This window comes from Rhodococcus sp. NPDC003318, from assembly GCF_042879035.1.
Taxonomy (GTDB): Bacteria; Actinomycetota; Actinomycetes; order Mycobacteriales; family Mycobacteriaceae; genus Rhodococcus_G.
In genome coordinates, this window is the sequence record NZ_JBIAOU010000016.1 from 57672 (window position 1) to 100145 (window position 42474).

The 42474-nt window shown below is 69.8% G+C and carries 42 protein-coding genes, 1 tRNA gene and 1 pseudogene (1 of these 44 cut by a window edge); 12 read left to right on the plus strand and 32 right to left on the minus strand.

Annotated elements, in window-relative coordinates; genetic code table 11:
* The 5 genes from ACFYVR_RS21110 to ACFYVR_RS21130 all read right to left on the minus strand — a co-directional run.
* On the minus strand, positions 1-604 hold the 5' portion of the coding sequence (locus ACFYVR_RS21110) for an ABC transporter ATP-binding protein (RefSeq protein ID WP_387476776.1). It extends 389 nt beyond the left edge of the window; the window shows 604 of its 993 coding nt (coding positions 1-604); its start codon is at positions 602-604; the stop codon falls past the left edge of the window.
* The gene (locus ACFYVR_RS21115) at positions 601-1839 is read right to left on the minus strand and encodes a branched-chain amino acid ABC transporter permease (RefSeq protein WP_387476778.1); all 1239 of its coding nucleotides are present in this window, start codon (positions 1837-1839) and stop codon (positions 601-603) included. Before ACFYVR_RS21115 ends, ACFYVR_RS21110 begins: the two co-directional genes overlap by 4 nt.
* Positions 1836-2900: a branched-chain amino acid ABC transporter permease gene (locus tag ACFYVR_RS21120; protein ID WP_387476780.1), complete on the minus strand. Its 1065-nt coding sequence runs from the start codon at positions 2898-2900 to the stop codon at positions 1836-1838. The genes ACFYVR_RS21115 and ACFYVR_RS21120 overlap by 4 nt, the downstream gene beginning before the upstream one ends.
* A gap of 96 nt (positions 2901-2996) precedes the next feature.
* The gene (locus tag ACFYVR_RS21125; RefSeq protein ID WP_387476869.1) at positions 2997-4187 is read right to left on the minus strand and encodes a branched-chain amino acid ABC transporter substrate-binding protein; all 1191 of its coding nucleotides are present in this window, start codon (positions 4185-4187) and stop codon (positions 2997-2999) included.
* Between the two features lie 329 nt (positions 4188-4516).
* A complete protein-coding gene (locus ACFYVR_RS21130; RefSeq protein ID WP_387476782.1) occupies positions 4517-5125 on the minus strand; it encodes an ANTAR domain-containing response regulator in 609 nt (202 codons plus the stop codon).
* A 125-nt stretch (positions 5126-5250) separates the two neighbouring features.
* Between ACFYVR_RS21130 and ACFYVR_RS21135 the strand changes: the two genes are divergently transcribed.
* Both ACFYVR_RS21135 and ACFYVR_RS21140 read left to right on the plus strand, forming a co-directional pair.
* Positions 5251-5327: transfer RNA gene (locus tag ACFYVR_RS21135), tRNA-Leu, on the plus strand.
* Positions 5328-5484: 157 nt separating this feature from the next.
* Positions 5485-6390, plus strand: coding sequence for an enoyl-CoA hydratase/isomerase family protein (locus ACFYVR_RS21140; protein WP_387476784.1), 906 nt, complete (start codon positions 5485-5487; stop codon positions 6388-6390).
* A gap of 3 nt (positions 6391-6393) precedes the next feature.
* On the opposite strand, the pseudogene ACFYVR_RS21145 reads toward ACFYVR_RS21140, so the two are convergent.
* A pseudogene (locus tag ACFYVR_RS21145) lies at positions 6394-7590 on the minus strand (molybdopterin oxidoreductase family protein); the annotation flags it as partial.
* A 375-nt stretch (positions 7591-7965) separates the two neighbouring features.
* On the opposite strand from ACFYVR_RS21145, the gene gvpJ reads away from it, so the two are divergent.
* The 5 genes from gvpJ (at position 7966) to ACFYVR_RS21170 (ending at position 10575) form a co-directional block, all read left to right on the plus strand.
* The gene (gene gvpJ / locus ACFYVR_RS21150) at positions 7966-8364 is read left to right on the plus strand and encodes a gas vesicle protein GvpJ (protein ID WP_387476786.1); all 399 of its coding nucleotides are present in this window, start codon (positions 7966-7968) and stop codon (positions 8362-8364) included.
* 187 nt (positions 8365-8551) lie between these two features.
* Positions 8552-8785, plus strand: a complete 234-nt coding sequence (locus tag ACFYVR_RS21155; protein ID WP_387476788.1) for a hypothetical protein — start codon at positions 8552-8554, stop codon at positions 8783-8785.
* A 94-nt stretch (positions 8786-8879) separates the two neighbouring features.
* A complete protein-coding gene (locus ACFYVR_RS21160) occupies positions 8880-9149 on the plus strand; it encodes a hypothetical protein (protein WP_387476790.1) in 270 nt (89 codons plus the stop codon).
* A gap of 125 nt (positions 9150-9274) precedes the next feature.
* Positions 9275-10036, plus strand: coding sequence for an SDR family NAD(P)-dependent oxidoreductase (locus tag ACFYVR_RS21165; RefSeq protein WP_387476792.1), 762 nt, complete (start codon positions 9275-9277; stop codon positions 10034-10036).
* Between the two features lie 80 nt (positions 10037-10116).
* Positions 10117-10575 carry an SRPBCC family protein gene (locus tag ACFYVR_RS21170; RefSeq protein WP_387476794.1) on the plus strand — a complete coding sequence of 153 codons (459 nt, stop codon included), beginning with the start codon at positions 10117-10119 and terminating at the stop codon, positions 10573-10575.
* A 23-nt stretch (positions 10576-10598) separates the two neighbouring features.
* Here the strand turns inward: ACFYVR_RS21170 and ACFYVR_RS21175 are convergent, their stop codons facing one another.
* Positions 10599-11597 carry an alpha/beta hydrolase gene (locus tag ACFYVR_RS21175; protein WP_387476796.1) on the minus strand — a complete coding sequence of 333 codons (999 nt, stop codon included), beginning with the start codon at positions 11595-11597 and terminating at the stop codon, positions 10599-10601.
* A 339-nt stretch (positions 11598-11936) separates the two neighbouring features.
* On the opposite strand from ACFYVR_RS21175, the gene ACFYVR_RS21180 reads away from it, so the two are divergent.
* Complete coding sequence (locus ACFYVR_RS21180) at positions 11937-12125, plus strand: hypothetical protein (protein ID WP_387476798.1); 189 nt, start codon at positions 11937-11939, stop codon at positions 12123-12125.
* A 12-nt stretch (positions 12126-12137) separates the two neighbouring features.
* Here the strand turns inward: ACFYVR_RS21180 and ACFYVR_RS21185 are convergent, their stop codons facing one another.
* The 13 genes from ACFYVR_RS21185 to ACFYVR_RS21245 form a co-directional block, all read right to left on the minus strand.
* Positions 12138-13991, minus strand: coding sequence for an ABC transporter ATP-binding protein/permease (locus ACFYVR_RS21185; protein WP_387476800.1), 1854 nt, complete (start codon positions 13989-13991; stop codon positions 12138-12140).
* A 48-nt stretch (positions 13992-14039) separates the two neighbouring features.
* A complete protein-coding gene (locus ACFYVR_RS21190) occupies positions 14040-15200 on the minus strand; it encodes a cation:proton antiporter (RefSeq protein ID WP_387476802.1) in 1161 nt (386 codons plus the stop codon).
* A 53-nt stretch (positions 15201-15253) separates the two neighbouring features.
* Positions 15254-16168, minus strand: a complete 915-nt coding sequence (locus ACFYVR_RS21195; RefSeq protein ID WP_387476804.1) for an acyl-CoA thioesterase — start codon at positions 16166-16168, stop codon at positions 15254-15256.
* 17 nt (positions 16169-16185) lie between these two features.
* Positions 16186-17604 (minus strand): pyruvate kinase, encoded by a 1419-nt coding sequence (gene pyk, locus ACFYVR_RS21200; protein WP_387476806.1) that lies wholly within the window; start codon positions 17602-17604, stop codon positions 16186-16188.
* 138 nt (positions 17605-17742) lie between these two features.
* A complete protein-coding gene (locus ACFYVR_RS21205; RefSeq protein ID WP_387476808.1) occupies positions 17743-19248 on the minus strand; it encodes a glutamate synthase subunit beta in 1506 nt (501 codons plus the stop codon).
* Positions 19241-23812: a glutamate synthase large subunit gene (gene gltB / locus ACFYVR_RS21210; RefSeq protein WP_387476810.1), complete on the minus strand. Its 4572-nt coding sequence runs from the start codon at positions 23810-23812 to the stop codon at positions 19241-19243. The genes ACFYVR_RS21205 and gltB overlap by 8 nt, the downstream gene beginning before the upstream one ends.
* Positions 23813-23989: 177 nt before the next feature.
* Positions 23990-24703, minus strand: coding sequence for a TM2 domain-containing protein (locus tag ACFYVR_RS21215; RefSeq protein WP_387476812.1), 714 nt, complete (start codon positions 24701-24703; stop codon positions 23990-23992).
* A complete protein-coding gene (lgt, locus tag ACFYVR_RS21220; protein WP_387476814.1) occupies positions 24700-25710 on the minus strand; it encodes a prolipoprotein diacylglyceryl transferase in 1011 nt (336 codons plus the stop codon). The genes ACFYVR_RS21215 and lgt overlap by 4 nt, the downstream gene beginning before the upstream one ends.
* Positions 25707-26510 carry a tryptophan synthase subunit alpha gene (gene trpA / locus ACFYVR_RS21225; RefSeq protein WP_387476816.1) on the minus strand — a complete coding sequence of 268 codons (804 nt, stop codon included), beginning with the start codon at positions 26508-26510 and terminating at the stop codon, positions 25707-25709. Before trpA ends, lgt begins: the two co-directional genes overlap by 4 nt.
* Positions 26507-27757, minus strand: coding sequence for a tryptophan synthase subunit beta (gene trpB, locus ACFYVR_RS21230; protein WP_387476871.1), 1251 nt, complete (start codon positions 27755-27757; stop codon positions 26507-26509). Before trpB ends, trpA begins: the two co-directional genes overlap by 4 nt.
* A 115-nt stretch (positions 27758-27872) precedes the next feature.
* Positions 27873-28682 (minus strand): indole-3-glycerol phosphate synthase TrpC, encoded by an 810-nt coding sequence (gene trpC / locus ACFYVR_RS21235; RefSeq protein WP_387476818.1) that lies wholly within the window; start codon positions 28680-28682, stop codon positions 27873-27875.
* 97 nt (positions 28683-28779) lie between these two features.
* On the minus strand, positions 28780-29457 hold the full coding sequence (locus ACFYVR_RS21240; protein ID WP_387476820.1) for a TIGR02234 family membrane protein: 678 nt from the start codon (positions 29455-29457) through the stop codon (positions 28780-28782).
* Complete coding sequence (locus ACFYVR_RS21245) at positions 29450-31018, minus strand: anthranilate synthase component I (RefSeq protein ID WP_387476822.1); 1569 nt, start codon at positions 31016-31018, stop codon at positions 29450-29452. The genes ACFYVR_RS21240 and ACFYVR_RS21245 overlap by 8 nt, the downstream gene beginning before the upstream one ends.
* Before the next feature lie 89 nt (positions 31019-31107).
* Between ACFYVR_RS21245 and ACFYVR_RS21250 the strand changes: the two genes are divergently transcribed.
* Positions 31108-31566, plus strand: a complete 459-nt coding sequence (locus tag ACFYVR_RS21250) for a peroxiredoxin (protein WP_387476824.1) — start codon at positions 31108-31110, stop codon at positions 31564-31566.
* A 53-nt stretch (positions 31567-31619) separates the two neighbouring features.
* On the opposite strand, the gene ACFYVR_RS21255 is transcribed toward ACFYVR_RS21250, so the two are convergent.
* Entirely contained in the window at positions 31620-32402 is a 783-nt protein-coding gene (locus ACFYVR_RS21255; RefSeq protein ID WP_387476826.1) for a dioxygenase, read from the minus strand.
* Between the two features lie 83 nt (positions 32403-32485).
* On the opposite strand from ACFYVR_RS21255, the gene ACFYVR_RS21260 reads away from it, so the two are divergent.
* Positions 32486-32977 carry a MarR family winged helix-turn-helix transcriptional regulator gene (locus tag ACFYVR_RS21260; protein WP_387476828.1) on the plus strand — a complete coding sequence of 164 codons (492 nt, stop codon included), beginning with the start codon at positions 32486-32488 and terminating at the stop codon, positions 32975-32977.
* 31 nt (positions 32978-33008) lie between these two features.
* Here the strand turns inward: ACFYVR_RS21260 and ACFYVR_RS21265 are convergent, their stop codons facing one another.
* Positions 33009-33188: a 4-oxalocrotonate tautomerase family protein gene (locus ACFYVR_RS21265; protein ID WP_387476830.1), complete on the minus strand. Its 180-nt coding sequence runs from the start codon at positions 33186-33188 to the stop codon at positions 33009-33011.
* 206 nt (positions 33189-33394) lie between these two features.
* Between ACFYVR_RS21265 and ACFYVR_RS21270 the strand changes: the two genes are divergently transcribed.
* The gene (locus ACFYVR_RS21270; protein ID WP_387476832.1) at positions 33395-34381 is read left to right on the plus strand and encodes a cyclase family protein; all 987 of its coding nucleotides are present in this window, start codon (positions 33395-33397) and stop codon (positions 34379-34381) included.
* Positions 34382-34463: 82 nt separating this feature from the next.
* Here ACFYVR_RS21270 and hisI read toward each other — a convergent pair whose 3' ends face one another.
* From hisI to ACFYVR_RS21320, 10 genes are all read right to left on the minus strand, one after another.
* Entirely contained in the window at positions 34464-34811 is a 348-nt protein-coding gene (hisI, locus tag ACFYVR_RS21275; RefSeq protein WP_387476834.1) for a phosphoribosyl-AMP cyclohydrolase, read from the minus strand.
* On the minus strand, positions 34808-35581 hold the full coding sequence (gene hisF / locus ACFYVR_RS21280; protein ID WP_387476836.1) for an imidazole glycerol phosphate synthase subunit HisF: 774 nt from the start codon (positions 35579-35581) through the stop codon (positions 34808-34810). Before hisF ends, hisI begins: the two co-directional genes overlap by 4 nt.
* On the minus strand, positions 35578-36411 hold the full coding sequence (locus ACFYVR_RS21285) for an inositol monophosphatase family protein (RefSeq protein ID WP_387476838.1): 834 nt from the start codon (positions 36409-36411) through the stop codon (positions 35578-35580). The genes hisF and ACFYVR_RS21285 overlap by 4 nt, the downstream gene beginning before the upstream one ends.
* A gap of 9 nt (positions 36412-36420) precedes the next feature.
* The gene (gene priA / locus ACFYVR_RS21290) at positions 36421-37155 is read right to left on the minus strand and encodes a bifunctional 1-(5-phosphoribosyl)-5-((5-phosphoribosylamino)methylideneamino)imidazole-4-carboxamide isomerase/phosphoribosylanthranilate isomerase PriA (protein ID WP_387476840.1); all 735 of its coding nucleotides are present in this window, start codon (positions 37153-37155) and stop codon (positions 36421-36423) included.
* A 19-nt stretch (positions 37156-37174) separates the two neighbouring features.
* The gene (locus ACFYVR_RS21295; RefSeq protein ID WP_387476842.1) at positions 37175-37435 is read right to left on the minus strand and encodes a hypothetical protein; all 261 of its coding nucleotides are present in this window, start codon (positions 37433-37435) and stop codon (positions 37175-37177) included.
* Positions 37432-38061: an imidazole glycerol phosphate synthase subunit HisH gene (hisH, locus tag ACFYVR_RS21300; protein WP_387476844.1), complete on the minus strand. Its 630-nt coding sequence runs from the start codon at positions 38059-38061 to the stop codon at positions 37432-37434. Before hisH ends, ACFYVR_RS21295 begins: the two co-directional genes overlap by 4 nt.
* Entirely contained in the window at positions 38058-39188 is a 1131-nt protein-coding gene (locus ACFYVR_RS21305) for an MFS transporter (protein WP_387476873.1), read from the minus strand. The genes hisH and ACFYVR_RS21305 overlap by 4 nt, the downstream gene beginning before the upstream one ends.
* Positions 39189-39220: 32 nt before the next feature.
* Positions 39221-40303, minus strand: coding sequence for a maleylacetate reductase (locus ACFYVR_RS21310; RefSeq protein ID WP_387476846.1), 1083 nt, complete (start codon positions 40301-40303; stop codon positions 39221-39223).
* Positions 40304-40334: 31 nt separating this feature from the next.
* On the minus strand, positions 40335-41123 hold the full coding sequence (locus ACFYVR_RS21315) for a pirin family protein (RefSeq protein ID WP_387476848.1): 789 nt from the start codon (positions 41121-41123) through the stop codon (positions 40335-40337).
* Positions 41124-41188: 65 nt separating this feature from the next.
* A complete protein-coding gene (locus ACFYVR_RS21320) occupies positions 41189-41698 on the minus strand; it encodes a VOC family protein (protein WP_387476850.1) in 510 nt (169 codons plus the stop codon).
* A gap of 112 nt (positions 41699-41810) precedes the next feature.
* Here ACFYVR_RS21320 and ACFYVR_RS21325 point away from each other — a divergent pair, with 112 nt between their 5' ends.
* A complete protein-coding gene (locus ACFYVR_RS21325) occupies positions 41811-42275 on the plus strand; it encodes a MarR family winged helix-turn-helix transcriptional regulator (protein WP_387476855.1) in 465 nt (154 codons plus the stop codon).
* The last annotated feature ends 199 nt before the right edge of the window (positions 42276-42474 follow it).

Consider the following 42474-nt stretch of genomic DNA (forward strand, 5'->3'; position numbering starts at 1 on the left):
CGTCGTGTTCCTCCCTGCGATGCCGGCCGGTGCGGAAGATGGCACCGGGCACCGACGTCCGGTGCCGGGCATCGGTGCCGACGACGACGTTCTCGAGCGCCGTCATCTCGCCGAACAGGCGGATGTTCTGGAAGGTGCGGGCGATGCCGAGTCGGGTGATCTCGTTGCGCTTGGTCGCCCGGCCGCGAGCCAAGCGCCGGGGAGATGACGCCGTGAGCGGACGCCCGTCGAACGTCACCGAACCGGAGGACGGCTTGTAGACGCCGGTGATCGCGTTGAAGCAGGTGGTCTTGCCTGCACCGTTCGGTCCGATCAGGCCGAGGATCTCCCCGCGCCGGATCTCGAAGGTCACGTCGTCGAGTGCGACGAGGCCGCCGAACCGCACCGTCAGCCCCTCCGTGCGCAACAGCGCTTCGCCCTCGTCGACGCGGATTTCGCGTTGCGGTGCAACAACTTCCGCGACCATCTCGGGGTCCGCAAGTGCGGGGTCGAGAGCCTCGACGTCGACCACTCCCGCGGTGGGAACGTCCACCTCCGGTGCCAGCTCCGCCGCGAAGTCCTCGTTGTCGAAGAGCGCGTCGCCCGCGCCCGGACCCGAGGTCATCGTCCACCTCCACTCGCGACGGACCCGCCGGCACCGGCCGCGTCGGCGGCGGGCCGCACCGCCAGGTACACCTGCCGACCGTACGCCAGCAACTTCTGCCGCGCCGGGAACAGACCCTGCGGACGGAAGATCATCAGCACCACCAGCGCGATACCGAAGAAGAGGTACTTGTAGTCGCCGAGGGACTGGTCGCCGATGTGGATCGACATCGCCCGGTTCGGCAGGTACACGATGATGAACGCTCCGACGATGACACCGAGCTTGTTGCCCTGCCCACCGATGACCACGGCGCACAGGAACAGCATCGAGTTGATGACGTTGAAGCCCGTCGGGTTGATGAACTGCACCTGCCCTGCGTACAGCGCCCCGGACAGTCCGCCTATCGCCGCACCGATCATGAAGGCCCACAGCTTGAACTTGAAGGTGGGCACACCCATGATCTCCGCGGCGTCCTCGTCCTCCCGGATCGCCACCCACGCCCGGCCGACGCGGCTGCGTTCGAGGTTGCCGACGATCAGCAGCACGACGATGACCATCGCCATGCCCACCCAGAACCACCACACCCCGGAGTTGACGTTGCCGCCGGTGTTGCCTGCGGAGAACACGCCGTACGGAAGCTCCTCGGATTCCCCGAGGTGCGGGTACGCGATCTGGGACAGGCCCTGCCCGCCGTTGGTGACCTCGGTGAGGTTGTCTGCGAGCAGGCGCACGATCTCTCCGAAGCCGAGGGTGACGATGGCCAGGTAGTCGCCGCGCAAACGCAGTGTCGGTGTCCCGAGCAGCAGACCGGTGAACGCGGTGATCGTGACCGCGATCGGCAGGCAGGACAGCCAGGCCCAGTCGCTGGAGAAGAACACGCTGGTGCCCATCTTGTTCCACGGACTGTTCGGACTGGTCAGCAGCGCCACCGTGTAGGCCCCCACCGCGTAGAAGCCCACGTAGCCGAGGTCGAGGAGGCCGGCCTGCCCGACCACGACGTTGAGTCCGATCGCGATGAGCGCGTACATCGCGAACTGCGCCATCACACCGCCGAAGTCCGTACCGGGGGTGTCCAGCAGCGGCGGCCGCCACACCGGCAGGATCGCGATGAGCGCGATCACCGGCACGCCCGCCAGCCACTGCATCGGCCGGGTCAGGCCGTCCCACCAGTTCCGGATCGCGTCCCCGACGCCGCGCCCGCGGTCGCTGCCACCGTCGCTGTCGGGGACGGGCACCTCGGTTCGTTCGATGGTCATACCCGCACCCTCCCCAGGCTCTCACCGAGAATTCCGGTGGGACGGAACATCAGCACCAGGACCAGGAGGACGAACGCGACCACGTCCCGCCATTCGGTCCCGAAGACGACCTGCCCGTAGTTCTCGATCACCCCGAGCAGCAGTCCGCCGAGCAGGGCACCGCGCAGGTTGCCGATGCCGCCGAGGACGGCCGCCGCGAATGCCTTGATGCCCAGGATGAATCCGCCGTTGTAGATGATCCCGGACGGAATCTTCAGCGAGTACAGCAGTGCGGCCGCGCCGGCGAGGAGCCCGCCGATCAGGAAGGTGAGCATGATGATCCGCTCACGCGAGATCCCCATCAGGGTGGCGGTGTCGGGGTCCTGCGCGACGGCTCGGATGCCGCGACCGAACTTGGTGCGGTTGATCAGCATGTCCGTCAGCGCCGTGAGCAGGAGCGCGGCCACGATGATCACGATCGTCACGTTCGTCACCGACGCCCCCCGGATCGAGAAGACCTCGACCGGCTGCACCAGTTTGATCGGCTGCTGCGCGTTGGTGCCGCCGAGTCCGGGCCAGATCTTCGGGAGCACGTAGTGCACGAATTCCTGGATGACGAAGGACATTCCGATCGCGGTGATGAGGAAGACCAGGGGTTTGGCGCCGCGTCGGCGCAGTGGCCGGTAGGCGACCCGTTCGAGTCCGACGGCCGCAGTCCCCGACACCGCCATGCCGAACAGCATGGCCAGACCGAGGTAGACCACGGTCATCGCGACGCCCTCGTTGTACACGTTCCCGCTGGGGGCGAATCCGAGCAGCATGAGCGCGACGTACTGCCCGAAGAGCCCGAGCATGAAGATCTCGGAGTGCGCGAAGTTGATCAGGCGCAGCACGCCGTAGACGAGGGTGTAGCCGATGGCGACGAGCGCGTAGATCGCGCCGTAGCTGAGCCCGTCGATGGTGAGCTGCCAGAAGCTCTTCGCCAGGCCCTCGATGTTGAAGTCGATGTTGCTTGCGTACAGGGTCACGGCGTCGGGGACGCCCAGTGTCACGGCGTCGGAGACGGCCAGGGTCGCGGTCATCGAAGTCTCTGTTCGCTGGTGCGGAATACGGTCGACCGCCGACGGGTGATCGGTCGGGTGCGCACGTACGCGCACCCGACCGACCGACCCGAGGGATCAGTTGACCTCGTAGATCTGGATGAGCGCGTTGGACAGCTCACCCTGCGCATTCCACTGGTAGCGCTTGCCGACTCCCTGGCCGTCGTAGTTGCGGACGAAGTCGAGCATCCCGGCACGGTCCTTCACGCCGGAGTCGATGGCCGCGAGCATGATCGTGGTCAGGTCGTAGCCCTCGACGGAGTACACACCGGGTGCCTGCCCGTTGAGCGCCTCGTACTCCTCGGCGAGCGCCGCGGGTGCGGGGATGCAGGGGCAGGTCAGAATGGCGTCCTTCGAGGCCTCACCGGACTGCTTGACGAACTCGGGGTCGTTCGTGCCGTCACCGGAACTGAACAGCGCGGTCACGCCGCCCTCGCGCAGCTGCGTCACGAACGGCGCGGCCTCGGCGTAGTAGCCGGAGTACCAGACCGCGTCCGGGTCCTCGGCCTTGATCTGCGAGACGGTGGCCGAGAAGTCCTTCTGGCCGGTCTTGACGCTGGCCGAGCAGGCGGCGTCGGCGGCGGCACCGAGGTTCTCGGTGACCACCTTCGCCAGGCCGACGCCGTAGTCCGAGTCGTCCTGGATGACGCACACCTTCTTGGCGTCGAGGGTGTCGGTGAGGTACTTGGCGACGACGGAACCCTGGCTGTTGTCATTGCCCAGACCGCGGAAGAAGGTGGTCCAGCCGTTCTGGGTGAGTGTCGGGTTGGTGGCGGACGCGGTGAGGAACGGCAGGCCGGCCTGGTTGAAGATGGCGCCGGTCGCCTTGGTCTCGCCGGAGAACGCGGGGCCGAGGAGACCGATGACCGACTGGTCGCTGACGATGTTCGGCGCGACCTGCGTCGCCTTCTGCGGGTCGCCCTCGGTGTCGAACTGCTTGATCGCGACCTGGCAGTTCGGGTTGTTCTGATTGTGTTTGTCGAGGGCGAGTTTCGCGCCGTACAGGATGTTCTGGCCGAGTGCGGCGTTGGCTCCGGTCAACGCGCCGGCCATCGCGATGGACACGCCCTGGCAGGTGGCATCGCCACTGCCCGCGGGATCGGCGGCGTCGGTGGCGTCCGCGGTCGCGACCTCGGCGCCCGATGCGTCGAGGAGGACCTGCGGATTGATGCTCAGGCCGCTGGCGGCGTCACCGGTGTCGGTGGACGATCCGCTGTCGGTCGACTTGCTGCTGCACCCTGCCACGGCAAGGGTTGCGGCCACGCCCAGAACCAGAGCGCTTCGAACTGCACGACGATTCACGTCACACCTCCCGAACTCGAGAGCTCCCCGACAGGTCGGAGGGGCCGACAGCGTCGACCCGGTCAGAACATAACCGTGCGGCAACCCTTGTGCACCACTATGAATGGCCGCGTCGGGATTTTTGCTCCGAGCGTTACCGGCCGGCGACACGCTCACGGCGGTGCGGACACCGTGTGAACGTCCGCGGAACAGGCCGAACGGGTCTGGGCAGGGAAGCAGTACCCAGGGACCGACCGGTCCGCCGAAACACCGCGGTAGCGCAGAGTTCACCGCGGAGTCCTGCGCCGGACGCGGTGTCAGCGGCCGCCGAGGGTGTCGAGAATGACCTCGGCGACGACCTTCATGGTGGTGCGGCGATCCATCGCGGCCCGCTGAATCCACTTGAACGCCTCCGGTTCGCTCAGCGACTGGGAGGTCATCAGCACACTCTTGGCACGCTCGATCAGCTTTCGGGTCTCGAAGCGTTCGTTGAGGTTCGCGACCTCCGCCTCCAGCGCGGAGATCTCCGCGAAGCGACTGGCCGCCAACTCGACCGCAGGCACGAGGTCCGCCTTCGAGAACGGTTTGACCAGGTACGCCATCGCCCCCGCATCGCGGGCCCGTTCGACCAGCTCGCGCTGACTGAACGCCGTCAGAATCACCACGGGCGCAAGACGTTTCGACGCGATCTCGGATGCGGCGTCGATGCCGTCACGGCGCGGCATCTTGACGTCCATGATCACCAGGTCGGGTCCGAGTTCCTCGGCCAGCTCCACGGCCCGCTGCCCGTCGTCGGCCTCGCCGACGACGTCGTAGCCCTCCTCGCGAAGCATCTCGACGAGGTCCATTCGGATCAGCGCCTCGTCCTCCGCCACGACCACGCGGCGAGTCACCGGACGGCGCTCCTGCCCGACTGGATCGGTCATCGTCGGCCACTCCTCTCCTCGGCCGGCTGCCCGGCTCGACCCGCCGCGACAGGCGTGCTGCGGCCCTTGCAGGGTACCGGTGCTTGACGCCCGCGCCCGATCATCTACAGTCGGTATCCGCACCAGCCCTCGTATCCCAATTGGCAGAGGAAACGGATTCAAAACCCGTGCAGTGTGAGTTCGAGTCTCACCGAGGGCACCACGAAACACCACCTCGAGCCCTGTGTCGAGTTCTCGACGTCACCCGTGCCGACAGCTCCTTCCGCCACGGCCTCCCGGTCGACCGACCGACTGTTCGTGATAGAAGTTGAGCCTGGCACGACCGCACCCATCCGAGAAGGGCTGGCGATGACGCGAACATGTCGAGGCGAACGAGGAGACACCCGACCGGAGCCGGGGATCGGGGGGCTCGCGTGAACGGGGCGGCGGGTCACTCCGCTTCCGACTCGGCCACGAGGACCGAGGTCCTCTCCACACTCGACGTGGAGTGGGGCGACACGCTCGTGACGTTGCGCTTCAACCGACCGGACGAACACAACTGCACGACCCCGGACTCGCTGGACGAACTCCATCAGGTGCTGACGCGCCTGAGCTCGGAGGACGGGATCTCGACGGTCGTGATCACCGGCTCCGGCCGGATGTTCTGCCCTGGGGCGAATGTCAATCGCGACCACGACCCCGAGCCCCACCGGCGCCGATTCCCGGAGGAGGAGTCGTACCAGGTCGCGACCCTGCTGACGGAGATGCCGCAACTGACCGTCGCCGCGGTCAACGGCGGCTGTGCAGGTGCCGGCTTCGCGATCGCGTCGGCCTGCGATGTGCGAGTCGCATCGAGCCGGGCTCGATTCCTCACCGCCTTCCTCCAGATCGGACTCGCGAGCGAACTCGGGCTGCCGGCAACGCTTCAGCGGAATCTGGGCGGAGCGCTCGCTCGTGAACTCTGTTTCCTGCCCGAAACGTTCGATGCCGAACGGGCCCGAGCCATCGGTTTCGTGTCCCGGGTGTTCGACGAGAACAGTTGGGAACAGGATTTCGGGATGTTGCGCAGCGAGCTGGCCGGCAGGTCGGTCGAGGCGGTTCGGATGCTCAAGCAGAATTTCCTCGACGCAGCCAGGCTGCCCCTGCGCGATTTCGTGGAGATCGAAGGACGCCGCCATCGAAGCTGGTTCGACGGCGAGCGCGGTGCCGCGGCGTTCGAGCGCTTGGCCGCCCAGGGTCGCGAAGTCCGCACACCCGAGCGCGCCTCGGCAACTCCGCAGCGCTGACTTTCAGAGCTGCTCCCCCGCGGCGTCGATGGCGTCGATGGCGTCGAAAGATGTTGTCACCGAGACTGTTTGAGCGACCATCGCGTCGGGACCCCCGACGGTCGGACGGATGCCGGGACCGACGGGGGCGGAGGCCGTCGTCGTCGGCGCGGCAGACGGGCCGTCCGCGGAGCCGATGCGGGTCACCCGCGCCGCCGAGGCCTTGAACAGCGGCTGCTTGGAAGCCGGATCCCAGTCGGTGACGGTCAGTTCGTTCGCCGCCCGCTCGTGGTCGTCGCCCGTCCCGTCACCGGTGTCCCAGTAGCCGTAGTGGAACGGAACGAACACGACACCGGCCCGGATGGCGGTGGCCCGCGTCTTCGCGGTCAGCGTCCCTCGCGGCGAGGTGACCCGAACCGGGTCACCCTCGGTGAGGCCGAGGTCGAGCGCATCCGCTCGCGACACCTCCACCCACACCTGAGGTGCGGCGCCCGCGAGCTGGCTCACTCGTCCCGTCTTCGTCCGGGTGTGGAAGTGACAGAGCGTGCGACCGGTGACGAGGTGGAAGGGAAACTCGTCCGAAGGCTGTTCACGGGGTGCGAGATACCGGGCTGCCTTGATCATCGCCCTTCCCCCGGATTCCGTGCCCGATACTCGTCCGGTTCCGTCGGGGTGCCCGTGACGAGGTCCTTCCCGTATGTCTCGCAGTGGTCCGGGGCAGTCGGGAAATGGCCGTCGACGTAGAGGCGTTCGGTGCCGTCGGGGCGCTCCGCGGTGCACGGCCACTGTATGCCGCTACCCCCTCTCAGCCGGTCGTACGTCAATCCGGTGTAGTCGCAGGGCCGCCCGACACTGCACCGTTTCCACGCCTCGAACGCGGATTCGGCATCGCGCCACTGGGGAACCGGGTTGCCGTCGTGGTCGCTGCACTGCTGCCGCCGTGGCCTGATGCGACTGGTAGAAGCCCTGCAGCACCGTCGACACGAGCGCGGTGGCGGTGCCGGGCAGCCGGGCGGCCCGTCGCAGATCCTCGGCTTCGATCCCGCACAGCCCGAAGACCTCCTCGGGTGGACAGTCCTCCACCAGCGCGCGCAGGTCGTCGGATCCGACGGTGTGGTCGTCGAGGTACCGGTGGTCGATCCAGTCGTTGCGGATCACCTCGTGCAACAGCGCGTTCATCACCGCCACGTTCGTTCCGGGCAGCGGCGCCGCAGCGACCGACTGTGCGCCACCACGCGCTCCATCGCGGTGTCCCAATCCGTTTCGACCAGCCGCCCGTCAATCCGCACCAGCGGCTGCGTCAGCCGGTCCGGGGAGGTGCCATCCCTTCCGACGTGGTCCGGGCGCCGTCGAGTCGGCGCTGAGCCGTCGACTCGCCCGGCCTCGCCGAGCGGCGCTTCACACCCGGGCAGGACACCCGTCGGGCGGTCGACTACCCGAAACCGGCCGTGGGAAAACGCACCTCGGCGATGCCGGACAGTGGCGGTCCTTCTCCGGCGCCTACGTTTCGAGCTCGGGCTCGGGGGTAGTCCAGGGCGCGAGTCCGCGCGTAGCCCCGCCCAGGAAGCGGACACGGTACAGGCAGGAGGCTCGACGATGACCATTGCGACACCGAGCGGCGGCGGAGGACTCGGACGGCCGAGTTCGTCCGGCCTGGCCGACGTCATCGACACGATCCTCGACAAGGGACTGGTGATCGACGCGTTCGTGCGCGTCTCGCTCGTCGGCATCGAGCTGGTGACGATCGACGCCCGCGTGGTCATCGCCAGCGTCGACACCTACCTGAGGTTCGCCGAAGCGGCGAACCGGCTCGAGATCTCCAAGAGCCAGCCCGTCGGCCTGCCCGGTCTGGTCGGTGACCTCGTCGAGGGCGGCGCGAAACACAAGACGAAAGGAGCGCTCGAGTCCGCCGGCGAGAAGGTCGCGGACTTCCTCGGCGAGGTCCAGGACAAGCGCCGGCAGGCCGAGGGGTCGCCCGGGCGAAGGCGGCGATGACCGCACCTGTCGGCGGCACCGGGCACCCGCCCGAGACCGCGACCTCCGCGGCGCCACACGCAACCACGACCAGCGCGTTTGCGGGTTGTTTTCCGCCCCACACCGGCGCACTGTGGAAGGGCGGCGCAGCGTCGGAGCCGGGGCCGGTCCGGCGGATGTGCGTCGGCGTACATCCGAGGAGGCCGCCATGAACACCATCGTCCGCACCACGTTGGCCACGGCCGCGCTCGCACCCGCGATCCTGCTCGCACCCGGTGCTGCCGCCGCCGAGCCGGCCCCGGCGAGCACGTTCCCAGCCGTGCATCCGGTGGTGCTGATCGGCCAGCACCAGGACCCGATCGCCGCGCTGCTCGCCTGTGCCCCGGTGGGGCTCATCCCGGTGTTCGGACCGAACATCATCTTCCCGATCTGCCTCGCATGAGGCCGCGACGGCGTCGGGGTCGCCACCGCAACCCCGCCGCGCACGCGGTCGACACCGACGGGCCTGCCCGGCGGCGCGCGATAGCGTGGAACTCATGACCAGCACCCGAGGCAGCCGGCCGACGTCCGAGCCGGAATCTCTCGCCGCGCGCGCCTGCCTGCCGATGGGCGACGACGACCGGGTGCGGCTGCTGCTCGACATCGTCGCCCTGGCCCAGACGCGCGTCGGGCCCGACGAGATCGGCAATCTCGCCGGGCCCGCACTGGCCGACTTCGGCATCACCCTCACACCGGCCGTCGCCGACGGCTGGAACCTGGCGCTCGAGATCCTCACCCGGACGCTCGAGGACCGGCTGCCGAGCTGAGGCCCGAGTTCCGTCGGTCCGAACGAGAGTCGGTGTGGTGCCCCGCCGTCCCGCAACCAGAAGTGGTTGGCAGTGGGAAGCTTCCGTTGACACAAGCTTCGGTTCACACAGAAGAAGGTGGATACATGTCCGTGCTCGACAAGTTCCGTCTCGACGACCGGGTCGTCATCGTTACCGGCGCGTCCTCCGGGTTGGGTGTGGCGTTCGCCCAGGCCGCCGCCGAGGCCGGCGCCGACGTCGTGCTCGCCGCGCGTCGGACCGATCGGCTCGAGGACACCGCGAAGCTGGTCCGGGACACGGGTCGACGGGCACTGACCGTGGCCACGGACGTCGCCTCCCCCGAGCAGTGCCAGGCGATGGTCGACGCCGCTGTGGCCGAGTTCGGCCGCGTCGACGTCCTGGTCAACAACGCGGGCGTCGGCACCGCCGTCCCGGCAACCCGGGAGACCCCGGAGCAGTTCCGGTCGGTGATCGACATCAACCTGAGCGGCTCCTACTGGTGCGCACAGGCCTGCGGCAGGGTGATGCAGCCGGGCAGCTCGATCGTCAACATCGCCAGCGTCCTGGGACTGACCACAGCACAGCTGCCACAGGCGGCGTACAGCGCCAGCAAAGCCGCCGTCGTCGGCCTCACCCGCGACCTCGCGCAGCAGTGGGGTTCCCGGAAGGGGATCCGGGTCAACGCGCTCGCCCCCGGCTTCTTCGAGTCGGAGATGACCGACAACTACCAGGACGGCTACCTCGACAGTCAGGCGTCGCGGATCGTTCTCGGACGTACCGGCGACCCGGCCGAACTGGCCGCAACGCTGGTCTGGCTGGCGTCCGACGCGGGCGGCTACGTCACCGGGCAGACCATCCCCGTCGACGGCGGCTTCACCATCACCTGACGTCATCCGTCGTCCGGCACCGACGCGTGCCACACTTCGAGCACACCCTCCCCGGCCCGCACACGAGAGAGGCAGTCATCGTGCCAACCGGCAGGATCAGTGTGCGGCGGCAGGTCGCCGCGTCCCCCGATCGGGTGTGGGCCGTGCTCACCGACATCGACAATGCCGCGCGGACGCTCACCGGGGTCACCCGGATCGAGCGGATCTCGGGCGCCGGGTACGAGGTGGGCACCCGGTGGCGCGAGACCCGGACGATGTTCGGGCGGGAGGCCACCGAGGAGATGTGGGTGGCGGAGGTCGATCCGAACCGGCGGACCGTGGTCAAGGCGCGGTCCGCGGGCACCGACTACACGACGGTGTTCACCCTCGCTCCCGCCGCAGCCGGGACCGACCTGACCATGACGTTCTCCGCGGACGCCGGAAGCTCCGCGTTCAATCGTCTGCTCGCGGCCACCGTCGGGCGGCTCGCCATGCGGTTCACGAGGAAGGCGATCGCGGCGGACCTGCGTGACATCGCCGCACGCGCGGAAACCGGTTAGGCGGATCCGGCCGACAGGGGCGCTCACGCACCGATCGCACCCTTCATCATCGGCAGCATCGCCCACAGTTGCTCCTGCCAGTACGGCCAGGCGTGGATGCCGGTGGCCGGGAACTCGAAGTGGGCGGTGTCGACACCCATCGTCGCCAACCGCACCTGGAAGGCGCGGGTCTGCGCCAGCGACAGTGCCTCGAGTCCCATTCCGACGGACGTGTTCCAGAAGTCGATCGGGGCGGTCGGGCGGGTGTGCACACCCGGCAGACCGCTGCCCGCCGACACCCACATCGGCAGTCCCCGCAGCCCTTCGGCCTGGACGAACGGGTCGTGGTGGAGCCAGGCCGGATCCCACGGCGGACCCCACATGCAGTCCGCGTTGTACAGACCGGCGTCGAGCATCGCGATCCGGATCGCCTCCCGCATGCCCGGTGCCGAGAGGTTCAGGTAGCCGGACAGCGCCCCGGCGAACGCGAACTGGTCACGGTGCCGCGACGCCAGGATCAACGCGGCGTTGCCGCCCATCGACAGTCCCACGACCGCGTTGCGGGACCGGCTCAGTCCGTAGTTCGCGGCCAGGAAGTCGGGCAGGTTCTCGGTGAGGAAGGACTCCCAGGTGTAGGTGTAGGGCTGGTCGGTGAAGTTGTTCGGGAAGTACCAGTCGCTGTAGAAGCTGGCCGTCCCGCCGACGGGTTCGACGACGTTGACGCCGTGGTCGGACAGCCACGCGGCGTTCGTCTCGTGCTCCCAGTCGCTGAGGTCGGTGGGCGCGCGCAGTCCGTCGAGCAGGTAGACGCTGCGGTCACTGCCGTTGGCGGCCAACCACGTCCGGACCTTGATGTGCCCCACACCGCCGGGCGCGGGCACCCACGCCTCGCGCAACCGCGAATAGGGATCGGCCGCGGCCGGCGCCGCCACACCAGCCGCGACGGCGAGGGGCAGGAGCACCACGGCCACGACGAGGATCACGAGACCGTTGATGCTGCGAGCCGTCCTCCCCCGCTTCGGCCCCCGGTCGAGTTCCCGCATGTCAGATCGACCTCCGTCACATCGGTCCCGCGCTCCGTGAGGGTGTCACACCGTCCGTCCCACGGTATTCCGCAGCCCCGAAGCCTGTTGCGGCTCCGCGCAATCGTTATCCGACACCGAATCGTGATCGACGGCGGCGGCATCGCCGAGTGTGCGTTCGGACACATGTCCAGTGAATCCGGCCGAACCGACAATCCGGTCGGGCCGGTTCGCTACCCTGCTTGCCAGCATGGTGGGAACGGACAGAACCGACGACGAACCGTCACCCGTTCTCGGACGACGCTGGTGGATCTTCGGGGAGGTCACAGATGTGCGCGGCAGAGCAGACAGGCACCGACGATGCCTAGACCGGGGCCGGTCCGGCCGCTGGTCGGCGTGAAGATGGACGCGGACCGGATCGAACTGTACGACGAGCAGGCCGTCCGAGAGGGTCTGCTGATGAAGTCGGGCAGGCCGAACCGGTCCGAACTGATCCGGATCAAGCTCGCGTTCGCCGACGAGCACATGCCTGCCGGCTGGCGGCCCTGACGCCGTGACCGCTCACACGGACACCGTCGACAGTTCCCACTGTCCGTCGCCGGTCAGTTCGAGCTGACGGGTGTGGTGCTGGTCGACGGTGCTGCGGTGGCTGACGCTGAACAGCATGCACTCGGGGACCTCGGTGCGGATCAGGTCGTACAGCGTGTACTCGAGCCCCTCGTCCACCGCCGACGTCGCCTCGTCGAGGAACACCAATTGCGGTCGGAGCAGCAGGATCCGGGCGAAGGCGATGCGCTGCTGCTCGCCCGGGGACAGGATCTTGGCCCAGTCCTGCTCCTCGTCCAGGCGGCCCACGAGATTGCCGAGCGCAACCTTGCGCAGCGCGTCGATGATCGCGTCGTCGTCGAGATCGTCGGCCGTCCCCGGATAGGCGACCGCGGTCCGCAGGTCGCCGAGCGGCAGGTACGGCATCTGCGACAGGAACAGCGTCTCGCGCCCGGCGGGCCTGTGGATCCGTCCCTCGGTGTACGGCCACATCTGCGCGAGACTGCGCAGCAGGGTGGTCTTGCCGCTGCCGGAGCGGCCCTTGACGACCATCGCATCGCCGGGCGCCATCGTCAGGTCGAGGCCGGTGACGAGCGGTACCCCGTCCGGGGTCCGCACGTTCACCCCGTCGAGTTCGAGCGCACCGTCGAGGTCGAGCGTGTCGAGTGTCGGCAGGTCACGCGAGGTCCGGTTGGCCCTCTGCAGTCCGTCGAGTCGGATCAGGCTGGCGCGGTACCCGGCGAACGTGTCGTAGGACTCGCGGAAGAACGACAGCGAGTCGTGCACCTGTCCGAACGCGGTGGCGGACTGGGTGACGTCGCCGAGTGTGATGGTGCCGGCGAAGAACCGCGGGGCCTGGATCAGGATCGGGAACACCACCGCGATCTGGTTGACGACAAGGTTCCAACCGTTGAACTTCAATGTGCGGAAAACGATTTGCCAGTAGTTGCGCAGCACGGCGGCGAAGCGTGCGAGCAGGCCGCGGCGTTCGACTCCCTCACCGCGGTAGAACGCGACGTTCTCGGCACCGTCTCGGACCCGCACCAGGGCGTAGCGGAAGTTGGCGGTGAGGCGTTCGTTCCAGAAGTTCAACTGGATCAGCGGCCGGCCGAGCCAGAAGGCGACGATCGTCGAGAGGAGGACGTACGCGAACACCAGGAACACCATGGCACGGGGAACCTCCGTGCCGAAGATCGTCATCGGACCCGACAGGTCCCAGAGGATCTTCGTGAACGACACCAACGACACCAGCGCCCCGACGGCCCCCATCGACAGCGACCGTGAGATCTGCACGAAATCGGTGATGTCCTGCTGGATCCGCTGGTCGGGATTGTCGATCGTCGCGTCGACGAAGCGACTCCGGTAGAAGGCGCGACCGTGCAACCAGTCGGTGGTGATGTGATCGGTGAGCCAGCGCCGCCACCTGATGTCGAAGGCCTGCCCGATGTAGAAGTCGAGCAGCGACCGGGCGACGTGGATGGTGGCGAGGATGCCGAAGATCACCAGGCTCTTCCAGAACGCCGACTCGGCGGCGTCGAGAGCGGGCGCGTCCCCCTGCGCGAACGCCTGCGCCCCGTACTGCAACGCGGTGTACATCTCGTTGCCCTGGTAGGAGAACAGCACGGTCATCCGCACCGCGAACACCGTCATGAACAGCACCAGCGCGACCAGCGCCCACACCGGCGCGCTGTCGCGGCCGGTGAAGTAGGCGCCGCTGATCCGCCAGAACTGGCGGCCCCACCGGGTCGTGCGGATGAGCACGACGGCGGCGAGCAGGAAACACACCGCCGAGATGCCGAACGCCTCCAGGGTCCACTTCACGCTCGCGAAGAGCTCGTGATTCCAGTCCAGCACGGATGATTCGGACATTCGCGACCCCTTGAGCCGGCGGTGGGAAGTGCGCGAATTCTACCGCCGTCACCTCGGCCGTGCGGGGTGGTCCCGGGTCTCGACCAGACCGCGGCGCACCGCGAGACCCCCGGCGACCGCGGCGATTCCGATCGTCACCAGCGCACCGAGCAGCAGCGCCGGGGCCTCACCCTCCTCGAACAGGCCGAGTTGGGTGCCGATCGTCGCGGCGGCCACCGGAATTCCGAGCTGGGCCGCGGCGAGGGCGGCCAGCGGCATCGGCTGGCCGAGCAGCCGGGCGAGCCCGTGCACCACCAACGCGGACAGCCCGAGGGCCAGGCCGAGACCGATGTACGACGGGTGCAGGGCGAGCGCACGCAGATCCAGCGACGCGCCGAGCCACACGAAGAACAACGGTCCGAGGAAGCCCTCGGTCAACCCGAACAGCTGCCGTGCCAGCCTGCGCGGCTCCCCCACCGCCGACAGCGCGAGACCGAGGCCGAATCCCGCCAGCATGATCGACACGTGGGTCCAGGTGGCGAGCGCGGCGAGCCCGAACAGCAGCGCGAGGTTCACCCGCAGCTCCAGAGCGAAGCCGCGCTCCTCGGAGATCCTGTGCGACCGGTCCTGCAGACCGGTTCTCACGAACCACCGGAACGCCAGGTACACCAGCGCGGCACCCGCGGCGACGACCACCGCACCCACCGCGGCGCGGGCTGCGCGACCGGGATCGATCACGAGCGGCAGGGCGACGATGCACACCGTGTCGGCGATCGCGACCTGAGCCACCGTCTCCACCACCGGCCGGCCGGCCAGCCGCAGCGAGTCGACGATCGGCAGCACCAACGCCGCGGACGACGAGGCGACGAGAACCGAGTACAGGCCGGCCTTCCCGGTGCCGAACACGGCGGCCAGGGCGATTCCGACGGGAACCGCGGCGACACCGACGGCGACCGCGCGGGCCGCGCCGCGCCGCAACGCCGGCCGGATCGCCGTGTCCCGCATCGGAACGTGGGTGCCGGCGACGAACATCACCAACGCGAACCCGATGTCGGCGAGGAACGCGAACGTCGAGTCGTCCGGGTCGACGAGGTGGAATCCGCTGACCCCGATCAGCGCGCCTGCCGCGAGTTCCCCGAGCACGACCGGAAGATTCCACCGCCGGCGGTAGGCGAGCAGGGGACCGAGCAGTGCGACCACCGACACCACCGCGAGCGTCCCGAATCCCATCGGCGCCGCCCTTCCGACCGGTGCCTCACGGCCCGGTCACCTCGCGGGCGCCGTCAGCGCCGTTTCGGGAAGTGCCGGATCATCCCTTCCTGCACGACTGTCGCGAGCAATTCTCCGTCACGGGAGAAGAATCGTCCGGTCGCCAGGCCGCGGGATCCGGCGGCGACCGGCGACTCGGTCGCGTACAGCGCCCAGTCGTCGAAGCGGAACGGCCGGTGGAACCACATCGAGTGGTTGACGGTGGCCGCGACGATCCGGTCCAGTCCCCAGGACAGCCCGTGCGTGGTGATGATCGAGTCGAGCACCGTGGTGTCCGACCCGTAGGCCATCGCCGCGACGTGCAGTTGCGGATCGTCCGGCAGCGGACCGTCGGTGCGCATCCAGACCCGGTTGTGGCCGAGCTTCTCGCCGCTGCCCTTGAGGATCCAGGCCGGGTCGTTGGCGTACCGCATGTCGATCGGCCGCAGCGCCGAGACGAAGTGCGGCAGTGTCTCCTCGAAGCCGACCAGACGTTCGCCGATCGGCACCAGGGTCTCCGGGTCCGGCACGTCCGGCAGCGGCACGCCGTGTTCGAGTCCGCGGCCGTGTTCCTGGAAGCCGGCGAGCGCGACACACAGTTCACGCCCGTCCTGGTACGCGGTCACCTGCCGGTTCGCCAGCGCCCGCCCGTCCCGGAACCGCTGCACGCGGTACTCGATGGGTGCCTTGACGTCGCCGCCCCGGATGAAGTGGACGTTGACCGCGTGCAGCGGCCGGCTGCCGTCGACGGTGCGGCCTGCGGCGATCATCGACTGCGCGACGAGTTGCCCGCCGAACGTGCGGCTGCCGAGTTGCCGTCCGGTCGGGTGGGTGCCGAGGAACGTGTCCTCGCCGGTCTGTTCGAGGTCGAGCAGACCGAGCAGGGTCTCGAGGTCCTCGGCGCGCTCCCCCGAACGTGCCGCCGTGTTCCCGGCCGCCGCTTCGTTCACCTGGGCGTGTCTCCTGTCTAGTGGTCCTCTTCTCCGATCCGGTGGACGTGGATCAGATTGGTGGAGCCTACGGTGCCGGGCGGGGATCCGGCCACGATCACGACGAGATCGCCCTTGTTGTACCGGCCGAGGGACAGCAACGCGTTGTCGACCTGGCCGATCATGACGTCGGTCGTCGAGACCGGCGGCACCAGGAACGTCTCGGTGCCCCACGTCAGGGCCAGCTGGCTGCGCACCTCGGGCAGCGGTGTGAACGCGAGCAGCGGCAGCGGGGTGTGCAGGCGCGCGAGGCGGCGGACGGTGTCACCGGACTGGGTGAACGCGACGAGGGCCTTCGCGTCGAGGCGCTCGCCGATGTCGCGGGCCGCGTAGGAGATCACGCCCCGCTTGGTGCGGGGGACGTGGGTGAGCGGGGGCACCCGGGTCGACTCCGTCTCGACGGCCTCGACGATGCGGGCCATCGTCTCGACGGTCTCGATCGGGTACTTGCCGACGGAGGTCTCGCCGGACAGCATCACCGCGTCGGCGCCGTCGAGGACCGCGTTCGCCACGTCGGAGGCCTCGGCGCGGGTGGGGCGGGAGTTCTCGATCATCGAGTCGAGCATCTGCGTCGCCACGATCACCGGCTTGGCGTTCTCGCGTGCGATCTGGATGGCCCGCTTCTGCACCAGCGGCACCTGCTCGAGCGGCAACTCGACGCCGAGGTCGCCGCGGGCGACCATGACCGCGTCGAAGGCCAGCACGACCGCCTCGAGGGCCTCGATCGCCTCCGGCTTCTCGAGCTTCGCGATCACCGGGATGCGCCGGCCGACCCGGTCCATCACCGCGTGGACCAGTTCGACGTCCGCGGGCGAACGCACGAAGGACAGCGCGATGAAGTCGACACCGAGCTGCAACGCGAACTCGAGGTCCTCGATGTCCTTCTCGGACAAGGCCGGAACCGAGACGTTCATGCCGGGCAGGGAGACGCCCTTGTTGTTGCTCACCGGTCCGCCCTCGGTGACGCGGCACACGACGTCGTTGCCGTCGACGCCGAGCACCTCGAGGCCGACCTTGCCGTCGTCGACGAGGAGGCGGTCGCCGGCCTTGGCGTCCTGCGCGAGTTCCTTGTACGTCGTCGAGACGCGGTCGTGGGTTCCTTCGACGTCGTCGACGGTGATCCGGACCTCTTCGCCGTTCTCCCACACGGTGCTTCCCGTGGTGAAGCGTCCGAGCCGAATCTTCGGGCCCTGCAGGTCGGCCAGGATGCCGACGGCCTTGCCGGTGGCGTCGGAGGCCTCCCGCACCAGGCGGTAGTTGTGTTCGTGGTCGGCGTGTTCGCCGTGGCTGAAGTTGAGCCGGGCGACGTCCATGCCGCTCTCGACGAGCTCGCGAATCCGTTCCGCGGTCGCGACCGCAGGGCCCAGGGTGCACACAATCTTTGTCCGTCGAGTCACGACGACGAGCCTAGTATGTGAACCGATTCAGAGCCATTCGCACCCCCGCGAATCCGTTCACAACTCTGTGAACAAAATGCACGAATCCCGTCGTCGACCGTCCGTTCACGCCGATGTCGGCGACCGTTCCCTGCCGGATCACAGAACTTCGAGCGGAAGGGCGGTCGGGTGCACCGGCGACGGCAGGTCCGAGTGCCCGGTGAGGAACACGTCGACGGCGCGGGCGACCGATCTGCCCTCGGCAATCGCCCACACCACGAGCGAGGCGCCCCGGTGTGCGTCGCCGCACACGAAGACCCCGGGCGCCGCGGTCTGCCAGTCGGGCCCACACGAGAGCACACCTCGCGGCGTCAGTGTCAACCCGAGCCCGTCGAGGAGCGCCTCGTGCTCGACGCCGTCGAAACCGATCGCGATCAGCGCGAGATCGCAGGGCAGCTCGACCTCCTCGCCGATCGGCGAGATGTGCCTGCGACCCTGCTCGTCGCGGGTGACGCGGACCTCGGCCAGCACCATCGACCGCACCCGACCGCCGTCGTCACCCAGGAATCGTTGCACCGCAACCTCGTACCGGCGCACACCCCCCTCGGCGTGGGCGGGCGACGTACGCAGCACCATCGGCCACGACGGCCACGGCGAGCGTTCCTCGTCGCGGACGACCGGAGCTTCGCGGTGGTAGTCGAGTTGGGTGACCGACAGCGCGCCCTGCCGGTGCACGGTCCCGAGGCAGTCCGCGCCGGTGTCGCCACCGCCGATGATCACCACGTGCTTGCCGTGCGCGGTGACCGGGCTGGCACCGTCGCCCTCGCACTCCCGGTTGGCGAGCACGAGATGTTCCATCGCCAGGTGGATTCCGTCCAGGTTCCGGCCCTCGACGGTGGTGTTGTCCCGGGCGCGCAGCGCACCGACGGCGAGGACCACCGCGTCGAACCGCTCCCGCAGTTGCTCGACGGTCAGGTCGACCCCGACCTCGCAGTCGGTGACGAATCGTGTTCCCTCCGAACGCATCTGGTCCACCCTGCGATCGATCACCGCCTTGTCCAGTTTGAACGCGGGGATGCCGTACCGCAGCAGCCCGCCGAGCCGGTCGTCGCGTTCGAACACGGTGACGTCGTGGCCGGCGCGGGTCAGCTGCTGGGCCGCGGCCAACCCGCCCGGTCCCGACCCGACCACGGCGACCGTCCGCCCGCTCGACACCCGCGCCTGCTTCGGCGGCACCGTCCCCTCCTCCCAGGCCGTGTCGGCGATCGCCTGCTCGATGCGCTTGATGGTGACGCTGCCGCCGGTGTCGTTCTCGGCGATCGACAGCACGCACGCGGCCTCGCAGGGGGCCGGGCAGATGCGGCCGGTGATCTCGGGGAAGTTGTTGGTCGCGTGCAACCGGTCCGCGGCCGCCTCCCACCGGCCCCGACGCACCAGGTCGTTCCACTCCGGTATCAGGTTGCCCAGCGGGCAGCCGGCGGAACCCGAGTGGCAGAAGGGGATTCCGCAGTCCATGCACCGGGTCGCCTGCTCGGCGACGCCGCGGGCGCGCTCCTGCCGAGACTGGTCGGCGCCGACCTCCCGCCAGTCGTGGACCCGCTCGGTGACGGGCCGTTTCGGGGCTTCCTTCTTGCGGACCTTCAGGAAGCCGTGCGGATCAGCCACGTGCCGCCTCCATGATCGCGGTGTCCACGTCCCGCCCCTCGGCGCGCGCGAGTCGCGTCGCCTCGAGCACCCGCCGGTAGTCGGTGGGCAGCACCTTGGTGAACAGTCCACTGCGGCGCGGCCAGTCGGCGAGCACCGACGCCGCGACCGGCGAACCGGTCCGCTCGTGGTGCCGGGCCACGACGGGCCGCAGCCACTCCAGGTCGTCGGGATCGAGCGGTTCGAGGGTGACCATCGCGCTGTTGACCTTCGCCGGGTCGAGATCGAGCACGTACGCGATACCGCCGGACATGCCCGCGGCGAGGTTGCGTCCGGTCGGGCCGAGGACCACCACGCGTCCACCGGTCATGTACTCGCAGGCGTGGTCGCCGACACCCTCGACGACGGCGGTGGCACCGGAGTTGCGAACCGAGAACCGCTCCCCCACCTGGCCGCGCAGGAACACCTCTCCCGACGTCGCGCCGTACAGCACGGTGTTGCCCGCGATCACCTGCTCCTCCGCCTCGAACAGCGCGTCGGCCGCGGGACGCACCACGATCCGTCCGCCCGAAAGCCCCTTGCCGACATAGTCGTTGGCGTCCCCGATCAGGTCCAGGGTGATCCCGGGCGGGAGGAACGCGCCGAGCGACTGCCCGGCCGACCCGGTCAGTTCGACGACGACGGTGTCGTCCGGCAGCCCGGCGGCCCCGTACCGTCGCGTCACCTCGGCGCCGAGCAGGGTGCCGACCGTCCGGTTGACGTTGCGCACCGGCAGCTGCAGCCGCACCGGATGGGCGTCCTCGAGCGCGCCCTCCGACAGCTGGATCAGGCTGCGGTCCAACGCACCCGCCAGACCGTGGTCCTGGTCGCGCATCCGGCGGCGCGGCGAGTCGGCCCCCTCGGCGCCGGTCGTCATCGCGAAGATCGGCGACAGGTCCAGGCCGCGGCTCTTCCAGTGCGCCACCCCCACCGCGGTGTCGAGCAGGTCGGCGCGTCCGATCGCCTCGTCGAGAGTGCGGAAACCCAACCGGGCCAGGTGCTCGCGGACCTCCTCGGCGACGAAACGGAAGTACTCCTCGACGAACTCGGGCTTGCCGGTGTAACGGGCGCGCAGCACCGGGTTCTGGGTGGCGACCCCGACCGGACAGGTGTCGAGGTGGCAGACGCGCATCATGATGCACCCGGCGACGACTAGCGGAGCCGTGGAGAAGCCGAACTCCTCACCTCCGAGCAGCGCCGCGACCATCACGTCCCGCCCGGTGCGCATGCCGCCGTCGCACTGCACGGTGATCCGGTCCCGGAGACCGTTGAGCACCAGTGTCTGCTGCGTGTCGGCCAGGCCGATCTCCCACGGCGCCCCCGCGTGTTTGAGGGAGGTCAGCGGTGACGCACCGGTGCCACCGTCGTGCCCCGAGATCAGCACGACGTCCGCGTGCGCCTTCGACACCCCGGCCGCGACCGTGCCGACCCCGACCGAGCTGACCAGCTTGACGTGCACCCGGGCACTGTCGTTGGCGTTCTTCAGGTCGTGGATCAGTTGGGCCAGATCCTCGATCGAGTAGATGTCGTGGTGCGGCGGCGGGGAGATCAGCCCGACGCCGGGCGTCGAGTGCCGGGTGGACGCGATCCACGGGTACACCTTGAACGGGGGCAGCTGGCCGCCCTCGCCGGGTTTGGCGCCCTGCGCCATCTTGATCTGGATGTCGGTGGCGTTGATCAGGTAGTCGCTGGTGACGCCGAAGCGACCGCTGGCGACCTGCTTGACCGCGCTGCGCCTGCTCGGATCACGCAGCCGATCCGAATCCTCCCCTCCCTCACCCGAATTCGACCGCGCACCGAGGTTGTTCATCGCGACGGCCATCGTCTCGTGGGCCTCGGCGGAAATCGAGCCGTAACTCATTGCGCCGGTGTTGAACCGGGTGACGATCGCGCTCACCGGCTCCACCTCGTCGAGCGGCACCGCGGGTCGCGCGCCCTCCCGGAAGCGGAACAGTCCGCGCAGTGCGCCGCCCTGTTCGGCCAGCTCGTTCACCGCCTCGCTGTAGCGGGCGAACACCTCACGGCGACCGGTCCGGGTGGCGTGCTGGAGGAGGAACACCGTCTCCGGGGTGAACAGGTGCAGTTCCCCCTCGCGTCGGAACTGGTACTCGCCGCCGACGTCGAGTCGCCGGTGGGCGCGATCGGTCGGGTTCTCCGGATGGGCGAGCCGGTGCCGCGCCCGCACCTCGTCGGCGAGCACGTCCAGCCCCACCCCGCCGAGGGACGAGGTGGTACCCCGGAAGTACTCGTGCACCAGGTCACGGTCCAGACCGATCGCCTCGAAAACCTGTGCCGCCGTGTAGGAACCGACCGTCGAGATGCCCATCTTGGACATCACCTTCAGCACACCCTTGCCGAGCGCGTACAGCAGGTTGCGGACGGCGACGGCCGACTCGATCCCCGTCAGCTCGCCCTCGGCGACGAGGTCCTCGATCGTCTCCATCGCCAGGTACGGGTTGACCGCGGCGGCGCCGAAGCCGATCAGCAGCGCCACGTGGTGCACCTCGCGCGCATCACCCGACTCGACGACGAGCGCGACCTTGGTCCGCTCCCGCGTCCGGATCAGATGATGGTGGACGGCGGACACGGCCAGCAGCGACGGGATGGGCGCACGGTGGCGGTCGGAGTCGCGGTCCGAGATGACGAGCGTGCGATACCCGTCGGCGATCGCGGCGCCGGCCCGTGCCCGCAGGTCCTCGATCGCCTCGGCCATCCCGTCGCCGCCGCGGTCGACGTCGTAGAGCGCGTGCAGCACGGTCGCCGCGAGCCCGGGATGGTCACCCTCGTCGTCGATGTGGACGATCCTGCTCAACGCGTGGTTGTCGAGCACCGGCCACGGCAGCACGATCTGCCGGCACGACGCGGCGGTGGGCTGCAGCAGATTCTGCTCGGGCCCCATCACCCGGCTCAGGGAGGTGACGACCTCCTCGCGGATCGCGTCCAGCGGCGGGTTGGTCACCTGCGCGAACAGTTCCACGAAGTAGTCGTAGAGCAGCCGTGGCCGCTGCGACATCACGGCCACCGGGGTGTCGCTGCCCATCGAGCCGAGCGGCTCACCCGCCGCCGCGGCCATCGGTGTCAGCAGGATCCGCAGATCCTCCTCGGTGTACCCGAACTCGATCTGCCTGCGGACCACCGACGCGTGCGGCTGCGTGGGCAGGGACCGGTCCGGCAGCTCCTCGAGCCCGACGAGGCCCGCGTACAGCCACTCGGCGTACGGTTCCGCGGCGGCGAGGTCGGCCTTGACCTCCCGATCCGGCACGATCCGGCCTGCGGAGGTGTCGACGAGGAACATCCGGCCCGGTTCGAGGCGCCCCTTCGCCAGCACCCGGGACTGCGCGATGTCGAGGACGCCTGCCTCGCTGGCGAGCACGACGCGGCCGTCGGCGGTCTGCCACCAGCGACCCGGACGCAGTCCGTTGCGGTCCAGGACCGCCCCCACCCGGGTTCCGTCGGTGAACGTCACGCACGCCGGCCCGTCCCACGGTTCCATCAGCGACGCGTGATAGCGGTAGAAGTCGCGGCGGGCCGGCGGCATCGCCGGATCGTTCTCCCACGCCTCGGGGACCATCATCAACACGGCGTGCTCGACGCTGCGCCCGCCCAGGTGCAGCAACTCGAGCACCTCGTCGAACGACGCCGAGTCCGACGCGTCCGGCGTGCAGATCGGATAGAGGCGGCGCAGATCCCCGGGGATGAGGTCGGTGGCGAGCATCGCCTCCCGCGCCCGCATCCGGTTCCGGTTGCCCCGCACCGTGTTGATCTCGCCGTTGTGGGCCACGAACCGGAACGGGTGCGCCAGCGGCCACGACGGAAAAGTGTTGGTGGAGAACCGACTGTGCACGATGGCGATCGCGCTGCGGCACCGTTCGTCGCGCAGGTCCGGGAAGAACGAGGGCAGCTGGGTCGCCGTGAGCATGCCCTTGTAGACGATCGTCCGCGCCGACAGGGACGGGAAGTAGACGCCGAGGTTCACGTCCTCGGGGACCTGCTCCGCGCGTTTGCGCAGCGGGTACACGAGGCGGTCGAGGTCCAGCCCGGCGGGGCGTCGGCCGTCCGCGTCCGCCGGCGCCGCCACGAACAGCTGACTCGTGTACGGCATGCACCCGCGCGCCCCGGACCCCACATCGGCGGCGTCCGGGTCGGTCGGCACCTCCCGCCACCCGAGCACCTCGAGGTTCTCCTCGGCCGCGATCGCCTCCACCCGCGCGACCGCCTCCGCCCGCATGCCCCCGTCCCGCGGCAGGAAACAGATCCCCGCCGCGTAGGTGTTGTCGACGCCCTCCGGGGCGGGCAGGTCGAACCCGGCGACCGCGGCGAGCAACTCGGTCGGCAGCTGCAGCAGGATCCCGGCACCGTCACCGCTGTTCGGCTCCGCACCGGCCGCGCCGCGATGCTCCAGGTTCGCCAGCGCCAGGAGTCCGTCCGTGACGATGTCGTGGGTGCGTCTGCCGTGAATGTCGGCGACCATGGCGACTCCACAGGAGTCGGCTTCGGCCGCCGGGTCGTACAACCCCTGCGGCTCGGGTACCTGGGAGAACAGCACCGGTCACCTCCACTGGGCGGCCACCGTCATGGGCACCGAGGCTCATGGGGCGGACGACGTCCGGTGTGGCGCACAGGTGGGAGTCGACCGAGCGTCACACTCGGGTGCGCTCAGTCTAGAACGGAAACGCCCGAGGCAGGAGGACTGATTTCGGGCACCGCCGTCCGATCGGCCCGGTCAACTGCGGAGCTTGCGGCCCTGGCCGTCACGTACGTTGCCGACGAGCATCAGGATCCCGTCGATGACCGACCACAGCCAGAAGGCGATCATGAACGGAATCCCGATCAGCAGCAGCGACATGAACATCGCGACGAACATACCGAGCAGCTGGATCAGGCCGATCGTGGTGCTGCCGACATACAGCCGGCCGACACCGCAGATGCCGAGGAACGGCAGTAGGAGCTGGAGCAGTCCCCCCGTGGTCCTCGACTTGTCCGACAGCGGCTCGCCGGTCAGCGGGTCCCGGCCGTACGGGGCGACCGGATCGACGCTCGCGAATCCGTAGCCCGGAACGCCGTACTGCGGCGCCTGACCGTACCGCGGCTGACCGTACTGCGGCGCCTGACCGTACTGCGGCGGCTCACCGAGCTCGAAGCCGAACGGCGGATGGCCCGCACGGGCGCCCTCGGGATCGGACGTGGGGTAGCCGGGGGCGCCGTACGCCGGGCCGCTGCCCGGGGCGCCGTAGACCGGGCCCTGAGCAGGCGGCAGGTCGGGGTACCAGTGCGGATCGTCCGGGGTCGGGTACGCCTCGGTCGGGTTGTCCGGCGTCGGGTAGCCCGCCGTCGGATCCGGGGTGCTCGGAGAGGGCGTGGTCGGGTACGGCGTGGTCGAGTCGAACGGCAGACCCTTCTCGATCCGCTCCTGCCAGTCGTCGCTCGGCGTGGTCACGAGTCCGTCCCCCCGGTGGTGGTCTCCGGTGTCGTGGCGCTCGGTGTCGACGCGCCCGGTGTGCCGGTGTCGGACTCCAGGGTGCCGGACTTCCCGCCTCCGGTCGAGGCGGTGTCGTCCGGGTGCTCCGCGAGGTACTTCTCGCGTGCCTTCCCGATCCGCAGCTCCGCGGGGGTCTCGCGGCCCTTGGTGGCGAGCAGGAAGTACGCGACCGCGCAGACGAACACGATCACCGACGTGAACGAGTTGATCCGGATGCCCGCGATGTGGGTGGCGTGGTCGTCGCGCATCAGCTCGACGAAGAACCGGCCGAGGCAGTAGCCCGCGACGTACAGCGCGAACAGCCGCCCGTGGCCGATCCGGTACCGGCGGTCGACGACGACCAGCGCGATCACGACCAGCACGTTCCAGAGGAGTTCGTACAGGAACGTCGGGTGCACGACCTTCTCGACGACCCCGTTGGAGGTGCCGGTGAGCTGATCGAGCCGGCCGGCGTCGTTGACTCGCTGATAGATCTCGAGCCCCCACGGGACGGTCGTCTCACGGCCGTAGAGCTCCTGGTTGAACCAGTTGCCGATCCGGCCGATCGCCTGCGCCAGCAGGATGCCGGGAGCGATGGCGTCGCCGAGCGCCGCGAGGGACACCCCCCGCTGACGACAGCCGATCCACGCACCGACGGCACCGAGCGCGACCGCCCCCCAGATGCCGAGTCCGCCCTGCCAGATCTTCAGGGCGTCACCGGGATTGCCGCCCTCACCGAAGTACGTGGTCCAGTCCGTGAGGACGTGGTACAGCCGGCCACCGATCAGGCCGAACGGCACCGCCCAGATCGCGACGTCGAGTACCGTGCCCTTCTCGCCGCCCCGAGCCACCCAGCGGCGATCACCCCAGATCACGGCGACGACGATGCCGACGATGATGAAGAAGGCGTAGGCGCGCAGCGGCACGGGGCCGATGTCCCACACGCCCTGCGGCGGACTCGGGATGTAGGCGAGAACGTCGGTCACGACGCCACGGTAGCCGAACGGACTCCGGCGGCGAGTTCGGCGGTGAGCGCACGCACCGCGTCCGGGCCCTCGGCGGTCGCGGTCACCAGAGCGGAGCCGACGATGACGGCGTCCGCGTATGCCGCGATCTCCGCGGCCTGCGCGCCGGAGCGCACACCGAGCCCGACGCCGACGGGGATGTCGGAGTGCTCACGCACCCGGGCGACCAGTTCCGGCGCGCGGTTGTCGACGTTGTCGCGTGCACCGGTGACGCCCATCGTCGACGTCGCGTACACGAAGCCGCGGCACTGGTCGAGGGTCATCGCGAGCCGCTCGTTGGTCGACGACGGAGCCACGAGGAAGATGCGGCCCAGGCCGTACTTGTCGGATGCGGCGATCCAGTCGGCGGCCTCGTCGGGGATCAGGTCGGGGGTGATGATGCCGAGCCCACCCGCGGCGGCGAGGTCGCGGGCGAAGTTCTCGACCCCGTACTTGAGCACGAGATTCCAGTACGTCATGACGACGGCGGCGCCGCCCGCGTCGGTGACGGCCTTGACGGCCGGAAACACGTCGCGCACGCGCACGCCGGCGGCGAGCGCTGCGTTCGCGGCGTTCTGGATCGTGGTGCCGTCCATCACGGGGTCGCTGTAGGGGATGCCGACCTCGACGAGGTCGCAGCCGCCCTCGACGAGCGTGGTGACGGCCTCGATGGACTTCTCGACCGTCGGATAGCCGACCGGCAGGTAGCCGACCAGCGCGGCGCGCTTCTCGGCGCGGCAGGTCGTGAAGATCTCGGTGAGGCGTTCGTGCGGGGCGCTCACTGCGCGGCTCCTTCGGTGTCGGTGCTGTCGGCGGGCAGGTACCCGAACCACTTGCCTGCGGTGTCGACGTCCTTGTCACCGCGGCCCGAGATGTTCACCACGACGATCGCCCCCTCGCCGAGTTCACGGCCGAGCTGCAACGCCCCGGCGACCGCGTGGGCGGACTCGATCGCCGGGATGATGCCCTCGGTGCGGCACAGCAGGTGGAACGCTTCCATCGCCTCGGTGTCGGTGGCCGACCGGTACTCGGCGCGGCCGGTGTCGGCGAGCCACGAATGTTCCGGTCCGACACCGGGATAGTCCAGGCCGGCGGAGATCGAGTGCGATTCGATGGTCTGCCCGTCCTCGTCCTGCAGCAGGTACGAGTACGCGCCGTGCAGCGCGCCGTGCGTGCCGCCGCCGATCGTCGCGGCGTGCCGCCCGGTGTCGACGCCGTCGCCGCCGGCTTCGATGCCGACCAGCTTCACCGACGGGTCGTCGATGAACGGATGGAAGATGCCGATCGCGTTGGACCCGCCGCCGACGCACGCGACGACGGCGTCGGGCAGGCGGCCGGTCAGCGCTCGAACCTGGGCGCGCGCCTCGAGGCCGATGATGCGCTGGAAGTCGCGAACCATCGCCGGGAACGGGTGCGGACCGGCGGCGGTACCGAAGCAGTAGAAGGTGCTGTCGGCGTTGGTGACCCAGTCGCGCATCGCCTCGTTGATTGCGTCCTTGAGTGTGCGTGAGCCCGTCTTCGCGGCGACGACATCGGCGCCCAGCAGTCGCATCCGCGCCACGTTCAGAGCCTGCCGCTGGGTGTCGACCTCACCCATGTAGACGAGGCAGTCGAGACCGAAGAGTGCGCAGGCGGTCGCGGTGGCGACGCCGTGCTGACCGGCGCCCGTCTCGGCGATGACCCGGGTCTTGCCCATCCGCTTGGCGAGCAGCACCTGTCCCAGCACGTTGTTGATCTTGTGGGAACCGGTGTGATTGAGGTCTTCCCGCTTGAGGAGCAAGCGCGCGCCGCCCGCGTGTTCGCTGAGCCGGGTCGCCTCGTAGACCGGCGAGGGTCGACCCGTGTAATCACGCTGGAGACGGTCGAGTTCGGCGAGGAAACCCGGGTCGTTGCGTTCCTTCTCGTAGGCGGCGGTCACCTCTTCGACGACTGCCATCAACGCCTCGGGGAGGTATCGGCCACCGAAGACCCCGAAATGTCCGCCGGCATCGGGTTCGTGCGCGGTGGGGACGGCCACGGCCTCGCTCATGAGGGGCAGGCCGTGCCCCTTGGCGGAAAGTACGGGATCGTCTGCAGTCACCCGTCCAGTCTGCCTCAGTGGGCGAGCCCCGCCGAATCCCGGGTGGGGTCCGCCCGGCGTCGGGTCAGCGGGCCGGTTTCGGGCAGGACGGATGCGTCCCGGCCGCGACCAGATCCTTGACCGCGGTCCGCGGATCGCCGCTCGTCACGAGGCCCTCACCGACGAGGACGGCGTCGGCGCCCGCACCGGCGTACGCGAGCAGGTCGGCGGTGCCGCGGACACCCGATTCGGCGATCTTGACCACGCTGGACGGCAGGCCGGGGGCGATGCGGCCGAACGTGTCCCGATCCACCTCGAGGGTCTTGAGGTTGCGGGCGTTGATACCGATGACGCTGGCGCCGGCCTCGAGTGCGCGGTCCGCCTCCTCCTCGGTGTGCACCTCGACCAGGGCCGTCATGCCGAGCGACTCCGTGCGGTCGAGCAGTGACGCTAGCGTGTTCTGCTCGAGCGCGGCGACGATCAGCAGGATGACGTCCGCGCCGTGGGCACGGGCCTCGTGGATCTGGTACGGCCCGACGATGAAGTCCTTGCGCAGCACCGGAATTCCGACGGCCTTGCGGACCGCGTCCAGGTCCGCGAGGGAACCCTTGAAGCGACGCTCCTCGGTCAGGACGCTGATCACGCGGGCCCCGCCCTCCTCGTAGGCGCGAGCCAGCGAGGCGGGGTCGGTGATCATGGACAGTTCGCCCTTGGACGGGCTGGCCCGCTTGACCTCCGCGATGACACCGATGCCGTCGGCGCGCAGGGCGGCGGCCGCGTCGAGCGCGGGCTTGGCGACGGCGGCGGCGGCCTTGACCGCGGCGAAGTCGACCACGGATTCGCGGGCGGCGACGTCGGCGCGCACCCCGTCGAGAATCGAATCGAGAACAGTCATCGTGTCCCGAGTCCTTTCTGGGCTGTCGCCGATTGTGAGAAACGTCATCCGGTCCAGCCAAGCGTAGAGCCCGGCCCAGTCTTGACTTACGGCGGGTCTACGTGCCAGGCGTCCCGCCCGGCCCGTCCTGGTCATGGCGTCCGTCGCCGGGCTCGGGGTCGGTCGGGTCGTCCCCCGCGTCCAGCGCGTCCCACAGCACCCGCTGACTCGGCGGCTCGCTCGACTCGGCACGCTTGACCGCTTCCTCCCGCCGTGCCGCCGGGGCCGCGTACTTCGACGACAGGCCCGTGCTCACCGACGCCTTGCGCAGCAACGCGATTGCGGCACCCAACGCCAGCAGCCCCCCGGCGACGACCAGAGCCGCCGGGCCTGCCAGAACCTCGGTGTGCGTGACGTCCGCGCGGTCGGGCAGTTCGGCGAGCCGGCCGGCCCGGTCCGGGTCGACGTCCGTCGCGAGCAGTTGCACCGCAGGCACGATCGCGGCGACCGCGACCACCGCCACCAGCAGCGCCACCACACGCAACGCCCAGCCCCGGACCGCGAACGACGCGGCGATGGCGGCGAGCAGCGCGAGCGCCAGCGGTGTCGTCGCGGCCGCCCACGTGCCGCCGATCAGGTCGGTGGTGCGGGCCACGCCGAGCCCGTCGGAGGATTCGATCCGCACCCACGTCATCCGCGACGACGCCCACAGGCACAGTGCCCCCGCGGCGAGAAGCAGCGCGGGGACCGCGGCGGCGCGGGCCGACGTCCGGGCGGGCGTGGCCTGCTCAGTCATCGCCGCCGCCGAGGGCACGCAGGGTGTCCGCGGTGGCGATCGCGCTGAGCACCGCCATCGCCTTGTTCCGGGCCTCGGTGTCCTCGTAGACCGGGTCGGAGTCCGCGACGACACCGGCACCGGCCTGCACGTACGCGGTCCCGTCCTTGACGAGGGCGGACCGGATCGCGATGGCGGTGTCCGCGTCACCGGCGAAGTCGAGGTAGCCGACGATGCCGCCGTAGATTCCGCGGCGCGTCGGCTCGAGTTCGTCGATCAGTTCCATCGCACGCACCTTCGGCGCGCCGGACAACGTGCCCGCGGGGAAACAGGCCGTCACGGCGTCGAGGGCGTGCCTGCCTGCGGCGAGACGGCCCGTCACCGTCGACACCAGGTGCATGACGTGGCTGTAGCGCTCGACGTGCCGGTAGTCGTGCACCTTCACCGTGCCCGGTTCGCAGACCCGGCCGAGGTCGTTGCGTCCGAGGTCGACGAGCATCAGGTGCTCGGAGTTCTCCTTCTCGTCCGCGATGAGGTCCTTCTCGAGCAGCAGGTCCTCCTCCTCGGTGGCGCCGCGCCAGCGGGTGCCCGCGATCGGGTGGGTCGTCGCCGTCCCGTCCTTGACGGTGACCAGCGACTCGGGGCTGGACCCGACGATCGCGAACGCGGTGTCGCCCCCACCGTCCGGGACGTTGACCAGGTACATGTACGGGCTCGGGTTGGACGCACGCAGCATCCGGTAGATGTCGACGGGCGCGGCGTCGGTGTCCATCTCGAAACGCTGCGAGAGCACCACCTGGAACGCCTCGCCGGCCTCGATCTCCGAGATCAGCCGTCGCACGTCGGCACCGAAGCTCTCGGTGGTGCGTTGCCGACGGAAGTTCGGGGCCTGCTTGGTGAACGTGGACACGGTGGACGGAGCGGGTGCCGTCAGCGCATGGGTCATCGCGTCGAGACGCGCGACCGCGTCGTCGTAGGCCTCGTCGACGCGTTCGTCGCTGCCGTCCCAGTTGACCGCATTGGCGATCAGCGTGATCGCGCCCTCGTGGTGGTCGACGGCGGCGAGGTCGGTGGCGAGCAGCATCACCATCTCGGGGATCTGCAGGTCGTCGACGGCATGACTGGGCAGCCGTTCGAGCCGCCGCACGATGTCGTAGCCCATGAATCCGACCATGCCGCCGGTCAGCGGCGGCAGGTCCGGCAGGCGTTCGCTGCGCAGGAGTTCGAGGGTCTGCCCGAGGGCGGCGATCGGGTCGCCACCGGACGGCGCACCCGCGGGCACGTTGCCGTACCAGGCGGCCTCGCCGTCGACAACGGTGAGCGCGGCCGGGCTGCCCGCCCCGATGAACGACCACCGCGACCACGAGCGGCCGTTCTCGGCCGACTCGAGCAGGAACGTGCCGGGCCGGTCGGCGGCCAGCTTCCGGTACGCGGACAGCGGAGTTTCGGCGTCCGCGAGCACCTTTCGCGTCACCGGCACGACGCGGTGTTCGGCCGCCAGCGCACGGAACTGCGCGCGGGTGGTGGTGACTGCGGCCGTGTCGGCGGCTGCGGGGGTGACGGTGATCGACTCGCCGGGCATGCGTCCATCATCCCAGGCGCCCGGTCGCCCCGTCGCGGGCGGTGGTCTGCCGCCCCCGAAGCGGCGGCGCGAGCGGTAGCCTCGCGCGCATGCAGACCGGACACCAGGCCCCCGATTTCGCGCTGCCCGACCAGACGGGCACCGTCCGCACGCTCACCGAGCTGGTCGCCGACGGACCGCTGGTGCTGTTCTTCTACCCGGCCGCGAACACACCGGTGTGCACGGCCGAGGCCTGCCACTTCCGCGACCTCGCGTCGGACTTCGCGGAGGTCGGGGCCGCGCGGGCAGGCATCTCCACCGACGCCGTCGACACCCAGGCGTCGTTCGCGTCGGCGAAGTCGTTCGACTACCCGCTGCTGTCGGACTCCGGCGGCGCGGTCGCGGAGCAGTTCGGCGTCCGGCGTGGCCTGTTGGCGAAGTTCATGCCGGTCAAGCGGACGACGTTCGTCATCGACCCGGACCGGACCGTGGCGAAGGTGATCGCGAGCGAGTTGCGCGCGAACACCCACGCCGACCAGGCCCTCGAGTTTCTCCGCGGACGGCGCTGAGGCGCCTGTGCGTGACGTCGGTCGCTCCCGCTACCACGAGCACGCACAGGCCGTCAGACCAATTGCAGGGACCGCTTGGACAGGCCCATCCAGAACCCGTCGACGACCTGTTCGGGCGTCTGTTCGGGGTCGCTCGACGCACCGAGCGTGACGAACAGCGGCGCGAAGTGTTCGATCGTCGGGTGCGCGTACGGCATGCCGGGCGCCTTCGCCCGGAAGTCGATCAGGGAATCGACGTCACCGGCCGCGAAGCGCTCGGCCGCCCAGATGTCGAACTCCTTCGACCATCCGGGGGCGACGGCGTTGGGCGACCAGTCGCGCAGGAACGGCAACCCGTGGGTGGTGAAACCGGACCCGACGATCAGCACGCCCTGCTCGCGCAGCGGCCGGAGCCGCTCGCCCAGGTGCAGCAGGCGTTGCGGATCGAGGGTCGGCAGCGAGATCTGCAGCACCGGGATGTCCGCGTCCGGGTACATGACGGTCAGCGGCACGTAGGCGCCGTGGTCGAGTCCGCGGTCGGGCTGGTGGTACACCGGTTCGTCGTCCGGCATCAGGGCGGCGACCTGGCGGGCGAGGTCGGGAGCGCCGGGCGCGGCGTACTGCGCCTGGTAGTACTTGGGATCGAATCCGCCGAAGTCGTACACGAGCGGGGTACCGGTCGTGACCGACCCGATGGTGAACGGTGCCGATTCCCAGTGCGCCGACACCATGAGGACGGCGGTGGGCCGGGGCAGGTCCTTCGACCAGGCGGCGAGTTCGGCGACCCACAGCGTGTCATCGACGAGCGGCGGTGCACCATGACTGAGGTACAGCGCAGGCATCGCGGTGTTCGGCATGACCACTCCTCTATGTTGAAGCTTCAACAATCATAGTGGTCAACGCTCACCCAGCACAACTATTCCGGAGGAGACCGCAGGACATGACCGAGGCAGAGGGCGCCACCCGGTGGCTCACCGACGAGCAGCAGCTCGCCTGGCGGGAGCTGGTCGCACTGACCACGCGACTGCCGGCCGCCCTCGACACCCAGATGCAACGCGACGCCAAGCTGACCCATTTCGAGTACTTCGTGCTCGCGGTGCTGTCCGAGGCGCCGGACCGTCGGCTGCAGCTGAGCACGCTGGCCGCCCAGGCCAATGCGTCGCTGTCCCGGCTCTCCCACGTCGTCACCAAGCTGGAGAAGTCGGGCTGGGTGCGCCGCGAGGCCATCGTCGGCGCCCGCGGGTCGTTGGCGGTGCTGACCCCCGAGGGTTACGCGAAGGTCGTCGAGACCGCGCCCGGCCACGTCGAGACCGTCCAGCAGCTGGTGTTCGACGGCCTGGACGACGAGCAGGTGCGCACGCTGATCACGCTCGGTAAGGCGCTGGTCACGCAGCTGGACCGCGCCATCGCCGCGGGGACCGGCAGGGCCTGACCTGACCCGGCGGACGGGTCAGGCCGACGGGTCAGGCGAGCGGGACGCCGCCGACGCCCCAGTTCTCCCCGGGGACGTCGGTGATGGTGACCCACACCTTGGCCGGGTCCTTGCCGCTGGCCTCGGCGTAGGCGGCGGTGACGGCCTCGATGACGGCGCGCTTGCGCTCGGCGGACAGGCCTGCGGTCTGGGAGATCTGGATCAGCGGCATCCGCCCATTGTGCAGTGCCCGCCGAGCGTGCAGCCGTCGGGGCGACACCCCGGTGGACGCGCCGGCAACTACACAATAATTCGACACGTGGGCTTATTGTGGCGGAGACCACTCCGGGGATATCCTGCGATTCATACCGACTTGTCTCACCATCTAGGGCCGTCGTCGATTCGGCGACCGTCCCCCGATTTGGAAATGGAGTAAGCATGACTGTCGATTTGGGACCGGACCGCCTCCGCCCGTGGGCGAGGGAAATCGCGACTCGGCACGAGGCGTCCCGCCACGTGGAGGGCGTGCAGTGCCGCGGCTCCGTCGACCTCATCGACGAGGCGTCCCGTCTGCGCGGCGTCGCCGCGGTGCGACTCGGCAAGGCCGTCTCCCTCGAGCGTGAGGTCGAGACCCGCCCCGGTCGCCTCGCCGACGGCCGGGCCGTCGCCGAAATGGAGAAGGCGCAGTGGGAGAAGATGGGACTCCCCGAGATGCCGTCCGGGCACGGCTCGGTCGAGCTCGAGGTGCAGATCGGCGTCCGGGGCCGTTCCGCCCACGGCGGCGACGTCATCAAGTACGACGCCCACGGCGTGCACAACACGCACATGGACGGGCTGGCCCACATCGGCGCCGACGGCTGTTGGCACGGCCCCATCCCGGCCGAGAACTCCCGGACCGACGAGGACACCATGGTGGCCTGGGCGCAGCACGGCATCGCCACCCGCGGTGTGATCCTCGACATCGCGGGAACGCGCGGAGTCGAGTGGGTCGACGCGGAGAACCCGGTCACCGGCGCGGACCTGGACGCCGCGCTCGCCGCGACCGGGGTCACCCTCGAACCCGGCGACGCGCTGATCATCTACCAGGGTCGTGACCGCTACGAGGCCGCCGGGAACGTGTACCCGAGCGGCGCCGCCGCGGTGGCTCGGCCCGGCATCGGCGAGGACGGCGCCAAGTGGATCGCGGCGAAGGATCCGGGCCTGGTGCTCTGGGACTTCCACGATGCCCGCAACAACCCGACCGGGTACCTCGAGGTGCACGACCTGATCTACGCGATCGGCCTGTGCCTCGTCGACAACTGCCTGCTCGGCCCCGCCGTGTCCGCGGTGAAGCAGACCGGCGCGTCGACGGGTCTGCTCGTCGCCGCACCCACGGCCATCCACCGCTCGACGGGTGTCCTGATCAACCCGCTGTTCCTCTACTGACGGTCGACGGGGTTGCCGGCAACCGCCTGGCAACCCCGACCGTCCCCGACCCGGTCCAGCCGGGTTCGGGAACGGGGCCGGTTCAGGGACGGGGCAGCAGGACGTCCGAGTCGAAGCAGGTGTGGGTGCCGGTGTGGCAGGCGGCGCCCTCCTGGTCGACGATCAGCAGGACGCTGTCCCCGTCGCAGTCCAGGCGCACCTCGTGCACGTACTGGGTGTGGCCGGAGGTCTCCCCCTTGACCCAGTACTCCTGCCGGGACCGCGAATAGTACGTCCCCTTACGGGTTTCCAGTGTCCGGGCCAGGGCCTCGTCGTCCATCCACGCGACCATCAGGACGTCGCCGGTGGACCGCTCCTGCGCGACCGCGCTGAACAGTCCGGCCTCGTTGCGCTTGAGCCGGGCTGCGATCGCCGGGTCGAGAGAACTCATCGGACGGTGATCCCTTCTGCCCGCATGGACTTCTTCACGTCGCCGATCGTCATGTCACCGAAGTGGAAGACGCTCGCCGCGAGCACCGCGTCGGCACCTGCCTGGACGGCCGGCGCGAAGTGCTCGACCGCTCCGGCGCCACCGCTCGCGATCACCGGAACGTGCACCGCCGCGCGGACCGCGCGGATCATCGGCAGGTCGAAGCCGGCCTTCGTGCCGTCCGCGTCCATCGAGTTCAGCAGGATCTCCCCGACCCCGAGCTCGGCACCACGCTGCGCCCACTCGATGGCGTCGATGCCGGTCCCGCGTTTGCCGCCGTGCGTGGTCACCTCCCACCCCGACGGGGTGGGCTGCGAACCCTCGGGAACGGTGCGCGCATCGACGGAGAGCACGATGCACTGCGCACCGAACCGCTGGCTCAACTCGCGCAGCAGTTCGGGACGGGCGATTGCGGCGGTGTTGACGCTGACCTTGTCGGCGCCGGCCCGCAGCAGACGGTCGACGTCCTGCTCGGTGCGCACACCGCCGCCGACGGTGAGCGGAATGAACACCTGCTCCGCGGTCCGCGTCACGACGTCGATCATCGTGCCGCGGTCGGAGGTGGATGCGGTGACGTCCAGGAACGTCAACTCGTCGGCGCCCTGCGCGTCGTAGGCCGCGGCCAGTTCGACGGGATCGCCCGCGTCACGCAGGTTCTCGAAGTTGACGCCCTTGACCACGCGGCCCGCGTCGACGTCCAGACACGGGATGACCCGCACCGCCACTGTCATGTCGTTCCTTCCCGACTTCCGCCGTCCCGGTACTCCCCCGGATCACCCAGGGGGACAAGAATTTCGAGCATCTGCTCGTGCACGCCCGGCGCCGCCGCCAGCACCGACTGCGACCCCAGGTGCCAGGGCTGCCCGGCCAGGTCGGTGACGACGCCGCCCGCCGCCCGCACCAACGCCACGCCCGGCGCGTTGTCCCACGGGTGGTACCCGTAGACGACCGCCGCACCCAGTATCCCGGCCGCGGTGAACGCGAGGTCCGCGCCGGTGGACCCGTGCATGCGCAGCCGTCGGCACACCCGGCTGACCTCACCGAGCGCCCGGACCCGGTACTCCCCCGGGATCGGTCCGCGCCCGTCCAGGTTGAACGCGCCGAACCCCACCATCGATTCCGTCAGGTCCTGCGACCGCAGCGGCGGCAGCACCTCGCCGTTGCACAACAGCGGGCCGCCCGCCGCGGCCGCGTACCGCCGGTTCATCAACGGCAACCACGTCAGACCGAGCACCGGATCGCCGTCCTGCAGCAGCGCGAGCAGGATGCCCGCGGTCGGCAGACCGGACGAGTAGTTCAGGGTCCCGTCGACGGGATCGAGCACCCACACCGTTCCCGAGCGCAGGTCCGGCCCACCGAACTCCTCGCCGTGCACCGGAATTCCGGTGCGATCGGCCAGTTCCCCCGACAACCGCTTCTCGAGCTCGAGGTCGACGGCCGTGGCGAAGTCCTTGGGGCCCTTCGCAACCGCGCTGGGCGCCCCGACACCGGCGACGAACCGCTCGACGGCCCCGTCGAGCACTCCCCCGGCGATCGCGAGCAACTCGTGTGGGTCCGTCATAGGGCGAGACTATCCGGAGACCGCGGCGAGGGCCTCGGGCAGCGTGAACCGCCCGGCGTACAGTGCCTTGCCGATGATCGCGCCCTCGACGCCGAGACCGGCCAGGCCGGCGATCGCGACGACGTCGTCCAGCGCCGAGATGCCGCCGGATGCCACGACGGGCGCATCCGTCGCCGCGCACACCTCACGCAGCAGGTCGAGGTTGGGGCCGGTGAGGGTGCCGTCCTTGGAGACGTCGGTGACGACGTAACGCGCGCAGCCGTCGCGGTCGAGGCGGGCCAGGGTCTCGAAGAGGTCGCCGCCCTCGGTCACCCAGCCGCGACCGCGCAGCTGGTAGCGGCCGTCGACGTTCCGGACGTCGAGGCCGACGGCGATCTTGTCGCCGAACCGGGCGATGGCACTCGCGCACCACTCGGGGTTCTCGATGGCCGCCGTGCCGAGATTGACGCGCGCACAGCCGGTGGCGAGCGCCGCCTCGAGGGACGCGTCGTCGCGGATGCCGCCGGACAGTTCGACCTTGACGTCGAGTTCGCCGATGACACCGGCGAGCATGTCGCGGTTGGAGCCGCGACCGAAGGCCGCGTCGAGGTCGACGAGATGGACCCATTCGGCGCCGGCGTTCTGCCAGGCGAGCGCGGCGTCGCGCGGCGAGCCGTAGTTGGTCTCGCTGCCTGCCTCTCCCTGAACGAGGCGGACAGCTTGTCCGTCGACGACATCTACCGCAGGCAAAAGGACCAGGCTCACGTGCGCCAACCCTACTGCGTCACCGGTCGGCGCCGGCCTCCGGGTCGGGCCCACCTGCGGCGTCACGCCCACCGAACGCGCGGCGGGTCATCCGGGTCGAGACGACGCCCATCGCGGCGATCGCGCCCGCCACCCCGGCGAGCGCGATCAGCAGGCCCCACACGCCGCTCGGGCGCAGCACCGCGACGAGCACGGCGGCGAGCGCGAGCACGGCGGTCGCGGCGCCGAGCGAGGCCAGTGCCAGCCGGCCGTACGAGAACCCGTCGCCGCGTCCGCTCACAGAGCGCGGACCCAGTTCTCGAGCAGCGCGGCGCCTGCGTCGCCGGACTTCTCGGGGTGGAACTGGGTGGCGGAGAGGGGGCCGTTCTCGACGGCGGCGAGGAACGGTCCGCCGTGGTCGGCCCAGGTGAGCTTCGCCGGCGCGATCAGGTCGTCGTCGGCGAGTTCCCACTTCTGCACGCCGTAGGAGTGCACGAAGTAGAAGCGGGTGTCGGGGTCGATGCCGGCGAACAGGACACTGTCCGCGGGGGCGGTCAGGGTGTTCCAACCCATGTGCGGGAGCACCTCGGCCTGCAGCAACTCGACGGTGCCGGGCCATTCGCCGCAGCCGTCGGCCTCGACTCCGTGCTCGACGCCGCGTTCGAACATGATCTGCATGCCGACGCAGATGCCGAGCACGGGACGCCCGCCGGCCAGCCGCTTGCCGATGATCCGCTCGCCGCGCACGCCCTTGAGTCCGTCCATGCAGGCGGCGAACGCGCCGACGCCGGGCACGACCAGGCCGTCGGCGGCGAGTGCGACCTCGGGATCGGAGGTGACGGTGACGTCGGCTCCGACGCGGGCGAGGGCCCGCTGGGCGGAGTGCAGGTTCCCGGATCCGTAATCGAGCAGGGCGACGGAGGTCATGGCACAACTCTATCGGCCGGGCGTCCGGTGGACGGAATCAGCAGCGCCACCGGCATCACGAGGACGACGGCGATCGCCGAGACTGTGAAGACCCCGATGTAGCCGGTCAGGCCCGCCACGACACCGAGGGTCAGGGCCCCGACTCCCGTGCCCGCGTCGTAGCTGACGTTCCAGGCGGCGCTGGCGGCGCCGAGCCGCGCGGGTCCGGCGGACCGCAGCAGCGTGACCAGGGCCTCGTTCTGGACGGCGCCGAACCCGGCACCGAACAGCACCGCACCCGCCATCAGCAGTGCGATTCCGGCGGATCCGGCGACGGCGATCGCCGCGGCGAACACGGCGGCCCCGCTCGCAGCGGTGGCCAGCGCGGGCACCATGATCCGGCCGACCCCGATCCGGTCGACGGTCAGGCCGGCCGCGTAGCGCCCGACCAGTGTCGCGCCGCTGACGACGGCGAGCGCCAACCCGGCGACCGCGGCCCGGTCGGCGACGGCGATGGGCAGCAGGCTGGCAACGCCGCCGTGGACCGACGCGACGACGAGCATCGACAGACAGGGCACGAGGAGGACGGACCTCGGCAGGGACCGGCGACCACTCTCGGCCCGCGCGTGCCGGACCGGTGGCAGTGCCGCGATCGCGCCGACCGCGAGCAGCGGCACCGCCGCCCCGAGAAGGTAGACCAGGTCGGCGTGGCCGCCGCCGTAGAGCGCCAATCCCGCGGGCAGCGCGATCATCTGGCCGACGGCGATCGCGATGCCCTGGGCTCCGGTGGCGCGGCCGAGCAGTTCCCTCGGCACGAGTTCGGCGACCAGCGCGCTCCCCGCGACCGTGACGAGCCCGAAGCCGACACCACGAACGACCGACACCCCGAGGGCGACGGGAGCGGCGGTCGAGAGCAGGAACACCAGTGCGGGGACACCGAGCAGCAGGCATCCGGCGGCGAGGACGAGGCGATAGCCACGCACCTGCAGCAGCCGCGGCGTCCCGAGTTGGGTGGCGACGGTCGCCGCCATGAACACGGTGGTCACCGCGCCGGCGACGGCGTCGGAGCCACCGCCCTCCGAGACCGTGAGGGGGATGACGGGCAGCAGCAACGACCACCCGCCGAAGGCCGCGAAGCCCATCGCCATCGCGACGGGCATCCCGCGGGTGCGCAGCAGCGTCACCGGCCGCCCGGACGCAGCCCGGCAGCGTCACCGCCCGGTCGCCGTCCATCGTGCGCGTCGGTGAGCAGTCGGGTGATCCCTTCGGCAGTGACCGGACGCGGATTCGGATAGGGGGTGGCGGTGGCGAGCTCGGTGGCCCGGCCGATGCCCTCGCGGGTGAAACCGAGTTCGGCGAGGGACGTCGGTCCGCCCAGCCCGGCGACGAGATCGTGGAGCCCGCCCGGCGCGTCCGGCACCCCCATCGCGTCGGCGATGCGGGCCATGACGCCGGGGACGGCGGGCGCGTTGTAGGCCATCGCGTGCGGCAGCACCACCGTGTGCGTCGGGGCGTGGGGCAGGTCGAAGCTGCCACCGAGGGTGTGGCAGAGCTTGTGGTGCAGGCCCATGCCGACGCCGGCCAGGCAGGCACCGGCCAGCCACGCGGCCTGCAGCAGGTCGGCGCGGGCCTCGAGGTCGTGCGGGTCCGCCGTCACCCTCGGCAGCGCCCGGGTCACGGCCGCGATCGACTCCAGCGCCATGCCGTCGACGACGGGATTGGCCTGCGCCGAGTAGAGCGCCTCGACCGCGTGCGCCATGGCGTTGACCGCGCTCGTCAGTGTGATCGCGGCGGGCAGTCCGACGGTGAGATCGACGTCGTAGACGACGGTTTCCGGCAGGATCTCGGGCCCGGAACGTGTGGTCTTGACGCCGTCGCGGGTCTCCCCCAGCACGGGCGTCACCTCGGAGCCCGCGTAGGTGGTCGGCACGATCACCTGGTCGTAGCCGGCACGCGCGGCGAGGGCCTTCGACAACCCGGTCGTCGATCCGCCCCCGACGGCGACGACGCAGTCGACGCCGTGCTCCCGCGCAACGGCGAGGGCGCGGTCGGTGACGGAGGTCGGGGTGTGCATCACCGCGCCGTCGAAACGGGCCACGACCAGGTCCCCGAGCCCGTCGGTGACGCGCGCGTCGAGGTGCCGCCCGGCCAGGAGGAGCACCCGGCCGCGTCCCAGCCGCTCGACCTCCTCAGGTACCCGCGCGGCCGCGCCGGCGCCGAAGACGACCCGGGACGGGAGCGCCGTGTAGGTGAAGGTTCTCATCGTCGAAGCTCCCGTCGGCCGAGGGTGTTGCCTACCCCGCGATCCTGGCATGCATCTCCCACACGATGACCTCGGCACCGGTCTCGGTGGTCAGCTGCTGGCCCCCGGCCCCGGTGACCCGGACGGCGTCGCCCTCGTTCAGGATGCCGACGCCCTCGAGCGAGGCCTCGCCGCGTGCGACGAACACATGCAGGAACGGGGCGTCGGGCAGGGTGATCGGCGCCTGACCCGGCTGCATCCGCGCGACGTGCATCGACGCGTACTTGTTCTTGATCCTGATGGCCGCGTGGTCGGCGTGGTCGGGCATGCCGGAGGCGACGGGCACCAGCCCCCCGGCGAGCAGTTCGTGGTCGATCTCGAGCTGCTCGTAGCCCGGCGTGATCCCGGGTTCGTCCGGGACGACCCACATCTGGATGAAGTGAACCGGGTCGGAGTGCTCCTGCGCGTGGGCGCCGGTGACGCCGTCGAGTCGCCAGGAGTCGTTCTTCTCGGAGTGCAGGATGCCGGTACCGGCGCTCATGCGCTGGGCGAGACCCGGGTAGATGACGCCGGCGTGACCCATCGAGTCCTGGTGTACGAGCGAACCCTGCAACACCCAGGTGACGATCTCCATGTCGCGGTGCGGGTGCGTCTCGAAACCCGCTCCGGGCGTGACGGTGTCGTCGTTGTTGACCATCAGCAGTCCGTGATGGGTGTTGGCGGGGTCGTAGTGGTGACCGAACGAGAAGGAGTGCTTGGAGTCGAGCCACCCGATGTTCGTCTTGTCGCGGTCGGCGGCGCGGCGGACGTCGAGCCGAGGGGAGGTCAGTGCGGAGGTCATGATCTGTGCACCTTTCGGGCTGTGAGGCGTCGAACGGGGTCGGGCGGTGGTGGGTGTGCGGCGGGTCAGAGGACGTGCGAGCCGTACATCTCGCCGAGCGGATCGGCGATCAGTTCGAGGCGCGCGCCGTCGGGGTCGCGGAAGTACAGCGACACCTCGCTGTGCTCGATCAGCTCGACACCGGCGTCGATCAGCTTGCGCCGCAGGTGTTCCCACTTCCGTGGCTCGACACTGATCGCGATGTGGTGCAGGCCGCCGAGCACCTCCCGGTAGGGGCCGACGTCGAGGCCCGGGAAGTCGAAGAAGGCGAGCAGGTTGCTGTTGCCGATGTCGAAGAAGAAGTGTGACGAACCCGGGTAGTCCCGGTTCTCGATCAGTTCGGTCAGCGGGAACTCGAGCACGTCCTGGTAGAACCGGATCGTCCGCTCGACGTCGCTGCTCACCAGCGCGGTGTGGTGCAGTCCGCGAGCCGAGGACGCGGGTCGCGCGTCGGCCGGCTTCAGGTGCTCGGCGCGGAGGCGGTCGCGCTGCTGCTCGAACTTCTGCGACCGCTCCTGCTCGGCTGCTGTGCTCATGCCCTGCCCCTTTCCGTCGGTACCACCAGCGACACATGTAGTTGCGTCGTCAACTACCGATGAGAGTACACGAAGTAATTGCCTTGTCAACTACTTGAGCTACGCTGGAGTCATGACAGAACAGACCCGCTGGCTGGACGCGGACGAGCAACGCGCCTGGCGCGCCTACCTGGATGCCACCCGGCTGCTGATGCAGACCCTCGACCGCCAACTCTCGCGCGACGCCGACATCTCCTTCACCGATTTCGAGTTGCTGGTCGTCCTGTCCGAGGCACCCGACCGACGACTGCGGATGAGCGGACTCGCGGATGCCGTGACCACGACACGCAGCGGCGTGACCAGGGCTGTCAAACGACTCGTCGACGCCGGTTGGGTGCGTCGCGTCGAATGCGAGGGCGACAAACGCGGCACGATCGCCGAACTGACCGACGACGGCGCCGCCAAGCTCGCCGCGTCGAGCCCCGGGCACGTCACCGCGGTCCGGGAGCACATGTTCGACCTCCTCAGCCCTCGCGATGTGGCGACGTTCACCCACACCTTCGGGCAGATGCGGACACAGATGCTCGAGGAGCGCTGAACCCATTCCCCCCACCAGTAGTTGACACTGCAACGAACTCCGCCTATCTTAGTAGTTGCAGATTCAACCACTTGATTCGCCGCCATCTCGACGCGAGGAGAACCCATGACCACCGCCACCGCCCTCCCCACCCTGACCGCCGGCACCTGGGCCATCGACCCCGTCCACTCCACGGTCGGCTTCTCCGTCCGCCACCTCG

Bases quoted from the DNA above. Each gene is read 5' to 3' on its own strand.
- ACFYVR_RS21115 (WP_387476778.1), bottom strand. From the start codon at position 1,839: ATGACCATCGAACGAACCGAGGTGCCCGTCCCCGACAGCGACGGTGGC.
- ACFYVR_RS21120 (WP_387476780.1), bottom strand. From the start codon at position 2,900: ATGACCGCGACCCTGGCCGTCTCCGACGCCGTGACACTGGGCGTCCCC.
- ACFYVR_RS21130 (WP_387476782.1), bottom strand. From the start codon at position 5,125: ATGACCGATCCAGTCGGGCAGGAGCGCCGTCCGGTGACTCGCCGCGTG.
- ACFYVR_RS21140 (WP_387476784.1), top strand. From the start codon at position 5,485: ATGTCGAGGCGAACGAGGAGACACCCGACCGGAGCCGGGGATCGGGGG.
- gvpJ (WP_387476786.1), top strand. From the start codon at position 7,966: ATGACCATTGCGACACCGAGCGGCGGCGGAGGACTCGGACGGCCGAGT.
- ACFYVR_RS21155 (WP_387476788.1), top strand. From the start codon at position 8,552: ATGAACACCATCGTCCGCACCACGTTGGCCACGGCCGCGCTCGCACCC.
- ACFYVR_RS21160 (WP_387476790.1), top strand. From the start codon at position 8,880: ATGACCAGCACCCGAGGCAGCCGGCCGACGTCCGAGCCGGAATCTCTC.
- ACFYVR_RS21165 (WP_387476792.1), top strand. From the start codon at position 9,275: ATGTCCGTGCTCGACAAGTTCCGTCTCGACGACCGGGTCGTCATCGTT.
- ACFYVR_RS21175 (WP_387476796.1), bottom strand. From the start codon at position 11,597: ATGCGGGAACTCGACCGGGGGCCGAAGCGGGGGAGGACGGCTCGCAGC.
- ACFYVR_RS21180 (WP_387476798.1), top strand. From the start codon at position 11,937: ATGCCTAGACCGGGGCCGGTCCGGCCGCTGGTCGGCGTGAAGATGGAC.
- ACFYVR_RS21185 (WP_387476800.1), bottom strand. From the start codon at position 13,991: ATGTCCGAATCATCCGTGCTGGACTGGAATCACGAGCTCTTCGCGAGC.
- ACFYVR_RS21190 (WP_387476802.1), bottom strand. From the start codon at position 15,200: ATGGGATTCGGGACGCTCGCGGTGGTGTCGGTGGTCGCACTGCTCGGT.
- trpB (WP_387476871.1), bottom strand. From the start codon at position 27,757: ATGAGCGAGGCCGTGGCCGTCCCCACCGCGCACGAACCCGATGCCGGC.
- trpC (WP_387476818.1), bottom strand. From the start codon at position 28,682: ATGACTGTTCTCGATTCGATTCTCGACGGGGTGCGCGCCGACGTCGCC.
- ACFYVR_RS21240 (WP_387476820.1), bottom strand. From the start codon at position 29,457: ATGACTGAGCAGGCCACGCCCGCCCGGACGTCGGCCCGCGCCGCCGCG.
- ACFYVR_RS21245 (WP_387476822.1), bottom strand. From the start codon at position 31,018: ATGCCCGGCGAGTCGATCACCGTCACCCCCGCAGCCGCCGACACGGCC.
- ACFYVR_RS21250 (WP_387476824.1), top strand. From the start codon at position 31,108: ATGCAGACCGGACACCAGGCCCCCGATTTCGCGCTGCCCGACCAGACG.
- ACFYVR_RS21255 (WP_387476826.1), bottom strand. From the start codon at position 32,402: ATGCCGAACACCGCGATGCCTGCGCTGTACCTCAGTCATGGTGCACCG.
- ACFYVR_RS21260 (WP_387476828.1), top strand. From the start codon at position 32,486: ATGACCGAGGCAGAGGGCGCCACCCGGTGGCTCACCGACGAGCAGCAG.
- ACFYVR_RS21265 (WP_387476830.1), bottom strand. From the start codon at position 33,188: ATGCCGCTGATCCAGATCTCCCAGACCGCAGGCCTGTCCGCCGAGCGC.
- ACFYVR_RS21270 (WP_387476832.1), top strand. From the start codon at position 33,395: ATGACTGTCGATTTGGGACCGGACCGCCTCCGCCCGTGGGCGAGGGAA.
- hisI (WP_387476834.1), bottom strand. From the start codon at position 34,811: ATGAGTTCTCTCGACCCGGCGATCGCAGCCCGGCTCAAGCGCAACGAG.
- hisF (WP_387476836.1), bottom strand. From the start codon at position 35,581: ATGACAGTGGCGGTGCGGGTCATCCCGTGTCTGGACGTCGACGCGGGC.
- ACFYVR_RS21285 (WP_387476838.1), bottom strand. From the start codon at position 36,411: ATGACGGACCCACACGAGTTGCTCGCGATCGCCGGGGGAGTGCTCGAC.
- hisH (WP_387476844.1), bottom strand. From the start codon at position 38,061: ATGACCTCCGTCGCCCTGCTCGATTACGGATCCGGGAACCTGCACTCC.
- ACFYVR_RS21305 (WP_387476873.1), bottom strand. From the start codon at position 39,188: ATGGCGATGGGCTTCGCGGCCTTCGGCGGGTGGTCGTTGCTGCTGCCC.
- ACFYVR_RS21310 (WP_387476846.1), bottom strand. From the start codon at position 40,303: ATGAGAACCTTCACCTACACGGCGCTCCCGTCCCGGGTCGTCTTCGGC.
- ACFYVR_RS21315 (WP_387476848.1), bottom strand. From the start codon at position 41,123: ATGACCTCCGCACTGACCTCCCCTCGGCTCGACGTCCGCCGCGCCGCC.
- ACFYVR_RS21320 (WP_387476850.1), bottom strand. From the start codon at position 41,698: ATGAGCACAGCAGCCGAGCAGGAGCGGTCGCAGAAGTTCGAGCAGCAG.
- ACFYVR_RS21325 (WP_387476855.1), top strand. From the start codon at position 41,811: ATGACAGAACAGACCCGCTGGCTGGACGCGGACGAGCAACGCGCCTGG.